Here is a 42,192-nt window from a genome sequence, read left to right as displayed (position 1 = left end):
AACGCTCTTGGCCGCGGCAAGCAGCAGGCCCAGGGCGTCCAGGGTCAGCGCCGTATTCTTGTCCAACTCCGAGCCGGACTTGGCAGCCAGGGCCTGGGCCGCGGCAAGGAGCTTCGGGTCCGCAGCGGCAGTGGCGAAATCCGTTTCATAGACCGCGCCCTGGGCCTCAGGCAGGCTGTGGAAGCCGCGGTCCGTATCCCAGGACTCGCCGCCCAGAAACTGGCCGGAAAAACCTGCAGCGCGGGCTTGCTGGATTTGCCGAGCCAGGTCGATGGGGAAATTTGGAAGAAAGAGCACCTGCGCTCCGGCGGCCACAATGCGCGCCAAGTGCGGCATGAAATCATGAGTCCCTGCCTGGTAGGGCTCCAGATGCACCTTGGCCGCGCTCTGGGCGGCAAAGGCATTGCTGAAGTAGCCGGCCAAGCCGGAGGAATACGCGTCGGCCTCGTCGTACAGCAGCGCGGCGCGGCGCAGTCCCCTGTCCTCATAGGCAAACCGCGCCAGAACCGCGCCCTGCACGCTGTCCACCTGGCAGACCCGGAAGGCGAACGTTCGGCCCCGCGTGACCTCCGGATTGGTGGCCGAGGGCGAAATCATCGGCACCCGCATAGTCTCCATCGCAGCGGCCACGGGGATGGCCTCGCGGCTGAAGTACGGGCCGATTATGGCCGAGACGCGCTGCTGCTGCACAAGGCGGCCCATGGCGCTCATGGCCTGCTCGACCTTGTCGCCGGAGTCCTCCACATAGAGCCGGACCAGCATCTTTCGGCCGCCCACCTCCACTCCGCCCTGGGCGTTCAGCTCATCCACGCGAGCCTGGGCCACGCGGTGCATGGTGAACCGGGTGGCGGAGCTCAAGGGCGCCATGAGCCCGATGCGGAACTCCTCGGGCTTTTCCTCCGCCTGGGAACAACCCACCAGCGACAGCACAGCCAAGAGAGCCAGGAGGAAGATTCTGGCACGCAACCGGATCCGCATATGTGAGCCCCCCCTTGCAGCGCGCGTCAAATCAGACTCAGGAAGACATCTCTGGCGCATAGGGCAAAACATAAGGACAACGCCCGAAATAAACAAGCTCTGATTGCTCAATTCTCGCGTCCTTGGGCTGACCGCTGGATCAAGACTTGCGGCGGCGCAGGCGGCGGCCCAGAGCCTCGGCCATCTGCCGGGCCTCGGACAGGCCGAACAACCGAGCCAGGGCGAAGTAGGCCACAGCCCAGGCGGGGATCAAAAGCGCCCAAAGATACTGGGTGCCTGCCGAGGCCCAGGCCCCCAGGCCCATGAGCAGGCTGGCCGCAGCGCACTTGAGCGTGGGCGCAAGCTCCATGGGCCACTGGCCCAGGCGGCGGCGCAACAGCCAGGAAAGCAGGCCCACGTTGGCGTAAGAGGCGATGGAAACGGCCAGGGCCAGCCCGGCGTGGGCCATGAACTGCATCAGGGTGAAGCCGAGCAGGATGTTCACAACCACGCAGGCGGCCGCCACCAGCATCGGCATGCGCGTGTTCTCCAGGGCGTAGAAGGCGCCAACCAGGGGCCGCACCAGGGCGATGGCCGGCAGGCCCACCCCATAGGCGACGAGGGCCGAGGCCGTGGCCTGGATGGCCTCCGGTCCGAAGGCTCCGCGTCCGAACAGAAGCCCGATGAGCGGCGCGGCCAGGGCGATGAGCCCGGCCATGGCCGGCAGGCTGATGAACAGCGAAAGACGCATGCTGGAGCGGATGACGCCCCTGAACTCGTCCATCTGGTCCGCAGCCGCCAGCCGCGAGAGGCTGGGCAGGGCCGCGGTGCTCACCGCCAGGCCGAACACTCCCACCGGGAACTGCACCAGGCGGTCCGCGTAGTACAGGTACGAAATGCTGCCCACAGGCAGAAACGAGGCCAAAAGCGTGCCCAGGAGCAGGTTGATCTGGTACACGGCGGAGCCCAGCACCGAAGGCAGCATGAGCTTGCCCATGCGCACCACCGCCGGGTCCATCCAGCGCCACGGGCCGCGCCACGAGAACCCCAGGCGCGTCAGAAACGGCTGCTGGAACAGCCACTGCGCCAGCCCCGAAGCCACAACGCCCCAGGCCAGGGCGTAGGCCACATTCCAGCCCATGTGCCAGCCGAGGAGCGCGGCGGCGATGAACCCGATGTTCAAAAGGCAAGGCGCAAAGGCCGGGGCGAAGAAGTGGTCCATGGCGTTCAGGATGCCCATGCACAACCCCACAGCCGAGATGAAGACGATAAACGGGAAGCAGATGCGCAAGAGATCCGCCGTGGTGGACAGCAGCTCCGGGTTTTTGGCGAAGCCCGGCGCGATGACGGCGGTCAACTGCGGCGCGAAAATCAACGCCAGCGCAGTGATGACCGCAAGGATGCTCACCAGCCAGGCCAGCACGGAGCGGGCCATCTCCTGGGCGCGCGCCTCGCCCTCCTCCGCCCGCACGCGTGAGAACGTGGGAATGAAGGCCATGGTCAGCGAGCCCTCGGCAAACAGGCTGCGCAACAGATTCGGGATGCGGAAGGCCACGAAGAAGGCATCGGCGAAAAGCCCGGCCCCAAGGGCAAAGGCGGTAATGAGGTCGCGCACGAAACCCAGCACGCGCGAAACAAGCGTGGCCCCGGCCACCGTGACGGCGCGCTTGGCTATGTGGCGGGATTCGGCATTCATTTGTTCCATGATAGACCATGCGCGCCGGGCTGTCATCTGGCCTTAAAGCCGGACGCAGCTCCGCCGCCCCCCTTTATTCACCCCTTCTCGTTGTCCTCCAAGGCTCTGCGCAGTGAGAAATGCAGAAACACGCCGCGTCGTTCACTCCAAGTGCAGGTTCAACAACAGGCAGGCGGCACCCAGGCTGCGGGAACAGCATCAACGGCATCGCTCATCCGGGGATCATTTGACTTGTCGCCAAAAAAACACTACTATACTAAGCATATACGTATAGAGCCGGAGGACTAATGAATATTCGCCCAGGTTCCATTCTCTCTGTCTTGTCTCTTCTTGTCACCCTGCTTGTGCCGAATCTGACTTTTGCGGAAGAAGCCGGTGCGGAAGAAGCCGGAAAGGTGAAGGTCGGTGTTCTATACGAAAATTTAGGAAGCAGAAATCTCGGCCGCCAAATTTCCTGGTATGGCAATTTTGGCGGGGTCGTGCTTGGATATGAAAAAAACTACAGTGACTTCTGGTGGGCCTTAGATGGCAAGTATAGATATGGGCGGCTCAGCTACATGGATTATGACATAGACACTGCGAACATCAAGGGACAAGCTGTCGTAGGCAAGTCATATGACATGGGTGGAGTAACCCTGAAGCCATATGCGGGCTTGGGCTTCGATTGGGTAGTGCAGGATATGCGCGGAAGCAGTGACGCTTCCATCACCGAATACCTCCTAGTCTTTGGGACGCGGGCTGAAAGAAAATTTGATGCAGGCATGGTTGGACTAGATTTGCAGTTCGACTACGTCCTTGGACGTGAAGTATATTACACCGACAACGAGAATTACTGGGCAAGAAGAGTTTTCGATGGCTCATATAGTATTGAAGCAGGCGCCTACTATGAACCCGCAAATCTCCCAATTGGCGTTCGCCCATACTTCAAGTATGAGAAGTGGCAAAAAACGAAGCTCTGGAAGTACAATGAGCGCCACCACATTGGAATCGAGACATACGTAAAATTCTAATCTTTCCTCATCATTTCCAAAAAGCCCGAAGGTGACCATTGCCTTCGGGCTTTTTTGGGGCCTGATTCCCAGGATGCCCCCGCCTTGCCGTGAGATTTCCGCCTGCCCCTTTCAGGCCAGCCTGTAGAAAGCTGCTCCTTTGGCCTTATGCCGGATATCACACCGCTCAGCCCAGTTCGCGGAGCACGCGGGCAATGTCCCCAGGAAGCCGCACTGCAGCAGCGGGAATTGAAGCGAACGCAAAACCGTTCACGAGGTCCTGCGGCACGCAGGGCCGCGGCGAATCCAGCAGCCCGGCGCGCCAGGCCAGGTAGCCGGTGATGGCCTGGGCCGGCACGCCAGCCTCGCGCAATTCCGCAAGGGTCAGGGACTGGTGCCGCTTGGCCAGGCGCTCGCCCTCGTGGTCGAGCACCAGAGGCAGATGCGCGTACTGCGGCGGCTGCGCGCCCAGCAGACGGTACAGGAAAATCTGGCGCGGCGTGCTGGTGAGGATGTCATCGCCACGCACCACCTGGGTAATGCCCATGGCGATGTCGTCCAGCACCACGGCCAGCTGGTAGGCGAACACCCCATCCGAGCGGCGCACGGCGAAGTCGCCGCCGCACTCGGCCAAGGTCATGTGCTGCTGCCCGGCCACAAGATCGTCAAAGCCGATGGCTGTGTCGTCGCAGCGCAAACGCAGGGCGGGCCTGCGGCCTTGGCGCAGCAGCTCGGCGCAATCCTGGACCGACAGTTCCCGGCAGGCGCCGGGGTAGGCGGGCGAGCCGTCTCCGGCCAGCCCGGCGGCTTTGCCCTGTGGCGCGTGGGGAGCGGAGGCCAACTGGCGCAGCTCCTTGCGGGTGCAGAAGCAGGGGTAGATGCGCCCGGCGCTGGTCAGCTCGTCGAGGGCGGCCGCGTAGCGCTCCAGCCGCAGGCCCTGCTCATAGGGGCCAACCGGACCGGGCGCGTCCGGGCCTTCGTCCCAGTCCAGGCCCAGCCAGCGCAGGTCGCGCAGGATGTCGTCCGCGAATTCGCGGCGCGAGCGCTCCGGGTCGATGTCCTCCAGGCGCAGCACCACCTGCCCGCCAGCGGCCCGCGCCGCCAGCCAGGCCAGCAGAAACGACCAGGCGTTGCCCAGGTGCATGAGGCCGGTTGGGCTGGGGGCCAGCCGCCCCCGCACGGAACAGTTTTGCGCTTCAACGTTTGGCATGGGTCTTCCGGCATCATCATCCGTTCGAAAAGTCAAGCGCGCGCGGAACAAACGCCGGGACAACGCCCCCTGGCTCCCCGCTCCGCACCAGTCAGCCCAAGCCCGGAGCGCTGCCCAGGCAGGCCAGCTGCCCCACGGCCCAGGGGCAATGCCCGCAGGGCACGCTCACGCCCAGGCAGTCAAGCTCAAAAGCCCCGTAGACCCCGGAGGCGTCGCTGCACAAGCCCGAGCCACAATCGCCGCAGGCCGGGTACTCGCCGTTGCGAACCGTTTCGCGGAAGCGCGAAAACTCTTGGCCGCGCCAGATGTCTGTCAGCGATGCTTCGAGGACATTGCCAAAGCGCCGAGGCTCGACGGTTTTCGCGTCGCCCAGCACGCGGCAGGCATAGCCGTGCCAAAGAAAATGGCAGGGAGAGACGTTGCCGCGCCAGTCGATGAACGCGGCGTCCTGATCCACGAAGCCGCACCGCCGGTCTTTCGGGCGCTCCGGAGCGGTGAGGGCGGGCAGGTGCAGATCAAGCCCCGCAGCCTTGGCCAGCCGGCGCGCCGAATCGAACACCGCAGCGAGCTCTTCCAGGCGCGCGGGATCGGCCTGGGCCAGGCGCCCCACGTTGAGCCACACGCCTTCGGCATGGGCGCGCTCATGCATGCGGCGCAGCAGGTCCATCAGCTCGCGCTCCACCGGGGTGCGGTGGACCATAACCGCGGCGCGGGGCACGCCGGAGAGGTCGAGCCCCCGGGCGCGGGCCTCGGCCTGGTGCTGGGCGAAGATGCGCAGGGAGGCGGCGCTGCACGGCAGGAACAGCGCCTCGGACTCGGTGGCGGCGTCCATGGGCAGCAGGTGCGTCGCCAGCAGGAAGTCGAGCTTGAGCCGGGCCGCGCTCCGCACCAGATCGGGGAGCTGCGCGATGTTGCCCCGCATGAGCACGGTTTCCAGGCCCAGGCGCATGGGCCTGCCTGCTTTGGCCGATGCCGCCCGCAACAGGGCCGTAGCGCGGGAAAGAGCGTCATCCGGGCCGGATCCGCCGTGGCCCAGGGCCGCGCCCTCGCCGTCGTGGGAGATGCAGGCCACGTCCAGCCCGGCCTCCGCCAGCAGCAAAGCCAGACGCTCGTCGAGCAGCAGGCCGTTGGTCTGCAAGCCGCACCAGCCTCCCGCAGGCAGCCGCTCCGCCACATGGCGGACCATGCGCGGCAAGTCCGGGTGCAGAAGCGGCTCGCCCATGCCGTTCAGTATCACGGCACGGGCATGGCGGAAGGAATCGTCCAGACGCTCGAAGGCGGCCAGATTCATGTCGCCGAACCCGCCCCGCCAACCCGGCGCGCAGCGCGCGCACATTGGGCAGGTGAGGTTGCAGCGGGTGGTGGTCTCTATGAACAAGGTCTGCGGAAACAAGTTCATGCGGTGACAAAAACTCCTTACGGCTTGCAGTCCACGTGGCACACGCTGGACAGCGTGCCAGGGTCGTTGGGGAACCAGCGCTTCTTGAGCCAGAGGGCCACATTCACCAGCCCGATGAGCACCGGCACCTCCACCAGCGGCCCGATGACCGCGGCAAAGGCCTGGCCGGAATCCAGCCCGAAGACTGCCACAGCAACCGCAATGGCCAACTCGAAGTTGTTGCTTGCTGCGGTGAAGCTCAAGGTGGCGGACTGGGCGTAATTGGCCCCGGCCTTCATGGACAGCCAGAAGGAGGCCAGAAACATGATCAGGAAGTAGATGAGCATGGGCGCGGCCACGCGCAGAACGTCAAAGGGCAGGGCCACCATGACCTCGCCCTTGAGGGAGAACATGACCAGAATGGTGAACAGCAGGGCCACCAGGGTGATGGGGCCGATCTTGGGCGCGAACACCGTGTCGTACCACTCGCGGCCCATGACCTTGAGCCCGATGATGCGCGAGGCCAGACCCGCCAAAAACGGGATGCCCAGATAGATGAACACGCTCTCGGCTATCTGGCCCATGCTGATGTTCACCGCCGCGCCTTCAAGCCCCAGCCAGCCAGGCAACACGGTGAGGAACATCCAAGCGTACAACGGGAAAAACAGGACCTGGAACACGGAATTGAAGGCCACAAGACCCGCACAGTACTCGCGGTCGCCCCCGGCCAGGTCGTTCCACACAATGACCATGGCGATGCAGCGCGCCAGCCCGATGAGGATCAGGCCGGTCATGTAGGCGTGGTGGCCGGAAAGAAAGGTCACGGCCAGCCCGAACATCAACACCGGGCCGATGACCCAGTTCTGCACCAGCGACAGCGCCAGCACGCGCACGTTCTTAAAAACCTGCCCCATGAGCTCGTAGCGAACCTTGGCCAGGGGCGGGTACATCATCAGGATGAGGCCCGCCGCGATGGGCAGGTTTGTGGTGCCGCTCTGCATGCCGCCCACGGCCTGCTTGAGCCCGGGAAACAGGTACCCTGCGCCGATGCCCGCGAACATGGCGGCGAAAATCCACAGAGTCAGCCAGCGATCCAGAAACGACAGCTTACCTGTGACGGATTCAGACATGGTGAGCCTCCTTACTGGTCAGCACATGCGGGAGAGGAACACGTGGGCTACTTGCCCGAGGACTGGACCTTGCCGGTTTCCCTGCCGGTGGACTTGCCGCCTGCCTTGCCATCGGGCTTCTGGTTCAGGGCAGCCATGAAGTCGCGCGCCTCGTCGCCGCGCAGCAGTTCAGCCAGGCCCACCAGCCCGCCCACGAGATAGCACGCGTTATAGCCCTTGGTGGTGAGGTAAACCATGGCGATGTTCGAGCGGTCGATGTGCGGGCAGGCCGTGACGATTATTTTGTCCTTGGGCAGCTCGTTCAACCTCGCGGGCAGCTCGTTCAGGGGAATCTTGAGCGCGAAACTCGGGCCCCAGGCCTGCTGCTCCTCCGGGAAGCGGATGTCCACCAGCACGGCCTCTTTTTTGATGAGCAGGGCCAGAAGCTCCTTGCCCGAGCACTTCATGAGCTTGCGCGTCTCGTAATCGAATTCGCGCACGTAGGTGTCGAGGCTTATGGGTTCTGCCGCGACGGCAGGTCCGGCCACAGCAAGCAGGCCAAGAAGGCAGGCGGCGGCGAAAAACTTCATGTGGACCTCCCAGGTTGATGGTCGCGGGGCTTCGTCCCAGTCTGATCAACCCAGACCGCTGCCCAAAAACGGCCTGGCGATAAAATACACACCGAGCAAACCGACAAGAACCCCGGCCATCCGCCGCACCCACGTCCCGCCGCCGGAGAAGCCCTCCAGCATGCGCCGGGCCAGGGAGGCAGAGCTGCCTGCAATGACAATGGGCAGACAGTGCCCCAGGGCAAAGGTCAAAATGAGCCCCACGCCGGTAAGCACCTGCTCCTGCACGGTGATGACGGCCAAGAGCGGGGCCAGGAAGCCGAAGGTGCAGGAGCCGGACAAAAGCCCGTAGCCCAGGCCCATGATGAGCGCGCCGGAAACCCCGTGCACCTTGAGCTTTGACATGAGCCCGCCGGAAAGCCTGCACGCGGCCACGCCCAGCATGTCCAGCGCCACGAACACAAGCACCGCTCCCACGGCCATGGTCCAGTAGGAGCCCACGTCGCCCAGCATGCGGCCCAGGAGCGCGCAGGCCACGCCCACCAGGGCGATGGTGGTGAAAAGCCCCAGGGTGAAGACCACGGCGTAGCGCACGGCCTCGCGCCCTTCCACCAGCCTGCCCTGCCCGGCCACATAGCCCACCATGAGCGGGATGCTGGCCAGATGGCAGGGGCTGAACAGCACGCTCACCAGCCCCCAGAGGAAGCTGCCCGCGTAAGCCGCGAGGGAATCTCCGGTCATCCAGGCGTTGATGGCCAGGAGGAACTGTTCAAGGAGGCCGGGCATGGAGCTTCCCTGCTACTTCGCCAGCAGCTTGTTCAGCGTGTCGGAGGCGGTCTTCTTGTCCATGAAGCCCTCGTGGCGCGAAACCTCCTGGCCTGCCCTGTTAAAGAATATCTGCGTGGGAATGGCCCGGATGCCGAACTTTCTGGCCGCATCGTTGTCCTCGCGCACGTCGATGAACACCACAGCGGCCTTGCCCCGGTAGTCCTTCTCAAGCTCCACCAGAATGGGCGCCATCATCTTGCAGGGAATACAGCTCTTCGCGCCCAGGTCCAACATGGTCACCACGCCTTTCACCGGCACCTGCGGAGCCTGAGCCGGTGCGGCAAAGGCCAGCGTGCCCGCCAGACACAACGCCAAGGCCAGGAGGAGACAACGCGTCATTTTCCGAGCCACGCCAGAATCTCCTTTTTCGACGGAACCTTGCCTGAGCATTTCACCACGCCGTCCACAACCACGGCAGGGGTGGCGAAAACGCCCAGCATGGCCATTTCCTTGAAGTCCGAAACCTTGGTCACCTGGGCCGGCACCCCGGCCTCGGCCACAGCCTCGCGCACCAGCTTCTCCGCCTCGTGACACTTGGGGCACCCCGGCCCAAGAACCTTGATTTCCATGTTCGTTCTCCGTGTTTTGCCGCTTTGTGCGCTAGCCTTTTTTGAGCTCGTCGACCATGCCGCGCAGAGCCCGGCCCTCGGGATTCTTGGCTGCGGGATTCACCTGCAACAGCTTTTCCCAGGTGGCGACGGCGGCGGTGCGGTCCTGCACGTCGTGCAACAGCACTACACCCTTATTATACAAGGCATTCTCGTGGCGCGCGTCCAGCTTGAGAGCGGTGTCGAAAATCTCCAGCGCCTTCTTGGGCTCGCCAGCCTCGCGGTGCATGATGCCCAGATCGGTCCACACGTCGGCGCTCACCGGACCGAGGGCGATGGCCTTCTCATACGCGGCGATGGACTTCCGGGCCTGGTGGGTGTCGAAATACAGGTTGCCCAGCTCGATCCACTGGGCCTGGTCGCCGGGCTTCTGCGCTGTGGCTATCTCCAGCTCGCCTATGTGGGCCAGCTCCGCAGTATGGTCGTGCCCGTCCCCTTTCTGTCCGGGCATCTGGGCAGCAGGCTGGCTCATGGTCTGCATGGGCATCTGCGCGGGCTGGCGCAGCTCCATGGAGATGCTTCCCAGGAAAAATCCAACGGCCAGCGCCGCCACTATACCGCCAATGAACTCGCCTTTGCTGAAAGTGCGCGCCGATTCGGCCATGCGCTTATTCTCCGTTTGCCCCGCGCGGGGCGGGGGTTGCGTGTTGTGCTGACTCCAGATTGCTGAACCGAAATCCAATTACTGAGCTGCCGCCTCCAGCCTGTTGGCCGCCAGCAGCCCGGCGCGCACGATGAGTTCCTCGGACAGGGCCTCATACTCCCGGCCCTCCAGGCGCAGGGTGCGGCAATCGGTCTGCGCGCCCAGCAAGTCGCAGCAGGACTGGCAGTGACTCTCGCCCACCTCGGCGCCCAGCAGGTCTTCCAAAGGCTGGCCGCCGATAAACACACGATTGCTCTCCGTCACGGCAAAAAGCGGCAGGGCCTTTTCCATCAGGACCACTTCGATGCCCCGCGGGGCCAGCGCCTCACGCAGCGCCAGGACGGCCCGGCGCACGCTCTCGCCCGTTTCGCCGCAGCGTTCGCACGTTTCCGCCCCCTTAAGCACCCTCTGCCAGAGAATATCGAGCCGCATGCGCCCCATGGCAAGAACCGCCTACATAATTGCGTTGAACAAAAAACCCACCAGCAAAATGCCCAGGCCGACCACGCCCACGAAGACCGCCAGCAGCTTGGGCTTGAGCACCTTGCGCAATATGACCATCTCCGGCAGCGAAAGCGCGATGACGGCCATCATGAAGGCCAGCACAGTGCCCAGCGCCGCGCCCTTTTCCAGCAGCGCGTGGACCACGGGCACGATGCCCGCCGCGTTGGAGTACATGGGAATGCCGATGACCACCGCAGCAGGCACGCTCCACCAGGCCTCGCGGCCCATGATGGACGCCAGGAAACCCTCGGGCACATAGCCATGGATGCCTGCGCCCACGGCGATGCCCGCCACCACCCAGGGCCAGACCTTGCCCAGAATGTCGCGGGCGGCAACGGCCCCGGCGTCCAAGCGCTCGGCCCAGGTCAGCTCCGGCTGGTCGGTCTCTCCGCCGCCGGCCCGCACGGCCAGCACCCAGTCCTCAACGTGGCGCTCAAGCTTGAGCCGCCCGATGACAAAGCCGCAGACCATGGCCACGGCCAGCCCTGTGCCCATGTAGATGGCCGCCACCTTCCAGCCCAGCAGGCTGTAAAGCAGCACCACGGCAATCTCGTTGACCATGGGAGCGGAGATAAGAAAGGAGAAGGTGACGCCAAGGGGCACCCCGGCCCCCAGGAATCCGATGAACAGCGGCACGGCGGAACACGAGCAGAAGGGCGTGACAATGCCGAGCAGCGCGGCCAGCACGTTGCCGAAAGCCTCGCTTTTGCCCGCCAGCAGGCGGCGGGTGCGCTCCGGGGTAAAGAAGCTGCGCAGCACGCCCACGCCGAACACCACCAAGGCCAGCAGCAGCAGCACCTTGGGCGTGTCGTAAAGAAAGAACTCCACGCTGGCGCCCAGGTGGCTGGTCAGATCCAGGCCCAGGAGGTTCTGCGTGGCGAAACGGGCGATGCCCGGCAGCATCTGGTACAGGTTCCACCAGATGACGAGCGCGGCAAAGGTGAGGCCCAGCTTGCCCGGCAGGCTGGAAGGCGGGGCAAGCACCTCGGCCACGCGCTGGGCGCGGGCTTCGGCCTGGGCTTGGCGATTCTTCTCGCGCTGGGCGCGCAGCATCTCGCGGGCCTCTCGCACGGTCTTGGGCTGGCAGGAGCAGGGCTTGTCAGCATCAAGGGAGCCCAGCGGCTTCAATTCCTTCATTATCCGTCCCTCTGCGCCCTATGGGCAACCCAGGCGCGCAGCGTGGTTTCAATGTCATCGCGCACGGCGCGCACCTTGGCCAACTGCTCCTGCGGCGTTCCCGCAACCGTGCCGGGGTCATCGAAGCTCCAGCGCTCGGTGACGGCCACGCCAGGCACAAAGGGGCACAGGCCAGCGGCCTTGCTGCACACGGTGACGACCACCTCGAACTGTTCCCCGCGCCCGGCCAGTTCGGCCACGGCCTCGGCCACCAGCTTGGTGCGCTTGCCGGAAATATCGATGCCGCGCTCGGCCATGACGGCCACGGCCAGCGGATTGATGGGCGCCGGCTCGATGCCTGCGCTGTGGGCCTCGTACCGGTCGCCCGCCAGGTGGTCAAGCAGGGCCTCGGCCATCTGGCTGCGGGCGGAGTTCTGTCCGCAAACGAAAAGCACCCTGGTCCTGCTCATGGCCGCAGCTCCTTTTCGATGACAGGCTTGCCGCAAGGCGCGGCCTTGTTCATGTTCTCGCGCAGGGCCAGAAGCGCAGGATCGTCCTCCAGCCAGCCGGAGAGAGCGGCCAGCAGGGTGCGCGCATAGGGCGAGGCCGGGTTCTCGACCACGCGGTAATGCACCCAGGAGCCGACCTTGCGCCCGGTCACCAGACCAGCGTCAGACAGGATCTTCATGTGCCGGGATATGGTGGGCTGCGCCAGCTTGAGCGCCCGGATGATCTCGCAGGCGCAGAGCTCCCGGCTTCCCAAGAGCTTCAGTATGGTGACCCGGCCAGGGTCGGAAAGGGCCTTCATGACCCGCAGCAATTCGTCCATGCCGTCCTCCTCGCTTCGAGACATTACAATATGGCTATGTGTCGCAGGTGTCAATGACGCGCGAGCAACTTTGTCGAAGCGTTTGGATCCACACGCCAACACGTTGCCCCGGAGGGGAAAATGTGCGACATGGGGTATGCAATTATCATTGGACCAATAGCTTTGGGGCTCGGCTGTCCAAGGAGACTTCATGCATGAATTCGCACTACTCCTGCGCCAGAGCGAGGACTGGCTTGCAGGCCGCGCGCTGGCCTACGCCACAGAGCGTGGATACACCGCGCATGCGTCCATCAGCGAAGAGGCCTGCCGCCTCTTCATCCGCGGACTTTCAGAAGCGCTGCAGGAAGCCCTTGGCCGCGGCCTTGCCGCAGTGGAGATGGGACCGGACGATCGCTTTGGCGAAAGCCTCCTGGAAGCCTTTGCGGTTGCGGAAGCCCGGCGCCAACAGGCACAAGGGATAAGCTTGGGCGAGTTTCTGGGGCTCATGTCCCAGTATCGCCAGTCTTATCTAGACCTGGTGGAGCAAAGCATGCTTGCGGACCAGCTCCGGCGCGACAGCCTGCGCTTCGCCTCGCGATTCTTCGACAGGCTCGCCACCGCCGTGAGCGTTGATTGGAACGCCGACGACAATTCCGCCGAACAGGCTGCTCTGCGCCAGCAGAACCAGTGCACCCTGAGCGAAAAGCGCCATCTGGCCGCAGTGTTCCAGGCCCTGCCCAACGCAGTGATCTTGTCCGACCCCGAAGGCCGCATCACCGACCTGAACCAGACCGCCTGCCGTTGGCTGAGCGAGACCCTCGGCGGCGAGCCGGGACCGGATGGCGGCGAAGTCTGCCCCAGCTCCGAGACTTTCGTGTCCAAAGATCTGGCGGCACTGCTGCCCTGGGTTGCCCCGGCCCTGGAACGCCTGCGCAGCAGCCTTTCCGCCGACCACGCCGAACCCATCGGGCTTGAACGCCTGGCCGAGGGCGAGAAGCTGGCCTTCCTCGACACCCGCGTGTTCCCGCTCTTCAGCGCCAGCGGAGCTTTCGAGGGCATTGCGGTTATCATCCAGGACGTCACCGCCCTGCGCGACGCCTCCGAAACCCAGGCGCGCATCGCCTCGGAGCTGCGCGGCCAACTGCGCGAAGCCGCAGGCCTGAACCGCTTGGCCGAAGTGCTGAGCCGCAACCAGGACGGCGACGCGGAACTGCTGCAAGGCGCCGCCGACATCCTTCCCTTGTGCTGGGACGCGCCCGACGGCATGACCGCGCGCATCAGCTTCGACGGCCAGGACTACTTCAGCGCCGCCGCCCCCGGCGCAACCTGCTCCCACTCCTTGGCGCAGCCCCTGAACGTCTTGGGCCATGAGCGCGGGGCCGTGCATCTGTGCAGCCCCCATGCGGCCCATCCGTTCCAGCCCGACGACGAGGCCATGCTCTCGGCCATCGCCCGGCAATTGGAGCATGTGCTCGACACGCGGATCTCCCTGGCGATGCTCAGCAAGTCCGAGCGGCAGTTCCGGGAGTTCTTCAACAACGCGGCCGACGCCATCTTCATTCACGACGGGCAGGGCCGCATCCTCGACGCCAACAAGAACGCGGGCATCTGGCTCAACCTCTCCACCGAAAGTCTTTCCGGTGCGAACCTGCTGGAAAACATGGCCGAGGCCGACCAAAAGGCCGGGGCCAGCCACCTCGCAAATGCTCTGACCGGCGCGCCGGAGCTGTTCCAGGCCACCCTCGTGCGGCGCGACGGTTTCACCATCCCGGCAGAGTTCCTTTGCCAGGCCCAGGAATTCCAGGGCCAGCCCGCGCTCATCACCAGCGCCCGCAACACTGCCAGCCGCCAGAAAAATCAGGCCGAGATCGAGCACAGACTAGAGACCGAGGCGCTGGTATCAGCTATTTCTGGCCGGCTCATCAACTCCGGCGACAAGGAAATGGCCCTGGCCATAGAGGAATGCCTCGCCGACCTCTGCCGTTTTCTGGACATGCGCCTGGGCGGGGTGTTCCTGTTCCACGCCCGGACGCGGACCTTCACCCTGACCCATCAGACGCGCACCCTGACCGACGACGCTCTGCCCCGGAGCCTGCGCCGTCTGGGCCCGCGCAAGGCGCCCTGGCTCACGGAGCGCATCCTCGCCGGGGAGCGCGTGTTCATCCGCGATGCGGCCCACATGCCCCCGGCCGGACACAAAGAAAAAGAATTGTTGTCCGGCGCTGGCATATCCTGCCTGGCCGCAGTGCCCATGCTGGTGAACGATCGGCTGCTGGGCATGCTGATCATAGCCTCAGCCGCCCCGCGCGACACCGCGCGTCTGACCGACTCCCGCGTGCTGGGCCAGGTTACCCTGCTTTTGTCCACCGTCATTGAGCGGCTAGGCGCCGCGACGGCGCTGCGCCGCAGCGAAAGCCTGTCGCGCGCCATTCTGGACGCCCTGCCCGCCAACCTGTGCGTGCTGGACCGCCACGGCGTGCTGACCATGGTCAACAGATCCTGGGCGGCCACCGGCCCGGAAAGCACCCCCCTGTGCAGCGGCGTGCGACTTCGCCTGGGCGACAACTACCTCGAAGCCTGCCGCGCCGCGCAGGACAATACGCACGCAGCAGCAGCCCTGGCTGGCATCCAGGCCGTGCTTTCGGGCAAGGCGCCATTCTTCCGCACCGAGTATCCAGGCACGGTGACCGGAAAGCAGCGCTGGTTCGTCATGCAGGCAACGCCCCTGGCCAAGGGCATGACCGGGGCGGTGGTATCCCATCGCGACATCACCGAGCGCATGCAAGCCATCAACGAGCTGCGAGAAAGCGAGGAACGCTTCCGCATCATCGTGGAAACCGCGCAAGAAGCCATCATCATGCTCGACACCAAGGCCGCCGTCACCTACGCCAACCCGCGCGCAGGCACGCTTTTCGGCTACGAGCTGCAAGACCTCCTGGGCCGCCCGTTCTTCGACATCCTGGACCCGGAGGACCGCAGCCTGGTTCTGCAGAAGATCAAGCGCCGCCGCCAGGGGCTCTCCGACCAGTACGAGCTGCGCTTCCGGCACAAAAACGGCCAGCGCATCTGGACCCTGGTCAACGCCAGCCCCCTGATCGGGCCGGACGGCCTGCACGCAGGCTCCATCGGCCTGATTACCGACATCAGCGACCGCATCCGCGCCGAGGCCCGCATGCGCAGGAACGAGGCCCGCTACCGCTCCCTGGTGGAGAGCATGCACGAGGGGCTGCTCATGGCCAAGCCCGGCGGGGTCATCACCTACGCCAACGACCGCCTCTGCGAAATGCTTGGCCGAAGCAAGGCCGTGATCACAGGCCGGCCCGTAACCGAATTCGTGGAAGAGGGCAGCCAGAGGCGCATGGCCGAGATGCTCATCTCCAGCCACCCCGGGGGCCAGCCGGATCATCATCGCACCGGGGCCGAGGAAATTCTCTGGAAGCACGCGACCGGGCGACATATCTACTCACTGGTCTCCCCTTCGATTTCCGCCGACGAGGAAGGCAAGGCCGCAGGCTTCTTCGCCGTCATCACCGACACCACCGAGCGCAAGGGTTTGGAGTCCCAGCTTATGCACTCACAGAAGCTGGAGGCCATCGGCCAGCTGGCCGCGGGCATAGCCCACGAGATTAACACCCCGGCCCAATACGTGGGCAACAACACCCAGTTCATAAAGGGCGCTTTTGATGACATCTTCGTCATCATCCACGCCGTTCGCGAACTCATCAACGGAGCCAAGACCGCCTGCCCCGGCATGGCCGACATCGATGCCCTGGAAAAACTCATGGTGGAGCGCGACATCAACTACCTGGCGGAGGAAGTGCCAGGGGCCCTCAACCAGACCCTGGAAGGGGTGGAGCGCATCAGCACCATCGTGCGCTCGGTGAAGCAGTTCGCCCACCCCGGCGCGGCGATCATGGCCCCGTCCGACCTGAACGAATCAATGAAAAGCACGGCCACGGTGTCGCGCAACGAATGGAAGTACGTCTCCGAGCTGGACCTGAACCTGGACCCCGCGCTGCCGCTGGTGACGTGCATGAGCGGCGAGATCAACCAGGTGGTGCTGAACCTCATCATCAACGCCGCCCACGCCATAGCCGACGCCAAGAAAACCGACCCCAGCCGCGAGGGGCGCATCACCCTGTCCACGCGCTTCGCCCCGCCCTGGGCCGAGATCCGCGTGGCCGACACGGGCACGGGAATTCCCGCTGCGGTGCAGACAAAAATTTTCGATCCCTTCTTCACCACAAAGGAAGTGGGGCGCGGCACGGGCCAGGGCCTCACCATCTCGCGCAGCATCGTGATGGAGAAGCACAAGGGCCAATTGTTCTTCGAGACCGAACAGGGCGCGGGCACCACCTTCGTGGTGCGCCTGCCCCTGGAACAAAAAGAGGTTTGAGCCAGCATGAAGCGCACAATTCTCTTTGTGGACGACGAGCCGAACATCCTCCAGGGACTCAAACGCATGCTGCGGCCCATGCGCGACAAATGGGACATGCTCTTCGCCAATTCCGGGGCAGAGGCCCTGGAGCTCATGTCGAAACAGCATGTCGACGCCATCGTCTCGGACATGCGCATGCCCGGCATGGACGGCCCGCAGCTGCTGCGGCTGGTCATGAAGGAACACCCAGGCACCATCCGCTTCGCCCTGTCCGGCTACTCGGACCAGGAGATGGTGGGGCAGAGCATCGCCCCCACCCACCAGTACCTCACTAAACCCTGCGACGAAAAGCAACTGGTGAGCGCCCTGGAGCTGGCCATGGGCGCGCGCGACCTGGTGCCCAACAAAAGCGTGCTGGACAAGATCGCCCGGGTGGAGCACCTGCCCGTGCTGCCGGACATTTACACCCGCATCACTGCGGAGCTCGCCAGAGGCGATCCTTCGCCCAAGGACATCGGCGACATCGTGGCCCGCGACATGGGCATGAGCGCCAACATCCTGAAGCTGGTGAACTCCTCGTATTTCGGCCTGCCGCGGCACATCGCCGCGCCGCAGCAGGCGGTCATCGTGCTCGGGGTCAACGTCATCCGTTCGGTGATCCTGTCCATGCACGTGTTCAGCAGCTTCCAGCACATCGGCCGGGCGTCATTCTCCCTGCCCATGCTCTGGAGCCACAGCATGCGCACCGGGGCCATGGCCCGCACCATCGCCCATCACGAGGGCCTGTCCGGGGAGGAAGCCGACCACGCCTACATCGCCGGGCTGCTGCACGACATGGGCAAGCTGCTTCTGGAGACCCACTGCGCAGAAGAGTGCGTGCGCATCTATGACGAGGTCCGGGCCAACAACCGCCGCGTGGCCGAGGTGGAGGCCGAGCAGCTCGGCATGACCCACGCTGAGGTGGGCGCATACCTTCTGGGCCTTTGGGGACTGCCTCCGCAGGTGGTGCAGGCCGTGGCGCGCCACCATGACCCAGCTCCGCAGGAAGACGGCCTGGACGCCGCAGACATCGTCCACTTCGCCAACCTGCTGGACCATGACATTTTCGTATTCAACGAACACTACGCCAAGGCCACGCCCACGCCGGAACGGCTGGACGCCATCGGCGGGCCGGAACGCTACGCCGAATGGCGCCAGGCCGTGCTGGTCATGGGCCTGGGAGCGGAAGGCAAATGAACCGAAAAGTGCTTTTCGTCGACGACGACGTGAACTTGCTGGAGAGCTTCAAGCGCCAGTTGCGCAAAAAGGCCGAGCTGGTCACAGCCGAGGGCGCCAAGGCCGGAATAGAGGCTGCGGCGCGCCAGGGTCCCTTTGCCGTGGTCATCAGCGACTACAGCATGCCCGGCATGAACGGGGTGGACATGCTGCGCGTCATCCGCCACGGCAGCCCGGACACGGTGCGCGTGCTTTTGACCGGCCATGCCGACCTGGACATCGCCATCCAGGCCGTGAACGAGGGCAGCATCTTCAGACTGCTCACCAAGCCCTGCCCGCCGGACACCATAGAGAAGGTGCTGGACGACGCCTTCCGGCACTTCGACCTCGTCACCGCCGAGCGCGAACTGCTGGAGAAGACCCTCACCGGCAGCGTGTCCGTGCTCTGCGATCTCATTTCCCTGGTGAAGCCGGAGGTGTTCGGGCGGGTGTCGCGTATTTTGCCGTACTTGCGCGGGGTGAGCAAAGGCGTGGGCGACCCGCGCCCCTGGGAAACCGAGACAGCGGCCATGCTCTCAGTGGTGGGGTTCATCACCCTGCCCGACTCGCTCATCAACAAAGTGGAGAAGGGCAAGCCCCTTACCGACGCCGAGGAGAAGCAGTTCTTAGGCCACCCGGCCTTTGGGGCGCGCCTGGTGACCAAGATTCCGCGCATGGACCGCGTGGCGGCCATCGTGGGCTACCAGGAAAAGCACTTCGAAGGCGGAGGCGTGCCCAAGGACGATGTGAAAGGCGAGCAGATCCCCCTGGGCGCGCGCATCCTCAAAGCGGTGGTGGACTTCGACATCCTGCTGGCCAACGGCATGCCCAAGGGCGACGCCATAACCAAGCTGGACCGTCGCAAGGGCGTATACGACCCGGCCGTGCTGGCAGCCCTGGCCAAGGTGCTCACCGAACATGCCCGCTACGTCATGCAGAAGGTGCACTTGCTTGGCCTCACGCCCGGCATGATCATGGCCGAGGACCTGTATGGAGTGCGCGGCACGGAGACCTTACTGCTCATCGCCAAGGGCCGCGAGATGAATGAGACCGTCATCGAGTACCTCATCGACAATTCGCGGAGCATAAAAATAAACCAGCCGGTGGCTGTGCTGCAGCCCCTGCCCTAGGAGAACAAGACGTGCCCGACCAGGATTTCCGGATCGCGGAGACCGCCAAATACCGCGTGCTGCTTGTGGACGACGACCAGAACCTGCTTGATTCCTTTCGGCGCATGCTGAAGGACGAATTTGACATCTTTTCCGCCGAGGACGGCCAGGAGGCCCTGGACGTCATGGACACATGCGGGCCGTTCACGGTCATCGTAAGCGACCTCAAGATGCCCGGAATGGACGGCATCGAGCTGTTGTCCCGCGTCTCGCGCACGCATCCGGACACGGTGCGCATCCTGCTTACCGGACACGCGGACATGCAGGCCGCCATGGACGCCTCCAACAAGGGCTACGTGTACCGCTTCCTCACCAAGCCCTGCCCGCCTGACCTTCTGCGCCTGACCCTGTCGGACGCCTGCCGCCACGCCCAACTGCTGCGCGACCAGCGCGAACTCTTCGCCCTCAAGCACTGCAAGGTGCTGCTCGAAGGCATCGTGCGCGGGTTCTCCACCCTGGTGGAGGCGCGCGACGCGTACCTGGCCGGGCACCAGCAGCGCGTCACCGCCCTGGCCCTGGCCATGGGCCGGGAAATGGGCCTCTCCGCAGACGAACTGGACACCCTGCGCATCGCCGGGCTCCTGCACGACATCGGCAAGGTCTACGTGCCTGCGGACTTCCTGAACCGCCCCGGCATTCTGCGGGCGGAGGAGCTCTCCGTCATCCAGATGCACCCGGAGGTGGGCTACGACATCCTGAAGCACCTGGACCAGGACTGGCCGGTGGCAGTCATCATCCGCCAGCACCACGAACGCATGGACGGCTCAGGCTATCCGCAGGGGCTCAATGGCCGGTTCATCACGCAGGGCGCGCGCATTCTGGCCGTGGCCGATGTGGTTGACGCCATGTGCTCCCACCGTCCCTACCGGCCCAGCCTGGGCATCACCGCCGCTCTGGCTGAAATCGAAAAGAACCGTGGCAGACTCTACGACGAGCGCGCGGCCAACGTGTGCCTGATGCTGTTCCGCGAACGCGGCTACAGGCTCGAGGGTGCGCTCATCGAGCCCTGAACAATCTTTGAGGCAATGCTGGACATTGGAGTGAAATAGGTTACTTGTCGATAATGGTTCCCACCAACACAACAAATGGAGACGCCATGAATATCGCCATCGTCTACTACTCCATGTATGGACACATCCGCACAATGGCCCAGGCCGCCCTTGAAGCCGCCAACAAGGTGCCCGGCGTCACGGCAACCCTGTACCGCGTGCCCGAGACCCTGCCCGACGAGGTGCTGGCGAAAATGGGCGCGCTGGAGGCCTCCAAGGCCCAGGCCGACGTGCCCCTGGCTACGCCGGAGGTGCTGGCCGCAGCAGGTGGCGTGCTCTTCGGAACGCCCACGCGCTTCGGCAACATGACGGGCCAGATGCGCCAGTTCCTCGACTCCACCGGCGGCCTGTGGGCCAAGGGCGCGCTCATCGGCAAGCCAGCCGGGGTGTTCACCAGCTCCGGCACGCAGCACGGCGGCCAGGAGTCCACCATCCTCACCTTCATCCCCACCCTGATGCACCAGGGCATGGTCATCGTGGGACTGCCCTACTCGTTCATCGGCCAGATGGGCGTGGACGAGATCGTCGGCGGCTCGCCCTACGGGGCCAGCACCATCGCCGGGGGCGACGGCTCGCGCCAGCCCAGCGAGCGCGATCTGGACGGCGTGCGCTTCCAGGCGCGCCACCTGGCGGAAATCGCCAAGAAGCTTGCGGCCTAGACACGATTATCGCTGACAACAGCACGAAAGCGTGCCATAGGAAAACTGAATCCATCCACCGTTTCCGTCGGCCCAGGCTGACGAAATCGTGGGACGACTACCACACAAACACTCTGGGGGAACCTCATGAAGAAACTGAGCATCGCACTGGCCCTTTCCCTGACCCTTGGCTTCGCCGTTTCCACCGCCCTGGCTGCGGACGGGAAAGCCCTGTACGCCAAATGCGCGGGCTGCCACGGAGCCGACGGCGCCAAGACCGCCCAGAGCAAGGCCCTGAAGGGCATGAGCGCCGCCACCGTGACCACGGCTCTGGAAGGTTACAAGGCCAAGAAGTTCGGCGGCGCCAAGAAGGCCGTCATGGAAGGACAGAGCGCAGCCCTTTCCGCGGACGACATCAAGGCCCTGGCCGCCTATGTGAGCAAGTTCTAGCCCATAGCCCGGGGGGATTGGCGGCTCTTGGCCGCACAACCGAACAGGAGGCGCGCATGAAACGCATCGCCAGCATTCCGGCTCTGGCGCTGGCCATGACCCTGGCCCTGGCCGCAACGGCCCTGGCAGACGACGGCCAAGCCGTCTACGCTGCGAAATGCCAAAGCTGCCACGGGGCCGACGGCTCCAAGTCCCTCATGAGCAAGCCGGTGAAGGGCCTGAAGGCCGAAGCCTTGGTAGCGGCCATGAAAGGCTACAAGGCCAAAACCTATGGCGGCTCCAAAAAGGCCACCATGGAGAACCTGGCCGCCCAGATGTCCGACGAGGACATCAAGGCCGTGGCCGCCTACGTGGGCACGTTGTAAACCATGCGCCGAACCGCCGCATGGACTCTGGCCGCCCTGCTGCTCCTGGCCTGCCCCGGGAGCGCAGGCGCGGCCAACGCCACAGGCGAGCCCGCCGCCGCACAACAATCACATGATTCGCACCCAGCCGCGCCCGAAGCGGCAGTCAAAAAAGGCCCGTCCCCCAAGCCGCCGCTGCCCGTCAACCCGGCAGCGGGAGTAACGGAGCGCCTGGGCCAGCACGCGGATCTGGACGTGGAGCTGCTGGACGAGGGCGGCCAGCGCCTGCGCCTGTCCCAATTGGTGGACAAGCCCACCATTCTGGCCCCGGTGTATTACTCCTGTCCGAACGAGTGCAACGTGTTGCTGGGAACCCTGGCCACGGTGCTGCCCCAGGTGGGGCTCAAGCCCGGCGTGGACTACCAGGTGCTGGCCGTCTCCTTCGACGACCGCGACACCCCGGCCACGGCCACCAAACGCAAGGGCGACTTCTTCAACGCGGGCGCGGCGGGCTTTCCGCCCCTGGCCTGGCGCTTTTTCACCGGAGACGAGCAGAACGTGCGCAGGCTCATGGATTCCGTGGGCTTTGGCTACCAGCGCGCGGGCGACGCGTTCCAGCACTCCGTCGCGCTCATCGTGCTCACGCCCACGGGCAAGATTTCCCGCTACCTTTACGGCATCCGGCCCCTGGCCTTCGACATCGCCCTGGCCACCACCGAGGCCGGGGCCGAGAAGACCGGCTTTTCGGTGAAGCGGGCCATCGCCATGTGCTATACCTACGACCCCGCAGGCCGCAGGTACGTGTTCGACTTCGTGAAGGTGGCTGGTGCGGGCGTGCTCGCCGCCCTCGGCATCTTCGGGCTCTTTCTGGCCTTTGGCGGCAAGAAGCGCGGCGCGGACAAGAAGGGGCCGCAAGCGTAGCCCGGCCCGGCAGTTCATGCAGACACAACAATAGGCGAACGCCACCGAGCGAACAGAGGCATACATGGACCACACAGACGACCCGCAGGCCAAGGCCTTCTATGCTCCGCAGGGCAAGGGCGGCCTGGCGGCCTGGATTTTCTCCACCGACCACAAGCGCATCGGCCTGCTGTATTTGGGTCTGATCCTCACCATGTTCGCCACGGCCACCGTGCTCGGCCTCATCATCAAGCTGAAGCTCATGACGCCGGGCAGCACGCTGCTCACGGCCCAGCAGTACAATGCCATGTTCACCCTGCACGGGGTCATCATGATCTTTCTGGTGGTGATCCCCAGCGTTCCGGCCAGCTTCGGCAACATCTTCCTGCCCCTGCACATCGGGGCCAACGACGTGAGCTTCCCGCGCCTGAACAACTTCTCCTGGTGGCTCTATGTCATCGGCGCGGTGCTGGCCGTGGTCAGCATCTTCACCGGCAACGGCGCGCCGGACACGGGCTGGACCTTTTACGTGCCCTTCAGCGAGCGCACCACCACCAACGTCTCCGTGGCGGTCATCGCGGTGTTCATCCTGGGCTTCTCAAGCATCTTGACGGGCCTGAACTTCATCACCACCGTGCACCGGCTGCGCGCGCCGGGCATGACCTGGCGCAAGCTGCCGCTCTTCGTCTGGTCGCTCTACGCCACGGGCTGGATCCAGGTGCTGGCCACGCCGATCCTCGGCATCACCGCGCTTCTGATCTTCGCCGAGCGCGTGCTGCTGCTCGGGCTCTTCGACCCCGGCAAGGGCGGCGACCCGCTTCTGTACCAGCACCTGTTCTGGATCTACTCCCACCCGGCGGTGTACATCATGATCCTGCCGGCCATGGGCGTCATCTCGGAGATCATCCCGGTGTTCTCGCGCAAGCCCATCTTCGGCTACAACATGATAGCCTTCTCCAGCCTGGCCATCGCCTTTGCAGGCTCGCTTGTGTGGGCGCACCACATGTTCACCAGCGGCATGAGCGACACCGCAGTGCTGGTGTTCTCGTTCCTGACCTTCGTGGTGGCCATCCCCTCGGCCATCAAGGTCTTCAACTGGCTGTCCACCATGTACCAGGGCTCCATCAGCCTGGACCCGCCGCTCCTGTTCTCCCTCGGCTTCATCTTCATGTTCTCCATCGGCGGCCTCACCGGGCTGGTGCTCGGCAGCGCGGGGACCGACATCCACGTGCACGACACCTACTTCGTGGTGGCGCACTTCCACTACGTCATCTTCGGCGGCACGGGCCTTGGCATGTTCGCGGCCATGCACTACTGGGCGCCCAAGGTTTTTGGCCGCATGTACGACCATGGCCGCGCCGCCTGGAGCTTCTGGCTCATCCTCATCGGCATGAACGTTTTATATTTCCCCATGTTCATCATGGGCATGCAGGGCCTGCCACGGCGCTACTACGACTACCTGCCGCAGTACGCGCCCATGCAGATGGTCTCCACCTGGGGCTCCTGGTTCCTGGCCGCCGGGCTCATTCTGATGTTCTACAATCTGTACCAGGGCTGCCGTTTTGGCCCCCAGGCCACCAAGAACCCCTGGGGCGGCGCGACCCTTGAGTGGACCCTGCCCTCCCCCCTGCCGCACGAGGCCTTTCACCACGACCCGGAGGCCCCGGAGCCCTACGACTACAAGGGGGTGAACCCCGATGGCTGAATTAAGCGCCTCCGCACCTGTGGCCCACAAGGACTACCACGCCTCGAAAATGGGCATGTGGCTGTTCCTGTTCACCGAGATCCTGCTCTTCGGCGGGCTGTTCCTGCTCTACGCCACCTACCGGGCCAAATTCCCCCAGGCCTTCCACGAGGGCGGCAAGACGCTCGACGTGTTCCTTGGAGGCCTGAACACCGTGGTGCTCATCACCTCGAGCCTCACGGTGGCGCTGTCCATCACGGCGCTTCGGCGCGGAGCGGTCGTATTCTGTCAAACCCTGCTGGCCTTCACCGTAGCCTGCGCAGGGGCGTTCATGGTCAACAAGGTCATCGAGTGGAGCGCCAAGTTCCACCACGGGCTCATCCCCGGCTCGGAGCACATGGGCCAGCTGCCCCAGGGCCAGAGCATCTTCTACGGGCTTTATTTCGCCATGACCGGCCTGCACGGCATCCACGTCGTCATCGGCGCATCGGTGCTGCTGTGGGTCATGCTGCTCATCAAGCAGGGCAAGGTCACGGGCCAGGACTACGTGGTGCTCGAAAACGCAGGGCTTTACTGGCACATCGTGGACCTGGTGTGGATCTACCTGTTCCCCCTGTTCTACCTCATCTCCTAACGGCGGGGGCGCACATGACACAAACGCAGACAACGCAGCTTGAAGGCCACGGGCACGACCACGAGCACGCGCCCCTTGGCTACCGATTCCTCACCCTCATCTGGGTGGGGCTGATGCTCCTTACCGTAGCGACCGTGGCCGTGGCCAAGGTGGACCTGGGGTACATGAACGTCATCGTGGCCCTGGGCGTGGCCAGCCTCAAGGCCTCGCTGGTCATCTTCTTCTTCATGCACCTCAAGTACGAGAACTGGATCATCAAAGGCATGGTGCTCACGGCCTTCGTCATCCTGGCCATCGCCATCGGACTCACGTTCGTCGACGTGGGCTACAGGTATTAGGGGCAGGCCATGGAACCAAAGCTCGTCAACGTGGTCCAGGCGGTGGACAACACCTTCATGCTGATTTTCGGCATCTCGGCAGTGCTGCTGCTCGGCATCACCGCCGCCATGATCTGGTTCGTCTTCCGCTACAGCCGCAAACGAAACCCCATCCCGGCAACCTACACCGGCAACCTGCTGGCCGAGGTCATCTGGATCGTGGTGCCCAGCATCCTGGTCATGGGCATGTTCTACTCCGGCTGGCACAGCTACCGCGCCCTGCGCGACGCCCCGGAAGGCGCCATGGAGATCAAGGTCATGGCCCGCATGTGGTCCTGGGATTTCGAGTACGAGAACGGCAAACACAGCGGCACCCTGGTGGTGCCCGTGGGCAAGCCGGTGAAGCTGGCGCTCTCGTCCACCGACGTGCTGCACGGCTTCTTCGCCCCGGCCTTCCGCCTCAAGATCGACACCGTGCCCGGCATGACCACCTATGGCTGGTTCCGGGCCGACAAGCCCGGCGAGTTCGTGGTGTTCTGCTCGGTTTACTGCGGCCTGTCGCACGCCAAGATGATCACGGCCATACGCGCCGTGAGCCAGGAAGACTTTGACCGCTTCCTGGCTGAAAAGGGTACAGGCTCAAAACACCCGGGCAAGGCCCTGCTGGACGCCAAGGGCTGCCTGGGCTGCCACAGCCTGGACGGAAGCGCGGCCATTGGCCCCAGCCTCAAGGACGTGTGGGGCCGCGAAGCGGTGCTCGTCACCGCAGACAAGAAGGAAAAGAAACTCAAATACGACGCCGCCAGCCTCAAAATGATTATTATGGGGCCGCGACAGGGCGTGGTGAAGGGCTTTGAGCCCATGATGCCCGCCTATGCGGACCAGATCACCGCCGACGAACTGACGCTGATGCTGGACTTCCTGGAGCGCGGCGACAGCGCCGCCGACGGGCCGGAAGCGGGCCGCGCCGTGGCCGAGGCCCAGGGCTGCCTGGGCTGCCACTCCACGGACGGCAGCGACATCGCCGGGCCGACCTTCAAGGGCATGTTCCGCAAGAAGGGCTCCGCAACCGATGGCGCCGTGGTTGACCGAACCTACGTCGAGTCTGTGCTCAAGGACCCGTCCGGGCGCATCGGCAAGCCCTCGATCATGCCCGCGACAACCGGCCTCGCCGATGCAGACCTTTCGGCCCTGCTGAAGTTTCTGGAGTCCCTGGGAACTGCAACCACGCCCAAGGGGCACGACATGAAGGGGCATGACATGACGCCAGCAAACGCCCACGGAGAACAGCACAAGTGATGTCCACGCCCTTGAGAGACGTGCTGGCCCTTGTGCGGCCGCGCATCGGGCTTTTGGCCGCAGCCGGAGCAGGGGCGGGTTTCCTCGCCGCCGGGCGAGGTCCGGGCTCGGGCCTCATGGCTGCGGCCGCCGGGGCCTTTCTGCTGTCCTGCGGCGCATCCGCCCTGAACCAGGTGCAGGAGCGCGCCGAGGACGCCCGCATGAAGCGCACCAAAAACCGCCCCCTGCCTGCGGGCCGCATGACCGTCAAAGCAGCCTGGGCACTGGCGCTGGTTTGTCTGGCGCTCTCGGCACTGGCGCTGGCCGCCTCCACCGGTGGCCTGGCCGCTGCGCTCTTCGCGCCCCTCACCTTCCTGGTCTACAACGGCCTGTATACGCCGCTGAAAAAGCGCACGTCTCTCGCCATGCTGGTGGGCGGGCTAGCCGGGGCTTTTCCGCCCCTGGTGGGCTTCGCCGCAGCCGGAGCCTCCCCGCTGGGTCCAAACGCGCTGCTCCTGGCCGGAGTATTCTACGCCTGGCAGGTGCCGCACTTCTGGCTCTTTGCGCGCATGCACCGGGCCGAATACGAGGCCGCAGGCTTCCACGTGCCCCAGCACGGCGTGGCCCAAAGCCGCGCAGGCGGAACGCTGGCCCTGTGGCTGGTGGGCTACGGAGCGCTGATGCTGCTGATTCCGGCCTTCGGCCTGGTGGCCCAGCCCGTGTGGCAAGGCCTTGTGGCCGCTCTGGCCGCAGCCTTGAGCCTGGGGGCCTGGCCCCTCATGGCGCGCGAACGCCTGGGCTTCGCCCTGGTCAACGCGTCGCTGCTGCTGTTCCTGTGCTTCCTGGCCGCCGACGCCCTGGACATCCTGGGCCTGGCGGCCTGATCCCCCTCACCGCAAAAGGAGCCTTCGACCATGATCATGTGGATCCACCCCGTGCTGCAGACCCTGGCCGTACTCGTCTCACTCTACGTGCTGTACCTGGGCTGGACGCGCTTCCGGTTTCTCAGCCTGGGGCACAAGGGCATCGTCTTCCAGTGGAAGCGCCATGTGGCCGTCGGCGTCTTCGTCATGGTCGTCTGGCTTCTGGCCTTCGTCATAGGCCTGGGAGTAGCCTGGGACGCCTGGCAGATCCTCGGCGTCACCGAGCTGCACTTCCTGACGGCCCTGTTCATGCTTCCGCTCATCGGCTTCGGGCTGGGTTCGGGCTATGTCATGGACAAGGTCAAGGCGCGGCGCAAGACCCTCCCGCTAGCCCACGGCATAGCCAACGCCCTGCTGGTGGCCCTGGCCCTGTGCCAGCTTTACACCGGCATAATCGTCCTGCGCGACATGGTGATGGGCTAAGGCTCAGCACCAGGGCCCGGTCAGGGCGTGCATGGGCGGGGGGGTGTAGATGTCGAAAGGCAGATCCAGAGCCTTGCGCAGGCTGTCGAGGGCGGGGCAGTTGTAGGTCATGGGCTGCGGGTCCATGAGCAGGGGCCCGCGCGTGCAGTAGGCGATCATCTTGTGCGCGTAGAACACGGGCATATAGCTCGCGACGCTCTTCGGATATTCCACGGCATAGATACGCTCCGGGTCGAAGGCGGCCTGGAACTCCCGTGGCGGAAACTCCACGCGCCGCACCTCGCCCGCAGGCGTCAGGCTCTCCTGCGGCACCTGGTCGGGAATCTCCAGAAACAGGCCGTCCAGGCGCAGCCCGGCTATGACCAGAAGCTCCACCAGGCTTGCCGGGGTATACCAGCGCAGGTGGCCCGAGTGCCACAACCCGTGCCCGTATGGAAACTTGCCGGACATGATCTCGTGCTGCAGCCGCCAGTGGTGCAGGTTCGGCGTGGCGATGATGAAGACGCAGTTCTCCGAGCCCAGGGAGCGGATCTTCTGGAGCGTGAACCAGGGATCGTACAGGTGCTCCGCCACGTCGTGCATGAGGATGTAGTCAAAGAAGCCCTGCTTTTCGCGGAACACGGCGTCGTCGCGCTCGATGTCCACATGCCAAAGCCCGTCCAGCTCCGGGGCGGCAGCCTGGGTCTCTGCGGGGTTCATCTCCACCCCGTACAGCTCAGTGCAGCCCTTGTCGCGCTTCAGGCGCAGCAAAAGCGCACCGTTGCCGCAGCCGATGTCCAGGATGCGCGCTGCCCCCTGCGGGACCATATTGTATACGTTGCGCCGGAAGGTGCTGCCGGAGATTATCTTGTGGGCGCTGTAGTGCATGGACTCTCCCTTGCCGGGGCTACACGTATTCAGCGTCGCCCTCGCGCTGACGGCACACGGACACCGTGCGCGCCACCATGCGCTCCAGGTAGCGGATATCGCGGATCTCCATGTTGGTGAAGAAGATGCCAAGGGTGGCGGACTGTCCGTCCTCGGACCGGATGAGGCTGCGCACGATGCCATCGCCTGCGGCATAGCCGGAGCCCAGAAACAGCAGCCGGAAGGGGATGCTCTGCTCAACGGCCAGTGAGGCGAAGGCGGCTTCGGTTGCGGCCACGCTCACCCGCGCGCCTCCGGCGGAGAAATCAAGCAGTTCCGGCTCGTCGAACCCCTCCAGGCGGATGACCACGCCCATCTCCTCGTCCACAGGCACGCGGTAGTGCATGCGCAAGCTGGTTTCGAAGAAGTCGCCAGGTTTTGGGGCGGTAACGGCGATGGCCTGAATGGTCATGTCGTCCTCAAGAAAATCGTGTTGCACGTCGAGCAGGCGGCCAACGTAGCCGAAGGGGCGCATGGTCCCGTTCTTGTCCTCGGCGAGCAGGGCGACCTCCACATCTACGCCGCTCATGTGGCTGCCAACGGGCGGTTCTGTCTGGGCCAGGAAAAGCACGTCCTCGTCCAGAAGCAGCACACGGCTCACCCGCACGTCGATGCGTTCGCGCAAGGGGTCCTTGTGCAGCACCACAAAAACCGGGCAGTCCGGAATCACCGCGAGGTTGGCGGGCAAATTCCTGGCCTGGGCAAGCTCTTCCGCGACCATGCTACTGGGCTCCCTTGGCGGGCGTCTTCGCGTCCTTCTTGGCCGACGGCTCCGGCGCGGCCGGTCCTCTCTCCATTGAGAGCATCTTCTCAATGGTGGCGTTGACCTCCTCGGCGATGTTCGGCTCTTTGCGCTTGGCTTTTTCGGCTCCCAGGCTTTCCGCCAGACCGTTGCCGCCTTCGGACGCGGTGTAGTTGCGCACCAGAATGCTTATGCGGCGATTGCGCGGATCAGCCGGGTTGTCCGGGTACAAAAGCTGGGTTGAGGCGAAGCCGGACACGCGCGCAAGGCGGTCATCGGCCAGCCCGCCCTGCTCCAGGGCCACGCGGGCCGAGCTGGCGCGGGCGGTGGAAAGCTCCCAGTTGGTGTACTTGCCGCCGGAAAAATTGATGGCGTCAGTGTGGCCCTCCACCTCCACCTTGTTGGGCAGGGCCTTCAGCTGCGCGGCAATGAACTGGATGGCCTTGCGGCCCTTGGCGGTCAGCTCCGGGCTGCCCTTGGCGAAGAGCGGATCCTCGTCGTTGTAGCCCAACTGGATGCGCACCCCTGTCTCGGTGACGTCCACTGCGATCTGGTCCTTCACGTCTGGCAGGTTCAGGCTCATGGCCTCCTGCAGGCGCGTCTTGAGCTGCTCGGGCTGGATGGCGGGCTGCTTGCCGTGCTCGGCGGCCTCGGTGAGCTGGTCGCGCTGGGGCACCGGCGGCTTGTCCTGGTCGGGAATCATGGCCCCGCCCTGGCGCACGTCCAGCGAGCTCTGCTTATCGAACAGACTGAATTCCTTGAAATACTGCTCAACGCCAGCGCGTTTCTCAGGCACAACCATGCTGAGGAGCCACATGAGCAGAAAGAAGGCCATCATGGCGGTCATGAAGTCGGCGTAGGCCACCTTCCACGCGCCGCCATGAGCGCCGGCGTGGCCTTTCTTGATCTTCTTGATGATGATGGACTTATTCTCAGCCACAGGCCCTCACTCCCTTGTCCCTTGTCGGCCGCGCCTAGGCGCCGCCGCCCTTCTTGCTCTCGCGCAGCATCTGCTCCAACTCGTCGAAACCGGGGCGGTCGTGGGATGGAATGGCCCGGCGCGCGCTCTCAAGGGCCATTGCCGGGGGCCAGCCCATGGCGAAAGCGTTCATCGCGGCCTTGACCACGTTGAGCTGGGTGCTCGTCTCCTGCATCATGGTGGCCATGATGGCGGCCAGTGGACCGGCGATGCCATAGGACAAAAGCACGCCGAGAAATGTGCCGACAAGGGCCGCGCCGATGGAATGGCCCAAGACCTCGGGCGGCTCGGAGAGCTTGCCCATGGTGAGAACCACGCCCATGACCGCGGCCACGATGCCCAGCGCAGGAAAGGCGTCCGCCAGACGGTTCAGGTTGGTGGGCGCCTGCACTGCGTCCTCGTGATGGGCATCGATGTCGATATCCATAAGCGCTTCGAACTCATGCGGCTCCATGCTGGCGGCTGTATAGGCCTTGAAATTGTCGCAAATGAAGTCGAGCACGTGGTGGTTTTTAAGCACTGAAGGACGGTTGGTGAAGATGGTGCTGCCGTCGGGCTTGTTCACGTGGGCCTCAAGGGCGATGACGCCCTCGCGCCGGGCCAGGGAGAGCAGGTCGAAGAGCACCAAGAGGATGTCGGTGTAGTCTTTCTTGCCCTTGGGCTTGCCGAGGAAGACGGTCATGAGGTTCTTGCCGATGGCCACATTGACCTTCATGGGCGAAGCCACGATGAGGGAGCCTATGCCGGAGCCCATGATGATGATGACTTCCGCCGGCTGCCACAGCACGTGCAGATTGCCGCCGGCAAACATGTAGCCGCCGATGACGGATCCCATAACGACGACGAGGCCGATGATCGCAAACATTAGTTCCCCTTGGCTCCGGGCTCAGCTGCGCCCCGCCGGATGCGGCGTCAGGGCTTTGGCTCCTGGTCTTTCTTCTTCGCCGTGACATCGATTTCGTCTGGCTCGGAAAGACTGCGCCGGAAATTGGCGATGGTCTTGCCGATGCCGCTGCCGACTCCCGGCAGCTTGCCCGATCCGAACAGGACCAGACCAATTATGACGACGATGAGTAGTCCCGTGAGATTCATGCGCCCCCCCTGAGATTTGGCAGTCCGGGAGCGCTCCTCCACGGTCCGCAACGATGCAAAATGCGTACCTTCGCGTCTTTGGCGGCTTGCGCAGGCAAACATTACCCGCTCCGCAGCATCTTCAAGGATACCCTGATAGCGCCCGGCTTGGCAACAGCGCAGTCCCTTGACACTCTCCAAATGCCAGGAGTAAAGAACAGGCTGCCGAATCCTGGGCGCTCGCCCCGGGAGCGGGGGACCCATTCCCTTGGGGCGCATCGCCGGGAAACCGGCGTAGGACACCTTTCGGTCCGAGCCCGTCAGCTAACCTCGCAGGCATCGAAGGGGAAGACCTCCGATATTCGGGGACGTCCCACACACACCCGTTCCGGAGGAATGTAATGCCGATAGATCCCAAGACCGCCGCACAGGACGGCTCGTCTGCCGCCCCGACCACAGAACCGGGAGAGCTTCTGCCCCACCCCGCCCACGGCGACGGCAAATTCTCCAGCCGCAACATGGGCCTGGCCCTGGCCGCCCTTGGCGTGGTCTACGGAGACATCGGCACCAGCCCACTTTACGCGGTAAAGGAATGCTTCCACGGGCCCCACGCCGTGGCGCTCTCGCCCGTGAACGTCATGGGCGTGCTTTCTCTCATCCTCTGGTCGCTATTCATCGTCGTGAGCCTCAAGTACGTCATGTTCATCACGCGCGCCGACAACAAAGGGGAAGGCGGAATCTTCGCGCTTCTGGCCCTGGTGAAGGCCTCGGTGGAAGGCACAGGCAAAAAGCGCCACATCCTGCTCATCGCCGCGGCCATGTTCGGCGCGGCCTTGCTCTACGGCGACGGCATCATCACCCCGGCCATTTCAGTGCTCTCGGCCATGGAAGGCCTGACTATGGCCACAAACGCGGCCGAGCCCTTCATTCTGCCGGGCACCTGCGTCATCCTGATGATTCTCTTCATGATGCAAAAGCATGGCACCGAAAGCATCGGCAAGGTCTTCGGCCCGCTCATGATCCTTTGGTTCGCAGTCATCGCCGCCCTGGGCGTGGCATCCATCGTCCAGCGACCGGAAATCCTGGCCGCCGTGAACCCGATCTACGCCGTGCGCTTCTTTGCAGAAAACCACCTGCACGGGCTGGTGGTGCTGGGATCCGTGGTGCTCTGCATCACCGGCGGCGAGGCGCTGTACGCCGACATGGGCCACTTTGGCCGCCAGCCTATCCGCATGTCGTGGTACACAGTGGTCCTGCCCTCGCTCATGCTCAACTACTTCGGCCAGGGCGCCCTTCTGCTGACCAAGCCAGACATGGCCTTCAACCCCTTCTTCGGCCTGGTGCCGCAGCCGCTGCTCTACCCCATGGTGGCCCTTGCGACCATGGCCACGGTCATCGCCTCGCAGGCCATGATCTCCGGCGTCTACTCGCTCACACAGCAGGCTGTGCAGCTGGGCTACTGCCCGCGCATCCGCATCATCAACACCAGCGCGGAAACCAAGGGCCAGATCTACCTGCCCGGCGTGAACAACGCCATGATGGTGGCCTGCATCGGCCTGGTGCTGGCCTTCAAGAGCTCAAGCGGGCTGGCCGGGGCGTACGGCATCGCGGTTACGGCGACCATGGCCATCACCACCATCATCTTCTTCTTTGTGGTGCACACCCTGTGGCGCTGGCCCATGTGGAAAACCGCGCCGCTCATCACGCTGTTCCTGATCTTCGACGTAGCCTTCCTGGGCTCGAACCTGTTGAAGATCGCCGACGGCGGCTGGTTCACCCTCACTGTGGCCGCCCTGATCATGATCGCCATGGCCACCTGGCGCGACGGCAAGGCCGCCCTGGGCCAGCGGTTTCAGGCCATGGGCCTGCCCATGGAGCTGTTCCTGAACAGCCTGGTGGCGGGCAAGCCTCCCCTGCGCATCTCCGGCACGGGAGTGTTCATGTCCGTTTCGGCCACGGGAACGCCCATCACCCTTTTGCACCACTACAAGCACAACAAGGTGCTTCACGAGCAAATTCTGCTCTTGTCCATCACCGCCTCCGAAACGCCCTTCGTTTCCGGCAAAGACCGCCTCGCCGTAACCAGCCTTGGCCACGGCTTCTTCAGGATCATCGCCCGCTACGGCTTCATGCAGACACCAAGCGTGCCGGAGATCCTGAAGCTGGCGAAGTCCCACGGGCTGATCATCGACCTGGCCAGCACCACCTTCTACCTGGGCCGCGAAACGCTGCTCACCGGCGGCTCGACGAAAATGATGGGCTGGCGCAAGACGCTCTTCGCCTTCATGTCGCGCAACGCATGGAACGCCACGACATTCTTCGGCATTCCCCCTGGACGCGTGGTGGAGCTGGGCACCCAGGTGGAGCTGTAGGGGCGGATTGCGGCCTTTACCCCGAGGGCGGGACGCGCTATGAGCCCGTGCAGGGACATCTCCCCGGAAGAGGCCCATGCAGCACTCGAACCACGCCCCCGCCCGGCGCAAAGGCCAGTCATGATTCCTCGTCGGATCGGCTTCCTTTCCCCGCTGCCCTATTTCGCGGCCTTTGTGGCCGCGCCCTTCGCCGTGCTGGCGGGCAAGCTGACAGGCCAGGCCGAGCTCTTCCACCGCTTCGGTCCGCATGGGCTCACGCCATGGCTCATGCTCTCGGCTTTCGCCCTTGCGGCCTGCCTGCTCCACGCCGCCCACGAGCGTTCGCACCGCGGCCTGCCCCGCTGGCCCGTGCTGGCCATTGGCCTGGGCCTGGGCGCCTCGGCCTGGCTGCTGACCCGGCTGATCGTCCCCCTGCTGGGGGATGCCCAGAATCTTGCCCCGCTGCTGGATGAACTGCGCCTGCCGGCCCTGCTTTCGTTCTCGGCTCTGTGGGCCTGGAGCTTCGGCGCGCCGGAGCGCTGCTCGCTGTCCCGCGCGGGCGCGGCGCTGGGCGCGCTGGTGGTGCTTGACTTCCTGCTGACCGCCATCATGGCGCACAGCCTTGTGCTGGGCGGCGGCTACCTGTTCGGCGAAACGGCGGGCACAAGCGACATCCTGGCCTTCCTGCTCTGCCTCGCCCTGGCCGCAACCCTGGACGACACGCGGGAGCCGGGCGCTCCGCGCCTGGCGCGCTGGCTCATCCTGGCCGGCCTCCTGGCCACGTTCTCGCGGCCCGGCCTCGCCGCAGGCGGACTCATGTGCCTTGTCCTTGAGCAGGGCCCTTTCCGCCACCGCCTGGCCATGGCCTTATCCTGCGCCATGGCGGCCTGGTTGTCCCTGGCGCTGCCCCTGCCGCGCCTGACGGGCGGCGACGACCTGGGCCTTGGCTGGCACCTGGCGGCCACCCTGGAGGCCCTGGCCCAAGATCCGCGCGGCTACCTCATGGGCCTGCCCCTGGACACGCCGCTGGCCCTGGCCATGCCCGATTTTCAAGGCCTGATATGGGACGACGAATCCCAGGGCCTGCCCGTATCCGCGTTCAACATTCCCTCCTCGGGCCTGCGGCTTCTGGCCGCCTGGGGAATCGGCGGGCCGTTGGCCGTGCTCGGAGCGGCGGGCTTTTGCGCTGCGCGCGGCAGAAGCCGCTTCGGCCTGGGTCTGTTGACCGCATTGATCCTGTGCGCAGCGCTGACCCCGGTGCTGCACGTCCCGGCCTGCGCCGCAGCCTTGGCCCTGGCCCTGGCATCGGCGGCGCGCAAAGGGACCACGGCAACCGAGCGCTCCGAACAGAGCGCCACATGAACCATTCACGTCGGCCACGTCCCGGCGATACAAGCGGAGAGATTGCATGACGTCACTTCCCCGGCCCACCGAGGCCCAGAACCGTATTATGAAAATCCACCCTGCCTCGGGCGCCATGACGCGTATTGCACGCCTTGCAGGGAGCGCGGCCCTGCTCTGCGCCCTGTTCATCCTGCCTGGACAGGCTCTTTCAGCCGTGACAGACGACGCCGTGCTGAAACGCATGGACTCGGTGCTGGACGAAAACACGCGCCTGCGCGAAGAGGCCTGGAAGTCCCGCAAGCAGGGGCGCGACGCGGCAAAACAGGCCGAGGACGCCTTGAACGCCTCGGACGACAGACTGGAGCGCACCCGCACCGAGGCGCTGGCCCACGTGGCCGGCGTCACCCCGACGCAGGTGGAGAGCCTGCGCAAGGACGGCAAATCCTGGGGCCAGGCCGCTGGCGAACTTGGCGTGCACCCAGGGTTCCTGGGCGTGGGCAAGGCACCGCTCTACCAGTCGCTTCCGCCGCGCAAGGCCGCAGCCGACGCCTCAAAAGCGAAGGGCAAGCGCGGCAAAAAAAGCCAGGAGCCAGCCCAGGCCCAGACGGCGGTCAAGTCTGGCGCGCAAAAAAAGTCCAAAACCAAGAAAGAAGTCAAGGCAGCGACCAAAACCTCGCCTGCGGCTGCGAAAAAAATAAAAAAATCAAAGAAGAAAGACTAGCCGCAGCCGACGCGGGCTCTTCGTCGACACGTTGACGCCAGCTTGCGTTCCTGCTACGCGTATAAGTACGTGTAGAGTCAGGATTGGCGCGCGCCTTGCCCGGCAAAGTTCATAACGCCATGCGCGCGCCAGGATTCTCACCGAGAGCGAGGAGAGTATCCCATGGCGCAAGAAATCGGTTCCGCAAAGGCTATCCAAGGGCAGGTGACGGCCGTTGGGCCGGAAGGCGCGCGCGCCCTGTCCATTGGCAGCCCGGTGTTCAAGGGCGACACCCTCGCCACGGCCAAGGGCTCTGCCGGGTCCATCCAATTCCTCGACAAGACCGTGCTGAACGTGGGTGAAGGCTCCAAGGTAAGCCTGGACCAGTACGTTTACGACTCCGCCAAGGGCTCGGGCCAGGCGCTGTTCAAAATGGCGCAGGGCACCTTCCGCGCCGTAACGGGCGAAATCGTCAAGCAGAACCCTGAATCTTTCAAGATGCAGAGCCCGCTGGCCACCATCGGCATCCGCGGCACGGAAACGGCGCACACCGTGCCAGAGCCCGGCCAGGGCGACGCGAGCGAAAGCCATCTGGTCATGGTTTTCGACGGCAAGCCCGTCATCGTTCAGCCCATCGGCGGCGGCGCATACCAAGTCTTGTCCCAGGCTGGCGTCAAAGTCGAGGTTGGCAAGTTCGGCGCCGGGCCGGTCATGGTCATGACCCCGCAGGAATACAAATACTTCCAGGCTCTCACCACCACCGGCGTGCAGCAGGGCGTGACCAGGGACACAGTGAGTCCCGTCGGCCAGCAGGGCCAGGCCAAGGACCCCAAGGTCCAGGCCGCCCAGGACGCAGCGAACAAGGCCACGGCAGAGGCTCAAGCCAAAGCCGCCGCCGCGGCGGCAGCAAAAACCGCAGCCGAGGCAGCAGCCAAGGCAGCAGCCGAGGCAGCAGCCAGCGGCGACCCGGCAGCCAAGGCGGCAGCCGATGCCGCTGCAAAGGCGGCAGCCGATGCTGCTGCAAAGGCCGCAGCCGACGCCAAGGCCGCAGCCGAAGCAGCCTCCAAGGCCCAGGCCGAAGCCTTCGCGGCCCAGCAGGCCATGGCCATGGCCGAAGCGGCCAAGGCCGCAGCCGAAGCCGCAGCCAAGGCCGCCCTTGATGCCGCGAACCAGGCCTCCACCATGACCCTGAACCCTGGGTCCATCATCAGCTTCTCCACAAGCACGGATTCCTCAGGCCGCACCATCACGGTCATCACCGTCACTACGCCCGGCGGCAACACCCAAACCGGACAGACCCCCGGCCAGCCCATCAGCACCGTGCCGCCGGAACCGCCTGCACCCATCGACACCACGACAGACGACCAGCCAAAGCCGCCTCCTCTGGAGCCCGTGACCAACACCACAACCCTCGACCTCTCGGGCGAGGGTGAAGCCATGTCCGTCAACCTTGTGAGCCACATACTCAAGCCCCTGGGCAGCAACGACGACACAGACATCGCCGCGACCATCGTCAATGTCACCGGCTCGAACTACGGCGACTCGATTATTGGCAGCACCTTCGCTGAGACCCTTGCTGGCGGCGGCGGCGACGACACCATTTACGGCGGCGGCGGGCTCGACAGCCTCTCCGGCGGCGACGGCAACGACTCCCTCGCCAGCGGCGATTCCCTGACCGGCGGCGTGCAGGGAGTCATCTTCAACCCCGGCGTCGGCCAGGACACCGTCGTCGGAGGCCAGGGCGGCGACGCCATCTTCATGGGCACGGAGCTGAACAAGAGCGGCGTCCTGGACAGCATCGACGGCAAAGGCGGCGTAGACTACCTGTACTTCACCGACAACGAAACCGGCGACGACGACCTGAACAGCACCAAGGGCGTGGAGCAGGTCATACTCGGCGACGCCACCACGAACATCACCTTCCCCAATCCCGGCACCTTCGGTTCCACCGACTGGGCCGACATCGGCGGCAAGATCGTCATCGACGGCAGCGCCATAGCCTCCAGCCAAGCCACCCTCGGCAACACCATGACCTTCGACGGCTCCTTTGTCGTCGACGGACGCTTCGACATCACCGGCGGGCACGGCAACGACACCCTCACGGGCGGCGACGACAACGACACAATCTACGGCGGCGACGGGGCCGACAGCCTTATCGGCGGCGATGGCCACGACTCCCTCATGGGCGGCGACGGGCCAAACACCATCAGCGGCGGCCTGGGCGACGACAAAATTTACGGTGGCAACGCCGCCGACCTTCTTCAGGGAGACCAAGGCGCGGACACCATCGAAGGCGGCAAGGGCGCGGACGTGATCAACGGCGGCGTTGGCGACGACGTCTTCGTGTTCCGCGCAGGAGATCTGGACGCGCAGAAGACCCTCACCGCCGACAGCGGCGACACGCTCAAGGCCTATGGCACCCTGGACTTCCGCGATGCGGGGACCGGCCTGAACGGCTTCGGCAAACTTGAGCTGATGACCAGCGGATCCATTGTGCAATTCGCCAGGCCGCAACTGGATGAGCTGCTGTTCGTCTCCCTGCATGGCGATGGAGGAACTGCGGCGCAGACCCTGGTCATCCACATGGACACGACCGACACCGTCATGAACGCGTCAGGCGGCACCTTCGACGGCCAACTGGCCAACGATCTGGTCAAAATCTATGGCAGCACCGCAGGCGACAGCATCGGCGGCACGTCTTTAAACGACAGCATCATCGGCGGCACCGGCGACGACAGCATCCTCAGCGGCGCTGGGCGGGACAACATCGACGGCGGCGTGAACAACGACAGCATCGACATGGGCGCAAACCTGAACAACGCCGACGGCCTGGACACCATCCAGGGCGGCAGCGGCGTGGACATGCTCAAGTTCACCGACAACGACGCAGGCGCAAACGACCTCGACACCACCAAGGGAATCGAGGCCATCGAGCTGGGCGACGCCGCCACCAACATCACCTTCCCTGGCGCAGCCACCTTCACGGCGGGCGACTGGGCCGACATCGGCGGCACTTTGAGCATCGACGGCAGCCTGGTCGGCGACAATTCTGCGGCCACCCTCACCTTCAACGGATCCTCCGCCACCGCAAGCGGCTCGTTCGCCATCGAGGGCGGAAAGAACGGCGACACCCTCACCGGCGGCGCAGGCAACGACACCCTTGATGGCGGAGCCGGGGCCGACAGCCTCACCGGCGGAGCCGGAGCCGACAGCCTTATCGGCGGCGCAGGCGACGACACGATATTTGGCGGAGCCGGAGCCGACACCCTCCAGGGGGGCCTCGGGTCAGACAGCCTCGACGGCGGTGGAGCCCTCGCGCAAGACGGCCATTACCTGCCGAGCACAACCTCGTATGTCCAGTTGCTCGATGTCGCCAGCTATGCGGACCTCGCCAGCAGCATCAACGTCTCAATGGGCAGCGCGTCCACGGTCACCGCGGGCGGCGACACCGACACGCTTTCCGGGATTGGCGGCATCATCGGCACCAACCAGGCGGACACCTTCACAGGCTCGTCTGATGTCTGGATCAACTATTTCGAGGGCATGGGCGGCAACGACACCTTCTACGGCGCGATGCACGACCCCTCTACGGACACCGGGTACGATGTCTTCAGCTGGCGATACCTGGATGCGGCCAATAGCGTCACCGTGGACCTTGCGACGGGCACTGCCACCATCACCGGCGGCGAGACGGACACCTTCGACGGTCAGGTGGACAACTTTTGGGGAGGAGCTGGCAACGACATCTTCTACGGGGATGTCAACTCGGCCATACCCCGCAGCTTCCTTGGCGGCGCCGGTAACGACGCCCTGAACGGCACCACAGCCTGGGAGGCCGCGCAATACGGCACGTCCACCCAGGGCGTGGCGGTCAACCTGGGCAACACGGATTTCAGCAGCGGCATTTACGGCAACGTTGCGGCAAGCACCGCCAAGGACGGTTTTGGCGGAACGGACACCCTGCTGAACATAGAAGAAGTTCAAGGCTCCTTCTATGCCGACACAATCATCGGAGGCGACGGGAACAACTGGTTCAACGGGTTGAAAGGTGCCGACAGCCTGCAAGGCGGCGGCGGTTTCGACACGGTGAGCTATGACTACGATCCCGCCCGCGACGGCGATTCCAAGGGCGTCATCGTCAACATGTCCGCCGCCACCGTGACCCATGACGGCCAAAGCGTCGCCGCTGGACAGGCTTTGGATGGCTGGGGGGATAGGGACAATATCTTTGGCTTTGAGGGGGTCTTTGGGTCACGCTTCAACGACTACATCGTTGGCTCAGCGGCTGACGACACCATCGAAGGCGGCGAGGGCAACGACACCCTGTACGGCGGCGGAAGCAGCGCCCTCGGCAACACGCTCTCCTTCGCCAACGCTGGCTCGGCCGTCACCTTCACCCTGTTCGACGGCCTGCACACCGGCATCGGCGCAAGCGTAGGCAACGACTACACTTACGGGTTCGCCAACCTCCACGGTTCATCCTTTGGCGACCAGCTCACCGGCGACGCGAACAACAACATGATTATCGGGATGAGCGGCGATGACGTGCTCTCGGGCGCGGGCGGCAACGACTCCCTCATGGGCGGCACAGGCGACGACACCCTCACGGGCGGAGCCGGAGACGACCTGCTGGAAGGCGGACAGGGCAGCGACACGGCGGACTACTCCGCCGCCACAAGCAACCTGACCATAACCCTGACCAACGGCGGAGCCGCAGTGAACGCCGGGGCCCTTGGGAACGATGTCCTGATCGGCATTGAAAACCTCACCGGCGGCAGCGGCAACGATTTCTTCAAGGGAGATGACAGCAACAACACCCTCATCGGCAATGCGGGCGACGACACCCTCATCGGCCGGGTAGGTGAAGACACCCTTGACGGCGGCGACGGCATTGACACCGTGGACTACTCCCAGGATGGCGGCAACGCCGCTATCTACATCCATGACGCTGGCGGCTGGACTGTCGACGACACCAATGGGACCAGCGACTTCGTCTCCGGCATCGAAAAGATAATCCTGAACGATGCCGACTACTCCACCGGCCTCTCCACCAACGCCAAACTGACGGACGCCATGCTGACGGCCATCAGCGGCTCCTCCACCTTCACCATCGACGGTTCGAACCTCACCGGGACCAACGCGCTCAGGGTCGACGGCAGCAATGTCACCAGCGCCTACAACCTCCAGCTCATCGGCGGCGGCGGCAACGATTCGCTTACTGGCGGCGCAGGGCACGACACCTTCGACATGGGCATAACCATGACGCGCGACGACAACATCGACGGCGGCACAGGGTTGGACACCCTCAACTTCACCCAGCAGGACCAGACGGACAACGTCCAGGTAGGCGACTTGGCTGGCGTCACCGGGGTCGAAATAGTCAAGCTGGGTGATGCGGAAACGTGGCTATGGATCAGCGGCGACACTGGCTGCGACGACCTGAGCGACAAACTGGACGCTGGTCACAACTACCTCACCATCGACGGCAGGGCCCTCACGGGGACTAACGCCCTCACCTTCGAGGTTTCCGACACGGGCGCATCGTTCACTTACGAAATTTTCGGCGGCAACGGCGCAGACAGCCTCTGCGGCGGCGACAACGCAGACACAATCAGCGGCGGCGCAGGCAACGACACCCTTGAGGGCGGCGCAGGTGCTGACGACCTTACGGGCGGGGCCGGGAACGACACCTTCGAAATGGGATCCACCCTGACGCGCGACGACAACATCGACGGCGGCACAGGGTTGGACACCCTCAGATTCACCCAGCAAGACCAAGCCAACGACGACGAACTGTATGATCTGCAGGGCGTCACCGGGGTCGAAATAATCAAGCTGGGCGATGCGATAACGAAGCTATGGATCAGTGGCGACACTGGCTGCGGCGACCTGAGCGACAACCTGGACGCTGGTCACAACTACCTCACCATCGACGGCAGGGACCTCACGGGGACCAACGCCCTCACCTTCGAGGTTTCCGACACGGGCGCATCGTTCACTTACGAAATTTTCGGCGGCAACGGCGCAGACAGCCTCTGCGGCGGCGACAACGCAGACACAATCAGCGGCGGGGCCGGCGACGACACCCTCTTTGGCGACGCAGGGGCGGACATCCTCACCGGCGGCGATGGGGCCGACACATTCTCGTACCGCCTCACCAGCGACTTCGGTGACGAGATAACAGACTACGAATCCGGCGCCGACATCCTCAACTTCAGCTCTAATTTAGGCTGGGGGGACGAG

At 64.6% G+C, this 42,192-nt stretch carries 38 protein-coding genes and 1 riboswitch; of the genes, 19 read left to right on the top strand and 19 right to left on the bottom strand.

Annotated elements, in window-relative coordinates:
• Nucleotides 1-978 (bottom strand): ABC transporter substrate-binding protein (locus tag Q8O35_RS04900; RefSeq protein ID WP_305571233.1); only part of this gene is annotated, 978 nt, incomplete at its 3' end.
• 139 nt (nucleotides 979-1,117) lie between these two features.
• A complete protein-coding gene (gene murJ / locus Q8O35_RS04895) occupies nucleotides 1,118-2,653 on the bottom strand; it encodes a murein biosynthesis integral membrane protein MurJ (protein WP_305571239.1) in 1,536 nt (511 codons plus the stop codon).
• A 287-nt stretch (nucleotides 2,654-2,940) separates the two neighbouring features.
• On the opposite strand from murJ, the gene Q8O35_RS04890 reads away from it, so the two are divergent.
• Nucleotides 2,941-3,663, top strand: a complete 723-nt coding sequence (locus tag Q8O35_RS04890; protein WP_305571231.1) for a hypothetical protein — start codon at nucleotides 2,941-2,943, stop codon at nucleotides 3,661-3,663.
• A 166-nt stretch (nucleotides 3,664-3,829) separates the two neighbouring features.
• Here Q8O35_RS04890 and gluQRS read toward each other — a convergent pair whose 3' ends face one another.
• The 12 genes from gluQRS to Q8O35_RS04830 all read right to left on the bottom strand — a co-directional run bounded on the left by gluQRS (nucleotide 3,830) and on the right by Q8O35_RS04830 (nucleotide 12,436).
• Nucleotides 3,830-4,852, bottom strand: coding sequence for a tRNA glutamyl-Q(34) synthetase GluQRS (gene gluQRS / locus Q8O35_RS04885; RefSeq protein WP_305571229.1), 1,023 nt, complete (start codon nucleotides 4,850-4,852; stop codon nucleotides 3,830-3,832).
• Between the two features lie 91 nt (nucleotides 4,853-4,943).
• Entirely contained in the window at nucleotides 4,944-6,251 is a 1,308-nt protein-coding gene (locus Q8O35_RS04880; protein ID WP_305571227.1) for a radical SAM/SPASM family putative metalloenzyme maturase, read from the bottom strand.
• Nucleotides 6,252-6,268: 17 nt separating this feature from the next.
• Nucleotides 6,269-7,360 (bottom strand): ACR3 family arsenite efflux transporter, encoded by a 1,092-nt coding sequence (gene arsB / locus Q8O35_RS04875; protein WP_305571224.1) that lies wholly within the window; start codon nucleotides 7,358-7,360, stop codon nucleotides 6,269-6,271.
• Nucleotides 7,361-7,407: 47 nt separating this feature from the next.
• Complete coding sequence (locus tag Q8O35_RS04870) at nucleotides 7,408-7,929, bottom strand: rhodanese-like domain-containing protein (RefSeq protein ID WP_305571221.1); 522 nt, start codon at nucleotides 7,927-7,929, stop codon at nucleotides 7,408-7,410.
• A gap of 45 nt (nucleotides 7,930-7,974) precedes the next feature.
• Entirely contained in the window at nucleotides 7,975-8,694 is a 720-nt protein-coding gene (locus Q8O35_RS04865) for a cytochrome c biogenesis CcdA family protein (RefSeq protein WP_305571219.1), read from the bottom strand.
• A 12-nt stretch (nucleotides 8,695-8,706) separates the two neighbouring features.
• On the bottom strand, nucleotides 8,707-9,075 hold the full coding sequence (locus Q8O35_RS04860; RefSeq protein ID WP_305571216.1) for a co-chaperone YbbN: 369 nt from the start codon (nucleotides 9,073-9,075) through the stop codon (nucleotides 8,707-8,709).
• Nucleotides 9,072-9,305: a thioredoxin family protein gene (locus Q8O35_RS04855; RefSeq protein WP_305571214.1), complete on the bottom strand. Its 234-nt coding sequence runs from the start codon at nucleotides 9,303-9,305 to the stop codon at nucleotides 9,072-9,074. The genes Q8O35_RS04860 and Q8O35_RS04855 overlap by 4 nt, the downstream gene beginning before the upstream one ends.
• Nucleotides 9,306-9,336: 31 nt before the next feature.
• Nucleotides 9,337-9,948, bottom strand: a complete 612-nt coding sequence (locus Q8O35_RS04850) for a tetratricopeptide repeat protein (RefSeq protein WP_305571211.1) — start codon at nucleotides 9,946-9,948, stop codon at nucleotides 9,337-9,339.
• 78 nt (nucleotides 9,949-10,026) lie between these two features.
• Nucleotides 10,027-10,419: a DUF2703 domain-containing protein gene (locus tag Q8O35_RS04845; protein ID WP_305571209.1), complete on the bottom strand. Its 393-nt coding sequence runs from the start codon at nucleotides 10,417-10,419 to the stop codon at nucleotides 10,027-10,029.
• Between the two features lie 21 nt (nucleotides 10,420-10,440).
• Nucleotides 10,441-11,394 (bottom strand): permease, encoded by a 954-nt coding sequence (locus Q8O35_RS04840; RefSeq protein WP_305571237.1) that lies wholly within the window; start codon nucleotides 11,392-11,394, stop codon nucleotides 10,441-10,443.
• Between the two features lie 233 nt (nucleotides 11,395-11,627).
• Nucleotides 11,628-12,077 (bottom strand): arsenate reductase ArsC, encoded by a 450-nt coding sequence (locus Q8O35_RS04835; RefSeq protein WP_305571207.1) that lies wholly within the window; start codon nucleotides 12,075-12,077, stop codon nucleotides 11,628-11,630.
• Nucleotides 12,074-12,436, bottom strand: a complete 363-nt coding sequence (locus Q8O35_RS04830) for a helix-turn-helix transcriptional regulator (RefSeq protein WP_305571205.1) — start codon at nucleotides 12,434-12,436, stop codon at nucleotides 12,074-12,076. The genes Q8O35_RS04835 and Q8O35_RS04830 overlap by 4 nt, the downstream gene beginning before the upstream one ends.
• 190 nt (nucleotides 12,437-12,626) lie before the next feature.
• On the opposite strand from Q8O35_RS04830, the gene Q8O35_RS04825 reads away from it, so the two are divergent.
• The 14 genes from Q8O35_RS04825 to Q8O35_RS04760 all read left to right on the top strand — a co-directional run bounded on the left by Q8O35_RS04825 (nucleotide 12,627) and on the right by Q8O35_RS04760 (nucleotide 27,856).
• Nucleotides 12,627-16,811, top strand: a complete 4,185-nt coding sequence (locus Q8O35_RS04825; protein ID WP_305571202.1) for a PAS domain S-box protein — start codon at nucleotides 12,627-12,629, stop codon at nucleotides 16,809-16,811.
• 6 nt (nucleotides 16,812-16,817) lie between these two features.
• Nucleotides 16,818-18,029: a response regulator gene (locus tag Q8O35_RS04820; protein ID WP_305571200.1), complete on the top strand. Its 1,212-nt coding sequence runs from the start codon at nucleotides 16,818-16,820 to the stop codon at nucleotides 18,027-18,029.
• Entirely contained in the window at nucleotides 18,026-19,177 is a 1,152-nt protein-coding gene (locus Q8O35_RS04815) for an HD domain-containing phosphohydrolase (protein WP_305571198.1), read from the top strand. The genes Q8O35_RS04820 and Q8O35_RS04815 overlap by 4 nt, the downstream gene beginning before the upstream one ends.
• A gap of 11 nt (nucleotides 19,178-19,188) precedes the next feature.
• Complete coding sequence (locus Q8O35_RS04810; protein ID WP_305571196.1) at nucleotides 19,189-20,226, top strand: HD domain-containing phosphohydrolase; 1,038 nt, start codon at nucleotides 19,189-19,191, stop codon at nucleotides 20,224-20,226.
• 86 nt (nucleotides 20,227-20,312) lie between these two features.
• Nucleotides 20,313-20,924, top strand: a complete 612-nt coding sequence (gene wrbA / locus Q8O35_RS04805) for an NAD(P)H:quinone oxidoreductase (RefSeq protein ID WP_305571194.1) — start codon at nucleotides 20,313-20,315, stop codon at nucleotides 20,922-20,924.
• A gap of 126 nt (nucleotides 20,925-21,050) precedes the next feature.
• On the top strand, nucleotides 21,051-21,353 hold the full coding sequence (locus tag Q8O35_RS04800) for a c-type cytochrome (RefSeq protein ID WP_305571192.1): 303 nt from the start codon (nucleotides 21,051-21,053) through the stop codon (nucleotides 21,351-21,353).
• 56 nt (nucleotides 21,354-21,409) lie between these two features.
• On the top strand, nucleotides 21,410-21,718 hold the full coding sequence (locus tag Q8O35_RS04795; RefSeq protein ID WP_305571190.1) for a c-type cytochrome: 309 nt from the start codon (nucleotides 21,410-21,412) through the stop codon (nucleotides 21,716-21,718).
• Between the two features lie 3 nt (nucleotides 21,719-21,721).
• The gene (locus Q8O35_RS04790; protein WP_305571188.1) at nucleotides 21,722-22,618 is read left to right on the top strand and encodes an SCO family protein; all 897 of its coding nucleotides are present in this window, start codon (nucleotides 21,722-21,724) and stop codon (nucleotides 22,616-22,618) included.
• A gap of 64 nt (nucleotides 22,619-22,682) precedes the next feature.
• A complete protein-coding gene (ctaD, locus tag Q8O35_RS04785) occupies nucleotides 22,683-24,302 on the top strand; it encodes a cytochrome c oxidase subunit I (protein ID WP_305571186.1) in 1,620 nt (539 codons plus the stop codon).
• The gene (locus tag Q8O35_RS04780) at nucleotides 24,295-24,915 is read left to right on the top strand and encodes a cytochrome c oxidase subunit 3 family protein (RefSeq protein ID WP_305571184.1); all 621 of its coding nucleotides are present in this window, start codon (nucleotides 24,295-24,297) and stop codon (nucleotides 24,913-24,915) included. The genes ctaD and Q8O35_RS04780 overlap by 8 nt, the downstream gene beginning before the upstream one ends.
• Before the next feature lie 14 nt (nucleotides 24,916-24,929).
• Nucleotides 24,930-25,253 carry a cytochrome C oxidase subunit IV family protein gene (locus Q8O35_RS04775; RefSeq protein ID WP_305571182.1) on the top strand — a complete coding sequence of 108 codons (324 nt, stop codon included), beginning with the start codon at nucleotides 24,930-24,932 and terminating at the stop codon, nucleotides 25,251-25,253.
• A gap of 9 nt (nucleotides 25,254-25,262) precedes the next feature.
• On the top strand, nucleotides 25,263-26,531 hold the full coding sequence (gene coxB / locus Q8O35_RS04770; protein WP_305571179.1) for a cytochrome c oxidase subunit II: 1,269 nt from the start codon (nucleotides 25,263-25,265) through the stop codon (nucleotides 26,529-26,531).
• On the top strand, nucleotides 26,531-27,394 hold the full coding sequence (locus tag Q8O35_RS04765) for a UbiA family prenyltransferase (protein WP_305571177.1): 864 nt from the start codon (nucleotides 26,531-26,533) through the stop codon (nucleotides 27,392-27,394). The genes coxB and Q8O35_RS04765 overlap by 1 nt, the downstream gene beginning before the upstream one ends.
• A 30-nt stretch (nucleotides 27,395-27,424) precedes the next feature.
• Nucleotides 27,425-27,856, top strand: coding sequence for a DUF4079 domain-containing protein (locus Q8O35_RS04760; RefSeq protein ID WP_305571175.1), 432 nt, complete (start codon nucleotides 27,425-27,427; stop codon nucleotides 27,854-27,856).
• A gap of 3 nt (nucleotides 27,857-27,859) precedes the next feature.
• Here the strand turns inward: Q8O35_RS04760 and Q8O35_RS04755 are convergent, their stop codons facing one another.
• From Q8O35_RS04755 to Q8O35_RS04735, 5 genes are read right to left on the bottom strand one after another with little or no spacing between them, the layout of a single operon-like run.
• On the bottom strand, nucleotides 27,860-28,723 hold the full coding sequence (locus tag Q8O35_RS04755; protein ID WP_305571173.1) for a bifunctional 2-polyprenyl-6-hydroxyphenol methylase/3-demethylubiquinol 3-O-methyltransferase UbiG: 864 nt from the start codon (nucleotides 28,721-28,723) through the stop codon (nucleotides 27,860-27,862).
• A 19-nt stretch (nucleotides 28,724-28,742) separates the two neighbouring features.
• Nucleotides 28,743-29,483: a PilZ domain-containing protein gene (locus Q8O35_RS04750; RefSeq protein ID WP_305571170.1), complete on the bottom strand. Its 741-nt coding sequence runs from the start codon at nucleotides 29,481-29,483 to the stop codon at nucleotides 28,743-28,745.
• 1 nt (nucleotide 29,484) lies between these two features.
• Nucleotides 29,485-30,444: a flagellar motor protein MotB gene (locus Q8O35_RS04745; RefSeq protein ID WP_305571168.1), complete on the bottom strand. Its 960-nt coding sequence runs from the start codon at nucleotides 30,442-30,444 to the stop codon at nucleotides 29,485-29,487.
• 34 nt (nucleotides 30,445-30,478) lie between these two features.
• Complete coding sequence (gene motA / locus Q8O35_RS04740) at nucleotides 30,479-31,348, bottom strand: flagellar motor stator protein MotA (RefSeq protein ID WP_305571166.1); 870 nt, start codon at nucleotides 31,346-31,348, stop codon at nucleotides 30,479-30,481.
• A gap of 47 nt (nucleotides 31,349-31,395) precedes the next feature.
• Nucleotides 31,396-31,575 carry a twin-arginine translocase TatA/TatE family subunit gene (locus Q8O35_RS04735; RefSeq protein WP_305571164.1) on the bottom strand — a complete coding sequence of 60 codons (180 nt, stop codon included), beginning with the start codon at nucleotides 31,573-31,575 and terminating at the stop codon, nucleotides 31,396-31,398.
• 192 nt (nucleotides 31,576-31,767) lie between these two features.
• Nucleotides 31,768-31,909: riboswitch (cyclic di-AMP (ydaO/yuaA leader) on the top strand.
• Nucleotides 31,910-31,955: 46 nt separating this feature from the next.
• On the opposite strand from Q8O35_RS04735, the gene Q8O35_RS04730 reads away from it, so the two are divergent.
• The 4 genes from Q8O35_RS04730 to Q8O35_RS04715 form a co-directional block, all read left to right on the top strand.
• Nucleotides 31,956-33,926, top strand: a complete 1,971-nt coding sequence (locus Q8O35_RS04730) for a potassium transporter Kup (RefSeq protein ID WP_371133093.1) — start codon at nucleotides 31,956-31,958, stop codon at nucleotides 33,924-33,926.
• 120 nt (nucleotides 33,927-34,046) lie between these two features.
• Nucleotides 34,047-35,267, top strand: a complete 1,221-nt coding sequence (locus tag Q8O35_RS04725; protein ID WP_305571162.1) for a hypothetical protein — start codon at nucleotides 34,047-34,049, stop codon at nucleotides 35,265-35,267.
• A 46-nt stretch (nucleotides 35,268-35,313) separates the two neighbouring features.
• Nucleotides 35,314-35,970, top strand: coding sequence for a hypothetical protein (locus Q8O35_RS04720; protein ID WP_305571160.1), 657 nt, complete (start codon nucleotides 35,314-35,316; stop codon nucleotides 35,968-35,970).
• Between the two features lie 162 nt (nucleotides 35,971-36,132).
• Nucleotides 36,133-42,192: FecR domain-containing protein (locus Q8O35_RS04715; RefSeq protein WP_305571158.1), on the top strand; the 6,060-nt coding region annotated here is incomplete at its 3' end.

Source organism: Humidesulfovibrio sp. (assembly GCF_030689645.1).
Classification (GTDB): domain Bacteria; phylum Desulfobacterota; class Desulfovibrionia; order Desulfovibrionales; family Desulfovibrionaceae; genus Humidesulfovibrio.
The sequence above is the reverse complement of the archived record's forward strand: the minus strand, read 5'-3'. Positions and strand labels throughout refer to the sequence as shown.

Coding starts and splice junctions, on each gene's coding strand:
- murJ (WP_305571239.1), bottom strand. CDS start 2,653: ATGAATGCCGAATCCCGCCACATAGCCAAGCGCGCCGTCACGGTGGCC.
- Q8O35_RS04890 (WP_305571231.1), top strand. CDS start 2,941: ATGAATATTCGCCCAGGTTCCATTCTCTCTGTCTTGTCTCTTCTTGTC.
- gluQRS (WP_305571229.1), bottom strand. CDS start 4,852: ATGCCAAACGTTGAAGCGCAAAACTGTTCCGTGCGGGGGCGGCTGGCC.
- Q8O35_RS04880 (WP_305571227.1), bottom strand. CDS start 6,251: ATGAACTTGTTTCCGCAGACCTTGTTCATAGAGACCACCACCCGCTGC.
- arsB (WP_305571224.1), bottom strand. CDS start 7,360: ATGTCTGAATCCGTCACAGGTAAGCTGTCGTTTCTGGATCGCTGGCTG.
- Q8O35_RS04870 (WP_305571221.1), bottom strand. CDS start 7,929: ATGAAGTTTTTCGCCGCCGCCTGCCTTCTTGGCCTGCTTGCTGTGGCC.
- Q8O35_RS04865 (WP_305571219.1), bottom strand. CDS start 8,694: ATGCCCGGCCTCCTTGAACAGTTCCTCCTGGCCATCAACGCCTGGATG.
- Q8O35_RS04860 (WP_305571216.1), bottom strand. CDS start 9,075: ATGACGCGTTGTCTCCTCCTGGCCTTGGCGTTGTGTCTGGCGGGCACG.
- Q8O35_RS04855 (WP_305571214.1), bottom strand. CDS start 9,305: ATGGAAATCAAGGTTCTTGGGCCGGGGTGCCCCAAGTGTCACGAGGCG.
- Q8O35_RS04850 (WP_305571211.1), bottom strand. CDS start 9,948: ATGGCCGAATCGGCGCGCACTTTCAGCAAAGGCGAGTTCATTGGCGGT.
- Q8O35_RS04845 (WP_305571209.1), bottom strand. CDS start 10,419: ATGCGGCTCGATATTCTCTGGCAGAGGGTGCTTAAGGGGGCGGAAACG.
- Q8O35_RS04840 (WP_305571237.1), bottom strand. CDS start 11,394: ATGCTGCCGGGCATCGCCCGTTTCGCCACGCAGAACCTCCTGGGCCTG.
- Q8O35_RS04835 (WP_305571207.1), bottom strand. CDS start 12,077: ATGAGCAGGACCAGGGTGCTTTTCGTTTGCGGACAGAACTCCGCCCGC.
- Q8O35_RS04830 (WP_305571205.1), bottom strand. CDS start 12,436: ATGGACGAATTGCTGCGGGTCATGAAGGCCCTTTCCGACCCTGGCCGG.
- Q8O35_RS04825 (WP_305571202.1), top strand. CDS start 12,627: ATGCATGAATTCGCACTACTCCTGCGCCAGAGCGAGGACTGGCTTGCA.
- Q8O35_RS04820 (WP_305571200.1), top strand. CDS start 16,818: ATGAAGCGCACAATTCTCTTTGTGGACGACGAGCCGAACATCCTCCAG.
- Q8O35_RS04815 (WP_305571198.1), top strand. CDS start 18,026: ATGAACCGAAAAGTGCTTTTCGTCGACGACGACGTGAACTTGCTGGAG.
- wrbA (WP_305571194.1), top strand. CDS start 20,313: ATGAATATCGCCATCGTCTACTACTCCATGTATGGACACATCCGCACA.
- Q8O35_RS04800 (WP_305571192.1), top strand. CDS start 21,051: ATGAAGAAACTGAGCATCGCACTGGCCCTTTCCCTGACCCTTGGCTTC.
- Q8O35_RS04795 (WP_305571190.1), top strand. CDS start 21,410: ATGAAACGCATCGCCAGCATTCCGGCTCTGGCGCTGGCCATGACCCTG.
- Q8O35_RS04790 (WP_305571188.1), top strand. CDS start 21,722: ATGCGCCGAACCGCCGCATGGACTCTGGCCGCCCTGCTGCTCCTGGCC.
- ctaD (WP_305571186.1), top strand. CDS start 22,683: ATGGACCACACAGACGACCCGCAGGCCAAGGCCTTCTATGCTCCGCAG.
- Q8O35_RS04780 (WP_305571184.1), top strand. CDS start 24,295: ATGGCTGAATTAAGCGCCTCCGCACCTGTGGCCCACAAGGACTACCAC.
- Q8O35_RS04775 (WP_305571182.1), top strand. CDS start 24,930: ATGACACAAACGCAGACAACGCAGCTTGAAGGCCACGGGCACGACCAC.
- coxB (WP_305571179.1), top strand. CDS start 25,263: ATGGAACCAAAGCTCGTCAACGTGGTCCAGGCGGTGGACAACACCTTC.
- Q8O35_RS04765 (WP_305571177.1), top strand. CDS start 26,531: ATGTCCACGCCCTTGAGAGACGTGCTGGCCCTTGTGCGGCCGCGCATC.
- Q8O35_RS04760 (WP_305571175.1), top strand. CDS start 27,425: ATGATCATGTGGATCCACCCCGTGCTGCAGACCCTGGCCGTACTCGTC.
- Q8O35_RS04755 (WP_305571173.1), bottom strand. CDS start 28,723: ATGCACTACAGCGCCCACAAGATAATCTCCGGCAGCACCTTCCGGCGC.
- Q8O35_RS04750 (WP_305571170.1), bottom strand. CDS start 29,483: ATGGTCGCGGAAGAGCTTGCCCAGGCCAGGAATTTGCCCGCCAACCTC.
- motA (WP_305571166.1), bottom strand. CDS start 31,348: ATGTTTGCGATCATCGGCCTCGTCGTCGTTATGGGATCCGTCATCGGC.
- Q8O35_RS04735 (WP_305571164.1), bottom strand. CDS start 31,575: ATGAATCTCACGGGACTACTCATCGTCGTCATAATTGGTCTGGTCCTG.
- Q8O35_RS04730 (WP_371133093.1), top strand. CDS start 31,956: ATGCCGATAGATCCCAAGACCGCCGCACAGGACGGCTCGTCTGCCGCC.
- Q8O35_RS04725 (WP_305571162.1), top strand. CDS start 34,047: ATGATTCCTCGTCGGATCGGCTTCCTTTCCCCGCTGCCCTATTTCGCG.
- Q8O35_RS04720 (WP_305571160.1), top strand. CDS start 35,314: ATGACGTCACTTCCCCGGCCCACCGAGGCCCAGAACCGTATTATGAAA.